Origin of the sequence: Streptomyces sp. NPDC051940, assembly GCF_040680895.1 — a bacterium.
Lineage (GTDB): Bacteria > Actinomycetota > Actinomycetes > Streptomycetales > Streptomycetaceae > Streptomyces.
Window position 1 is genome coordinate 4,382 of the sequence record NZ_JBFAXR010000015.1, and the last position, 56,672, is coordinate 61,053.

Here is a 56,672-nt window from a genome sequence, read left to right on the forward strand (position 1 = left end):
CGCCTGCCAGGGCGACGGCGCGGTGCGCTGCATCTCGCCCGTCCGCCGCAGGCCGATAGCGCGATGCGCCGCGTCGTGTCCGTCCGGCGCGGGCCGACCGGGCAGGGCGCGCTATCCCGCCTGCCAGGGCGACGGCGCGGTGCGCTGCATCTCGCCCGTCCGCCGCAGGCCGATAGCGCGATGCGCCGCGTCGTGTCCGTCCGGCGCGGGCCAACCGGGCAAGGCGCGCTATTCCGCCCGCCAGGGCGACGGCGCGGTGCGCTGCATCTCGCCGTCCGCGGCAGGCCGATAGTGCGATGCGCCGCGTCCGCCTGTCCGGCGCGGGCCGACAGGGCAAGGCGCGCTATCCCGCCCGCCTGCCAGGGCGACACCGCGATGCGCCGCGTCCCGCCCGTCTGGCGCGGGCCGACAGGGCAAGGCGCGCTGTCCCGTCCGCCCGCCAGGGCGGCACCGCGATGCACCGCGTCCCGCCCGTCCGCCGCAGGCCGACACCGCGAAGCGCTGCGTCCCGCCCGTCCGCCGCAGGCCGACACCGCGAAGCGCTGCATTCCGCCCGTGCGCCGCAAGGCGGCACCGCGAAGCGCTGCATCCCGCCCGTCCCCGGCGGAGAGCGGGGTGGCTGCGTGGATCTGGTGCAGCGGGGTCGGCGGGCGCTACGTTCCGCGGCATGGGGAACTCCGGTGCGGTGGTCGTGCGGTACGGGCGGCGTAGGGTGCTTGTCGCGCTTCCCGGGGTGGTGGTCCTGGTGGGCGTGGGGGTGCTCGGGGTGTGGGCCGTGTTCGCTCGGCAGTGGCATGCCGGATCCGTCGGTGCTTGGGTCGCCACCGGTGTCCTGGTGCTCCTCGGGGGCGTCGGCGTGCTGGTCTTCTGGCTGACCTGGCGTGAGCGCGGTTTCCACGCCGTCGTCGACGGCACCGGAATCACCTGGCGCAACGGCGCCCTCGCCGCCGTTACCTCCTGGGACTCGCTCGCCGGGGCGGGGATCCACTGGGCCCGGCGCGACTTCACCAACGCCGTCTCGAAGAAGTACACGCTCGAGCTCTGCCCGGCCGGCGACATCGACCGCGACGACGCGCTGCTCTGGCAGTTCGTCCGCGACGAGGAGCCCCTGCGGCCGGGCCTGCCCCGGCTGCGCTACCGCGTCCCGCTGCTGGGCGGCCCCCGCGGCGGCCTGGCCACCGCGGTCCAGCGGTTCGCCCCGCATCTGTGGTTCGGCCAGGTGGAGCGGGAGTGGGGCTACGGCGGCGTCCCGGACGCAAAGGGCCATCGGGAGCGCGCGCGGGAGGCCTGAGCACGCCCGGCGGGGGCGTCAGCCCTCCGCGCCGCCCGTGACGAAGTCGATCAGCTCCTCCACCCGGCCCAGGAGCGCCGGCTCCAGGTCCTTGTAGCTGTGCACGGAGCCCAGGATCCGCTGCCAGGCGGCCCCGGTGTTCTCCGGCCACCCCAGGGCGCGGCAGACGCCCGTCTTCCAGTCCTGGCCGCGCGGGACGGCGGGCCACGCCCGGATGCCGAGGGCGGAGGGCTTCACCGCCTCCCAGACGTCGATGTACGGGTGGCCCGCCACCAGGGCGTGCTCGCTGGTCACCGCCGCCGCGATGCGGGACTCCTTGGAGCCGGGGACCAGGTGGTCGACCAGGACGCCGAGGCGGGCGTCGGGGCCGGGGGCGAAGTCCGCGACGATCGCCGGGAGGTCGTCGACGCCCGAGAGGTACTCCACGACCACGCCCTCGACGCGCAGGTCGTCGCCCCAGACCTTCTCGACCAGCTCCGCGTCGTGCCGCCCCTCGACGTAGATGCGGCCGGCCCGCGCCACGCGCGCCCGCGCGCCGGGGACGGCCACCGAGCCGGAGGCGGTACGGGTGGGGCGTACGGGGGCGGAGCCCGTGGGGCGGACCAGGGTGACGGCCTTCCCGTCGATCAGGAAGCCGCGGGGTGTGAGCGGGAACACCCGGTGCTTGCCGAAGCGGTCCTCCAGGGTGACCGTCGGCCCCTCGGCGGTCTTCTCCGTGCGGATCACCGCGCCGCAGAACCCGGTCGTCACCTCCTCGGCCACGAGGCCCGCCTCCGCGGGGACCTCGGGCACCGGCTTGGACTTCTGCCACGGGGGAGTCAGGTCGGGGTCGTACGGTCTGCTGCGCATGGGTCATCGTGCCTTGCCGGGCGAGCTGTCGCGGCCGGGGGTCCGGGGGTTGTCCCCCGGAGAATACAGCCCGAACGAGGCGGTCAGCTCCGCCCGTTGGCGCCGGACGAACGCCGCGTCGACCGCGGCCCCGTGCCCGGGGACGTACACCGCGTCGTCGCCCGCCAGCTCCAGCAGCTTGTCCAGCGCCGAGGGCCACCGCGCGGGATGGGCGTCGGGACCGGCCTGCGGTACGCCGGACTCCTCGACGAGGTCACCGCAGAAGACGATGTCGGGCGTCCCCCGCACGAGCACCACCAGATCGTGCGCCGAATGCGCCGGCCCCATGTTCGCCAGGATCACCTCCCGGCCGCCGCCCAGGTCCAGCGTCCACTCGCCCGTCACCAGGTGCCGCGGCGCCACCAGCACGTCCGCCGCCTGCGCCGCCGCCTCGCGCGGCAGGCCGTGGCGGACCGCGTCGTCGCGGAGCTCGTCGCGGTCGCGGGTGAGGACCACCTCCATGCCGTGCGGGCCGTACACCTCCGCCCCGGCGAACGCCGCGGTGCCGAAGACATGGTCGAAATGGGAGTGCGTGAGTGCGATATGCGTCACGGGGAGGCCGAGGACCCGGCGTACCTGGGAGCGCAGCTCCGCGCCCTCCCGCAGGTTCGAACCGGTGTCGACGAGCAGAACGCCCGTCGTACCGGCCACCGCTCCCACCGTGGCGTCCCAGCCCGGCAGCCTGCGCCGGATCACCCCTGGTGCGAGCTCCTCCCAGGAGGCGTTACCGGCTTCCTCTTCCGCAATCGCGCTCATAGCAGGACGCTAAGGCATGGAGGCCGAGCGGGCTCGGGCTTGCTCCGCCCACGGGACCCCGCCGTACACTGGCCAGGGAAAAGGCTGGCACTCGGGGACGCCGAGTGCCAGGGGGAAGATCTTCGATCCGCGGCTGGAGGTGGGCGGCATGCTCAGCGAACGCAGACTCGAGGTGCTGCGCGCCATCGTCCAGGACTACGTCGGCACCGAGGAGCCCGTGGGCTCCAAGGCGCTCACCGAGCGCCACAGCCTCGGCGTGTCGCCCGCCACCGTCCGTAACGACATGGCGGTGCTGGAGGACGAGGGCTACATCGCCCAGCCGCACACCAGCGCCGGCCGGATCCCCACGGACAAGGGCTATCGCCTGTTCGTGGACAAGCTGGCCGACGTCAAACCGCTGTCCACCGCGGAGCGGCGGGCCATCCACCACTTCCTGGACGGCGCCGTCGACCTGGACGACGTGGTCGCCCGCACGGTCCGGCTGCTGGCGCAGCTGACCCGGCAGGTCGCCGTCGTCCAGTACCCCTCGCTGACCCGCTCCACCGTCCGCCATGTCGAGCTGCTGTCGCTGGCACCCGCCCGGCTGATGCTCGTCCTGATCACGGACACCGGCCGGGTCGAGCAGCGCCTGGTCGACTGCCCGGCGCCCTTCACGGAAGGCTCGCTGGCCGATCTGCGCGCCCGGCTCAACAGCCGGGTCGTCGGCCGCCGCTTCGCGGACGTGCCGAAGCTGGTGCAGGACCTGCCGGACTCCTTCGAGGCCGAGGACCGCGGCACCGTCTCCACCGTGCTGGCCACGCTGATGGAGACGCTGGTCGAGGAGACCGAGGAGCGGCTGATGATCGGCGGCACCGCCAATCTGACGCGCTTCGACCATGACTTTCCGCTGAGTATCCGCCCGGTGCTGGAGGCACTGGAGGAGCAGGTCGTCCTGCTGCGGCTGCTCGGCGAGGCCAAGGACGCCGCCATGATGGTGCGAATCGGGCATGAGAACGCCCATGAGGGACTCTCGTCGGCGTCCGTCGTCTCCGTCGGCTACGGTGCCGGGAGCGAAGCACTGGCCAAACTCGGCGTGGTCGGACCGACCCGCATGGATTACCCGGGAACGATGGGAGCAGTACGCGCTGTGGCACGTTACGTCGGACAGATCCTGGCGGAGTCGTAAGTGGCGACGGACTACTACGCGATCCTCGGGGTGCGGCGCGATGCCTCCGCCGACGAGATCAAGAAGGCATTCCGCCGGCTCGCCCGCGAGCTGCACCCGGATGTGAACCCGGACCCGAAGACCCAGGAGCGGTTCAAGGAGATCAACGCCGCCTACGAGGTCCTCTCCGATCCGGAGAAGAAGCAGATCTACGATCTGGGCGGCGACCCGCTGTCGATGAACGGCGGCGCCGGCGGCTTCGGAGGCGGCGGCTTCGGCAACTTCTCCGACATCATGGACGCCTTCTTCGGCACGGCGTCCCAGCGCGGTCCGCGCTCGCGCACCCGCCGCGGCCAGGACGCCATGATCCGGCTCGACATCGAGCTGGACGAGGCGGCCTTCGGCACGACCAAGGACATCCAGGTCGACACGGCCGTCGTCTGCAACACCTGCAACGGCGAGGGCGCCGCCCCCGGCACCTCCGCGCAGACCTGCGACATGTGCCGCGGCCGCGGTGAGGTCTCCCAGGTCACCCGGTCCTTCCTGGGCCAGGTCATGACCTCCCGCCCGTGCCCGCAGTGCCAGGGCTTCGGCACGGTCGTGCCGACCCCCTGCCCGGAGTGCGCCGGCGACGGCCGGGTCCGCTCCCGCCGCAACCTCACGGTGAAGATCCCCGCCGGTGTCGACAACGGCACCCGCATCCAGCTCGCCGGCGAGGGCGAGGTCGGCCCCGGCGGCGGTCCCGCGGGCGATCTGTACGTCGAGATCCACGAGCTGCCGCACCCCACGTTCCAGCGGCGCGGCGACGATCTGCACTGCACGGTCACCATCCCGATGACGGCTGCGGCGCTCGGCACCAAGGTCAATCTGGAGACCCTCGACGGGCTGGAGGAGGTCGACATCCGGCCCGGCACCCAGTCCGGCCAGTCGATCCCGCTGCACCAGCGCGGTGTGACGCATCTGCGCGGCGGCGGGCGCGGCGATCTGATCGTGCACGTCGAGGTGCTGACCCCGTCGAAGCTCGACCCGGAGCAGGAGCGGCTGCTGCGCCAGCTGGCGAAGCTGCGGGACGAGGAGCGGCCGACGGGGCAGTTCCAGCCAGGGCAGCAGGGGCTGTTCTCGCGGCTGAAGGACGCGTTCAACGGACGCTAGCGACGTGTCCGGCGGGCGGTAGTGACGCGTCCGGCCCGGCGTAGAACCCATGCAGGCCCGTCCCCGTCGGGGGCGGGCCTGCGGCGTGCCCCCGGCTTTACATCCGGTCCGGACCGCTGGATTCCGGCCAGCGTGGCAGAGTATGCGCCATGGCGCACGTCCCCACCCTTCTGAGCGATCTGGCGCCCGCCCCCATCTGGCAGGCGCCGATGGCCGGCGGGGGGAGCCGGCCGCAGCTCGCCGCTGCCGTCTGCGAGGCCGGCGGCCTGGGCTTCCTCGCTGCGGGCTACAAGACCCCGGAGGCGATGTACGAGGAGGTGCGCCAGCTCCGCGCCGCCACCGACCGGCCCTTCGGCGTCAACCTGTTCATGCCCCAGCCGCCGGCCGTGACGGACGGCGCGCTCGCCGGTTACGCCGAGCAGCTCGCCGGTGAGACCACCTGGTACCGCACCCAGCTGGGCGAGGCGGAGCCCGAGGACGCCGACTACAGCGACGCCTTCGAGGCGAAGGTCGCCCTGCTGAAGGAGAACCCGGTCGCCGCGGTGTCCTTCACCTTCGGCTGCCCCGACCGCTCCGTGCTGGACGCCCTCGCCGCCCTCGGCACACTCACCGTGGTCACCGTCACCAGCGCCGAGGAGGCCGCCCGCGCCGCGCACGCCGGGGCGGGCGCCCTGTGCGTACAGGGCGCGGAGGCCGGCGGGCACCAGGGGTCGTTCCGCGACGAGCCGCGCGCCGACGGCACCGAGCGCGGGCTGCTCACCCTGCTCGCCGAGGTACGGGAGGCGGTCCGGCTGCCCCTGATCGCCACCGGCGGGCTGATGCGCGGCGCGCAGATCGCCGCCGTGCTCGCGGCGGGCGCGGAGGCGGCGCAGCTCGGCACGGCGTTCCTGGTCTGCCCCGAGTCGGGGGCCAACGTGATACACAAACGGGCCATCCTGGAGGGCGTGTTCACCCGCACCGAGCTGTCGCGGGCCTTCACCGGCCGCCGCGCCCGCGGCCTCGTCAACCGCTTCGTCCGCGAGCACGGCCCGTACGCCCCCGCCGCGTACCCCCAGGTGCACTGGATGACCGGCCCGCTGCGCACCGCCGCAGCGGCTGCCGGCGACCCCCACGGGATGGCGCTGTGGGCCGGCCAGGGGCACCGGCTGGCGCGCGATCTGCCGGCCGGCGAACTGGTCGGCGTACTGACCGAGGAACTGCGGATCGCCCTGGGCGACAGCCCGTCCGCGCAGGAGGTGACGCCGTGACGGCGCCGGTGTTCGTATGCGAGGACCTCGCCGGGGCCGCCCCCGGGACGAGTGTCGTCCTGGACGGTGCCGAGGGCCGGCACGCGGTCTCCGTCAAACGGCTGCGCGCCGGCGAGGAGGTCGTCCTCACCGACGGCCTCGGCACCGGGGTGTACGGCACGGTGGCCGCCGCGGAGGGCAAGGACCGGCTCGTGGTGGCGGTCGAGGGCGTACGGGCCGAGCCCGCGCCGCGGCCGCGGATCACCGTCGTACAGGCGCTGCCCAAGGGCGACCGGGGCGAGGTGGCCGTGGAGACGATGACGGAGACGGGCGTGGACGCCGTCGTACCGTGGTCGGCCGCGCGCTGCATCACGCAGTGGAAGGGCGAGCGGGCCGCGAAGGCGCTCGGGAAGTGGCGGGCCACGGCCCGCGAGGCGGGCAAGCAGTCGCGCCGGCTGCGCTTCCCCGAGGTCGCTGAGCTCCACTCGACCAGGCAGGTGGCGGAGCTGCTGGCGGGCGCCGCCTTCGCCGCGGTGCTGCACGAGGAGGGCGCCCTGCCGCTGGCCACGGCGCCGCTGCCGGCGGAGGGCGACGTGGTGCTGGTCGTCGGCCCGGAGGGCGGTGTCTCCCCGGAGGAACTGACGGCGTTCGAGGCAGCGGGTGCGGGCCCGTACCGCCTCGGCCCGACGGTCCTGCGCACGTCCACGGCAGGCACGGCCGCGGCGGCCCTGCTGCTGGGGCGGTCGGGGCGGTGGGGTTGAGGGCGGGGGCGTTGCCCGGGGGCGCTGTCAGTGGTGGGCGGTAGCCTGGACGGGGCCCGGCCCCCGGGAGGGCGGGGACCGTCGCACGATGCGCTGACCGGCTGTTCCAAACCCGTCGCCGCTTGTCACGCCCTCGTGGTGTGATGATCCGGTGACCACAGCGCATCAGGCATATCTCCGATTCCCCCATCTGCGGGGGGACTTGCTGGCCTTCACCGCCGAGGACGACGTGTGGGCCGCCCCGTTGGACGGTGGGCGGGCCTGGCGGGTGAGTGCGGACAACATGCCCGTGAGTCACCCCCGGATCTCGCCCGACGGCGCGCACATCGCCTGGACGTCCACCCGCGACGGCTCGCCCGAGGTGCACCTCGCGCCCGTGGACGGCGGTACCACGACGCGGCTGACGCACTGGGGCAACATCCGTACCGCCGTGCGCGGATGGACGCCCGGCGGGCGGGTGCTGGCCGTCAGCGCCCGCGGTGAGGCGTCCTTCCGGCGCAGCTGGGCGTGGGCGGTGCCGCTGGACGGCGGACCCGCCGAGCGGCTGCCGTTCGGGCCGGTGGGGGACGTGGCGTACGAGCCGGACGGGCCGGGGGTGCTGCTGCTGTCCGTGCCGATGGGCCGCGAGGCGGCGTACTGGAAGCGCTACCGCGGGGGTACCGCGGGCAAGCTGTGGCTCCGGACCGCGGACGGCGACGCGGACTTCGAGCGTGTCCACGCCCCGGTCGACGGCAACATCGAGCACCCGCTCTGGGTGGGCGACCGGATCGCGTTCCTCTCCGACCACGAGGGCACCGGCGCGCTGTACTCCTCCCTCCCCGACGGCACGGACCTGCGCCGCCACACCCCCGTCGACGGGTTCTACGCCCGGCACGCCGCCACCGACGGCCGGCGGGTCGTGTACGCCTCCGCGGGCGAACTGTGGCTCCTGGACGGCCTGGAGGAGGGCGCCGAGCCGCGGCGCCTGGACATCAGGCTCGGCGGCCAGCGCACGGACCTCACGCCGTACCCGATCCGCGCCTCCGCCCACCTCGGCTCCTTCAGCCCCGACCACACGGGCCGCGGCAGCGCCGTCGGCGTGCGCGGCACCGTGCACTGGGTGACGCACCGCGAGGGGCCCGCGCGGGCGCTCGCCGCCCGGCCGGGGATACGGGGGCGGTCGCCGAACGTGTTCGAGGCGGACGGCGCGCAGCACGTCGTATGGGTGACGGACGCCGAGGGGGAGGACGCGCTGGAGTTCGCGCCGGCGACCGGGCTCACCCCCGGGGCGACGCCGCGAAGGCTGGCCGCCGGGCAGCTGGGACGGGTGCTGTGGCTCGCCGTCGCGCCGGACGGCTCGAAGGTCGCCGTCGCCTCGCACGACGGGCGGATCCTGCTCGTGGAGCGCGAGTCGGGCTCCGTACGCGAGGTCGACCGGAGCGAGGACGGGTCCGCCACGGGGCTGGTGTTCTCCCCGGACGGCGGCTGGCTGGCCTGGTCCCACCCGGGCCCGGAGTCGCTGCGCCAGCTGAAGATCGCCTCGACCGCCGATCCGCACGTCGCGGAGGTCACACCGCTGCGGTTCGCGGACTACTCGCCGGCGTTCACGTCCGACGGCAAGCACCTCGCCTTCCTCTCCAAGCGGGCCTTCGACCCGGTGTACGACAGCCACGTCTTCGACCTGTCGTTCCCGTACGCCACCCGCCCGTACCTGATCACCCTGGCCGCCGAGACGCCCTCGCCGTTCGGCCCGCAGCGCCACGGCCGCCCGCCCGAGCCGGAGAAGGACCACCACGACGGCGACGACGACGCGGCCCGGCCGACGACCCGCATCGACTTCCAGGGGCTCGCCGACCGGATCGTGCCGTTCCCCGTCGAGGCCGCCCGCTACTCGACGCTGCGCGCCGCGGAGAACGGCGTGCTGTGGCTGCGCCACCCACTGCGCGGCGTCCTCGGCTCCGACACCGCCGGTCCCGACGACGACGGCCCCAGCACCGAACTCGAGCGCTACGACCTGGCCCAGCTGCGCCTGGAGCACCTCGCCGACGACGTCGACTCGTACGCCGTCAGCGGCGACGGCAAACGGGCGGTGATCCGTACCAGCGGCAAGCTGAAGGCCGTACCCGCCGACCGCCGCTCGGGCAAGGACGAGGACGACGACAAGCACGTCACCGTCGACCTCGGCCGCGTCCGCGTCACCGTCGACCCGGCCGCCGAATGGCGGCAGATGTACGACGAGACGGGCCGGCTGATGCGCGACAACTTCTGGCGCCCCGACATGGGCGGCGTCGACTGGGACGGCGTGCTGGAGCGCTACCGGCCGGTGCTGGAGCGCGTCGCCACCCACGACGACCTCGTCGACCTGCTCTGGGAGGTGCAGGGCGAGCTGGGGACCTCGCACGCCTACGTCGTACCCCCGGGCGGCCGGGGCCGGTCCGACCGGCGGCTCGGTCTGCTCGGCGCGGACCTGGCGCGCGGCGACGACGGGCGGTGGCGCGTCGAGCGGATCCTGCCGTCGGAGTCCTCCGACCCGGAGGCCCGTTCGCCGCTGGCCGCGCCCGGCGTGGCGATCCGCACCGGCGACGCGGTCCTCGCCGTGGACGGGCACCCCGTCGACCCGGTGACCGGTCCGGCGCCGCTGCTGGTCGGCGCCGCGGGCAAGCCCGTCGAGCTGACCATCGCCCCCGCCGGCGGCGGCGAGGTGCGGCACGCGGTCGTGGTGCCGCTGGCCGACGAGGAGGCGCTGCGGTACCACGACTGGGTCGCGGACCGCCGCGCCTACGTCCACGACCGCTCCCAGGGCCGCCTCGGCTATCTCCACGTACCCGACATGCAGGCGCCCGGCTGGGCGCAGATCCACCGCGACCTGCGGGTCGAACTCGCCCGCGAGGGCCTGGTGGTGGACGTCCGCGAGAACCGCGGCGGGCACACCTCGCAGCTCGTCGTGGAGAAGCTGGCGCGGCGCATCGTCGGCTGGGACATGCCGCGCGGGATGCGGCCGTTCAGCTATCCGTCGGACGCGCCGCGCGGGCCGGTGGTGGCCGTCGCCAACGAGTTCTCCGGCTCGGACGGCGACATCGTCAACGCCGCCATCAAGGCCCTCGGCATCGGACCGGTCGTCGGCGTGCGCACCTGGGGCGGCGTCGTCGGCATCGACAGCCGCTACCGGCTGGTGGACGGCACGCTCGTCACGCAGCCCAAGTACGCCTTCTGGGCCGAGGGTCTGGGCTGGGACGTGGAGAACCACGGCGTGGACCCGGACGTCGAGGTCGTCCACACGCCGCAGGACTCGGCCGCCGGCCGGGATCCGCAGCTGGACGAGGCGATCCGGATCGCGCTCGAGGCCCTGGAGCAGAGCCCGGCGCTGAGCGCGCCGCCGCTGCCGGAGTTGTAGCCCGCACCGATACGATCGACGCGACCGACCCCTCGACGCGAAGGAGAGGCCCAGGGCCATGGCCGGGGAGCCGCAGGCGGACTGCCTGTTCTGCAAGATCATCGCCAAGGAGATCCCGGCGACCGTGGTCCGGGAGACCGAGACCACGCTGGCGTTCCGCGACATAAACCCGCAGGCGCCCACGCACGTCCTGGTGATCCCGAAGGTCCACTACGCCGACGCCGCCACGCTCGCCGCCGCCGATCCGCAGATCACGGCCGACCTGCTGCGGGAGGCCGGGGAGGTCGCCGCCGGGGACGAGGTGGACGGCACGGGCTACCGGATCGTGTTCAACACCGGCTCCGGCGCGGGCCAGACGGTCTTCCACGCCCACGCGCACGTGCTCGGCGGGCGCGGCCTCAACTGGCCCCCCGGCTGATCCGTTGTCCGTACGGGAACTCGTGGTGCTGGGCACCGCCAGCCAGGTGCCCACCCGCGTCCGCAACCACAACGGCTACGTCCTGCGCTGGGACGGCGAGGGCATCCTCTTCGACCCCGGTGAGGGCACCCAGCGCCAGATGCTGCACGCGGGCGTCGCGGCGCACGACCTGACGCGCATCTGCGTCACGCACTTCCACGGCGACCACTCGCTGGGCCTGGCGGGCGTCATCCAGCGCATCAACCTGGACGCCGTCCCGCACCCCGTCACCGCGCACTACCCGGCGTCGGGCCAGGCGTACTTCGACCGGCTGCGGCACGCCACGGCGTACCGGGAGACGGTGCGGCTGCGGGAGTCCCCGGTGGCCGGCGACGGCGTGGTGGCGACGACGCCCGCGTTCACCCTCACGGCCCGCCGGCTCGCCCACCCCGTCGACACCTTCGGCTACCGGCTGGCCGAACCGCCCGGCCGCCGGATGCTCCCCGCCCGGCTCGCGGCGGCGGGCGTCACCGGCCCGGACATCGCCCGGCTGCAGCGCGAGGGCGAACTGGACGGCGTACACCTGGACGAGGTCAGCGAGCCGCGCCCGGGCCAGGTGTTCGCGTTCATCATGGACACGGGTGTCTGCGACGCCGTGTACGACCTCGCCTCCGGCGCGGACCTCCTGGTCCTGGAATCGACGTTCCTGGCGCAGGACGCGGCCCTGGCGGCGGAGGTCGGCCATCTCACGGCGGGGCAGGCGGCGCGGATCGCGGAGAAGGCGGGCGCCCGCCATCTCGTGCTCACGCACTTCTCGCAGCGCTATCCCGATCCGTCGCTGTTCGAGGCGGAGGCCCGCGAGGCGGGCTTCACGGGGGAGCTGACGGTGGCGGAGGACCTGATGCGGGTGCGGGTGCCGAAGCGCTGAGGGGCTGAGGTGCTGAGGCGCTGAGGCGCTGAGGCGCGCTCCCGAGGCGGGGTGCGGTGCCCGGGGTTCGCGGCGCCGGGTGGCAAAGCGTCGCTTTGTCATACCCATCGGGCACTATTGACCGCATCCCGCGTGAACCACCGGAGGTGAGCGGCGTTGGCCCGTATCCACATCGACCCCCTCGCCGCCGCCCGCCGCCCCGACGACCCGGACGTCGACGTCTACCTCACGGGCATGGTCTTCCTGGACATCATCTTCACCGGCCTCGACAGCGCGCCGGTGCGGGGCACGGAGTCCTGGGCGCGGGGCATGGGCATGAGCCCCGGCGGCGTGGCGAACATGGCCACCGCCCTGGCCCGGCTCGGGCTGCGGACGAACCTGGCGGCGGCCTTCGGCGACGACATGTACGGGGACTACTGCCGCGAGGCCCTGGAGCTGGGCGAGGGCATCGACCTCACCCTCTCCCGCACGATCCCCGGCTGGCACTCGCCGGTCACGGTCTCCATGGCGTACGAGGGCGAGCGCACGATGGTGTCGCACGGCCACGAGGCGCCCGCGCCCGACGACCCGCCGCCCTGCCCGCCGCGTTCGCGCGCCGCGATCGCCTCCCTCGCCCGTGGGCGCAGCGAGCCGTGGGTGGCGCAGGCCGCCGCCCACGGCAGCCTGATCTTCGCCGACACGGGGTGGGACGAGACCGGCCGCTGGGACCTCGCGGGCCTTCCCGACCTGGCGCACTGCCACGCCTTCCTGCCCAACGCGGAGGAGGCCATGCGCTATACGCGCACCGACTCGCCGCGCGCCGCGGCGCACGCCCTCGCCGAGCGGGTGCGGCTCGCGGTGGTGACGATGGGCTCCGACGGTGCGTACGCCGTGGACGCGGGCACGGGCGAGACGGCGGAGGTGCCGGCGATCTCCGTCGAGGCGCTGGACCCCACGGGGGCCGGGGACGTGTTCGTGGCCGGGTTCGTCACGGGCACGCTCGCCGAGTGGCCGCTGGCGGACCGGCTGGCCTTCGCGGGCCTGACGGCGGCGCTGTCGGTGCAGGAGTTCGGCGGTTCGCAGTCGGCGCCGGGGCTGGCGGAGGTGGCCGCGTGGTGGGACCGCGTCAGCATGCTGCCGCCCGCGGACCAGGACCCCGGCGCGCTCTCGCGCTACTCGTTCCTGGGCCACCTGCTGCCGTGCGCGCCGCGCCCGTGGCCGCTGCGTCGCGCGGTGCCCACGATCGGCTTCCGCCCGGCCCGCAGCGCGTAGCGGCCGCGGGGTTACGACGAGGGGGTGCGGGCCGCCGCGAGCAGCCGTGCGGTGTTGTCCGCGTCGATCAGCAGCGCCCGGCCGACGGTCGTGAGGACCTCGCGCTCCTCGGTGCTGTACGGGCCGTCGGCGAGGGCGATCGCCGCGCCCTGCAGCAGGATGCGCTCGCGCCCGGGGGCCTCCAGATGCGGGGCGAGCGGCTCCAGCGCCTCGTGCAGCTCTATCTCCAGCGAGGGGCCGTGCTGCGGGGCGTGGCCGGCGCACATGTCGGGCAGCCGCCCGGTGTCCGCCTCCAACGCGGCCAGCAGGGCGAGCAGTTGCTCCTCCGTGCAGCTCTCGTATCCGGCGGCGCGTACGGCGCCGAGGGCGCACTCCCGTACGGTCTGCGCCTGGGTGCCGCCGGCGGACAGCACGGCGAGGGCCACGGTGTGGACGGCGTCGCGCAGCAGCACGGAGAAGCGGGCGCTGGTGGGGTGGTCGAGGGTCTCGGTGGGGAAGTGCCCGGCGCACTCGGCGCACTCGATGACGGGCCCGGCGCTGCCGCGCGCGAGCAGCGGAACGCCCAGCACGGTCAGCCGGCGCTGCCCGGTCCGGCGCCGGTAGTTGCGGTCGCCGCCGCAGCCGGGGCAGAAGAACTCCCCGTCGGACTCGGTGTGCCAGGCGGTGCGTACCCCCACGGCAGACGTGAGCCGGCGAAGCACCCGGCCGCCCCCGCGTCCCCAGGACTGCATCACGTCGCCACCTCCGTAACGATGCCGCAACACTGCCGCATTGAGACGTGATGTTAGCCACACGAACGCGATACGTCAGCCCTCAATCCACCAGCACCCGCCCACCTCGACGAACACTCCCGGCCCACACCGCACCACCGCCACCGAAGCCCCCGCCGGCGCGCCCCTGTGCGCGGGGATGGGCACGTGGTTCACGGGCTGTTTGAATGCCGCCGTGATTGAACTGATAACGGCCTTCGCCGCGGCAAGCCTCGGCGCGTGGCTCTTCCGGCGGAAGGCCGAGCAGCGGGCCGAGAGCGCTGCCCGGGGCGACTCGATCAGGGTTCCCTGCCTCGTCAGGCGGCCGGACCGTGGGGGCGGATGGACCCGCGGGCGCATGGTGATCGGCCCTGCCACGATGAGGTGGGAGCCTCGGGGGTGGGGCTCGGTGTCCGAGCTGCCGGACGGATTGCGCCGGGTGGCGGTGCGCTCGCCCTCGTTGCGCGAGGCGTCCTTCAGGATCAACCCTCGCGTGACGATCATCGAGTGCGCATCCGAGGACGGCGAGGTGTGGCTCGCGGTGATGCCCAACGAGCTGGAGCACCTCACAGCGGCCCTGAACCGGGCGGCGTAACCGCGCCGGCGGCTCACGCCCGGGCGGGATCGATGCCGAGAAGGCTGCCACTCCCCAGGGGGCGGCGCCTCCGGGGCGGCGGGCCGCCCGCCCGGGCGGCCCCACCCCGGGAGGACCCGTGGCGGGGGAAGCCCAAGTCGGCGCCCCCGCCCGGGGGTCTGGGGGCGGAGCCCCCAGGAGGTTTGCCGGGTGCTCAGCGGAGCGTCAGCGCATGGCGCGGTTCACCGCCGACACGACCGCCTTCAGCGACGCCCGCGTCGTGTTCGCGTCGATGCCGATGCCCCACAGCACCTTGCCCTCCACCGCGACCTCGATGTACGACGCCGCCTGGGCGCGCGCGCCCTCGCTCAGGGTGTGCTCCTGGTAGTCCAGGAGCCGCGCGTCGACGCCCACCGACGCCAGCGCGTCGAAGAACGCCGAGATCGGGCCGTTGCCCGAGCCCTTCAGCACCGTGTCGACGCCGCCCACGACCGCCTCGACGGTCAGCGCGTCGCCGCCGTCGCGCGTGGTCTCGGACTGGGCGGAGCGCAGCGTGATGTGGCCCCACGGGTTGTCCGGGTTCGGCAGGTACTCGTCCTGGAAGACCGACCAGATCGCGGCCGGCGTGACCTCGCCGCCCTCGGAGTCCGTCTTGGCCTGGATGATCTTCGAGAACTCGATCTGCATCCGGCGCGGCAGGTCCAGGCTGTGCTCGTTCTGCAGCACGTACGCGATGCCGCCCTTGCCGGACTGCGAGTTGACCCGGATGACCGCCTCGTACGAACGGCCCACGTCCTTCGGGTCGATGGGCAGATAGGGCACCGCCCACTCCAGGTCGTCGACCGTGACGCCCCGCTCCTCGGCCCGGACGGCCATCGCCTCGAAGCCCTTCTTGATGGCGTCCTGGTGGGAGCCGGAGAAGGCCGTGTAGACCAGGTCGCCCGCGTACGGGTGGCGCGGGTGGACCTCCATCTGGTTGCAGTACTCGGCCGTACGGCGGATCTCGTCGATGTCCGAGAAGTCGATCTCCGGGTCCACGCCCTGGGAGAAGAGGTTCATGCCCAGCGTGACCAGGTCCACGTTGCCCGTGCGCTCGCCCTGCCCGAACAGGCAGCCCTCGATCCGGTCCGCACCCGCCATGATCGCCAGCTCGGCGGCGGCGACGGCGGTGCCGCGGTCGTTGTGCGGGTGGACGGACAGGCAGACGTACTCGCGGCGCGACAGGTTGCGGGACATCCACTCGAAGCGGTCCGCGTGCGTGGACGGGGTGGAGCGCTCGACGGTCGCGGGCAGGTTCAGGATGATCTCGCGCCCGGCCTCCGGCTGCCAGACGTCCATGACGCCCTCGCAGACCTCCAGGGCGAAGTCCAGCTCGGTGTCCGTGAAGATCTCCGGACTGTACTGGTAGCCGAACACCGTGCGGTCGTCCAGCAGCTTCTCGGCGTACTCCACGACCATCCGCGTGCCGTCCACCGCGATCTGCCGCACCGCGTCGCGCGAGCCGCGGAAGACCACCTCGCGCCAGACCGGCGCGGTCGCGTTGTACAGGTGCACGGTCGCGTGGTGCGCGCCCTTGACGGACTCCACGGTCCGCTCGATGAGCTCCTCGCGGGCCTGCGTCAGTACGGAGATCGTCACGTCCTCGGGGATCGCGTCGTCCTCGATGATCGAGCGTACGAAGTCGAAGTCCGTCTGCCCGGACGACGGGAAGCCGACCTCGATCTCCTTGTAGCCCATGCGTACCAGCAGGTCGAACATCTCGCGCTTGCGCGTCGGCGACATGGGGTCGATCAGGGCCTGGTTGCCGTCACGCAGATCGGTGGACAGCCAGCGGGGGGCCTTGGTGATCCGGTTGTCCGGCCAGGTCCGGTCCGGGATCTCGACGGCGTCGTAGCCCCGGTACTTGTGGATCGGCATGCCGCTCGGCTTCTGGCGCACGGACGCGGCGGTGATGGGCGTGGGGTTGCTCATGATGCGGGTTTCCTTCGCGGGTACGAACGGGCTCATGAGACCGACGTGAATGCAGCACCGAACTCCGCGGGGAGGGGGTCGGTCTTTACGACAGCGGACCCTCGCCGCGGCAGCTAAGAAGGAGCAGCCCATAACGCATTACGGAGCAGCCTAGCCGACACGTCTGCGGATGCGGGGGTCCGTATCAGTATGCGGGACGTGAGTGAACGCGGGCGGACGCCGGCGAACGCGCCGGACGGCCGCGGCGCGCGCCGCGCCCCTTGCCACATCCGTGCCGCTCCGTGCAACTCCGGCCACCCATACTCGGGAAATTCAGGCCGAAGCGGTGACACCCGGTGTGAGGAGTGCCACATTGCGCCCATGAAGACTACGCCGACGTACCCCGTGTTCTGCGGCATCGTGCCGCCGCACGTGCTCGACAAGCTCGCGCGCAACGACGATCCGGCCCTCTCGGGCCCGGCCATCCGGACTCTGGAGCGGGACGCGCTGCAGCGCACCCGCCGCCGTATCACCACGGTCCGCACCCTCACCGCGCCCGAGCCCTCCACGGAGGCCGAGGCGAAGCCCAGGCGGACGATCTTCGACGTGAAGCACAGGACGGAGCTGCCCGGCCGGAAGGTGCGCGCCGAGGGCGGCAAGGACGTGCGGGACACCACCGTCAACCGGGCCTACGCGGGGCTCGGCGCCACGTTCGAGCTCTTCCTCAGCGCCTTCTCCCGCGACTCCATCGACGGCGCGGGCCTCGCCCTCAACGCCACCGTCCACTACTCGAAGGACTACAACAACGCCTTCTGGGACGGCGAGCAGATGGTCTTCGGCGACGGCGACGGCGAGATCTTCCTCGACTTCACGATCGCCGTCGACGTCATCGGCCACGAACTCACCCACGGCGTCACGCAGTACGCCGCGAACCTCGAGTACTTCGGCCAGTCCGGCGCCCTCAACGAGTCCCTGTCGGACGTCTTCGGCTCACTGATCAAGCAGTACACCCTGGGCCAGACCGCCGACGCCGCCGACTGGCTGATCGGCGCGGGCCTGCTCGCCCCCCGGGTCAGCGGCACGGCGCTGCGCTCCATGAAGGAGCCCGGCACGGCGTACGACGACGACGTCCTCGGCAGGGACCCGCAGCCGGCGACGATGGACGGCTACGTCCGCACCTCGACGGACAACGGCGGCGTCCACATCAACTCCGGCATCCCCAACCACGCCTTCTACCTCCTCGCGGACGAGCTCGGCGGACATGCGTGGGAGCGGGCCGGGCAGATCTGGTACGACGTGCTGACCGGCGGCGAGCTGCGGCCGTCCGCGGACTTCGCGGAGTTCGCCCGGCTGACCGTCGCGGCGGCGCAGGCGCGCTACGGGGAGGGCGCGGAGCACGCCGCGGTGCAGAAGGCGTGGTCGCAGGTCGGCGTGCCCGTGCCGGAGCTGGGCGAGGTCCCTGCCGCCGCCTCGGTGCCGCAGCAGGCGGCGCCCGCGGCGGAGGAGGTGCGGGCGGCGGCTGTGGCGGAGTCCGCCGAGGGCTCCGGGTCCGGCTCGGGGTCCGGGTCCGGGCCCGGCTCCGGCTCCGGCTCCGGCTCCGCGGAAGGTGAGCAGCGGCAGCCGGAGGGGTAGCCGAACACCATGCGTATATCCGTCACCCGTACCGGGGGCTTCGGCGGCATCCGCCGCCACGCCACGCTGGACACGGCCGGCCGCGCGGACGCGGTCGGCCTCCAGGCCCTGGCCCGCCAGGCGCTGGCCGCGGGGCGCGACCGGCCACCGATCGGTGTCCCCGACGGGTTCAGTTACGAGCTGACCGTCGACGGCACCACCGTCTACTGCGCGGACCCGCGGCTCTCGGACGCGCAGCGGGCGCTGATCACCGCGGTCCTGAAGGAGGGGGCGTAGGAGAGGGGCGTGCGGAAGCGGCACCGGGAGGTGCCGCACCGCCTGTGCGCTCCCTCGCCGGGGTGACCCGGCCGCCGGGTCAGAAGCCGAGCCGGCGGAGCTGCTTCGGGTCGCGCTGCCAGTCCTTCGCCACCTTGACGTGGATGTCCAGATAGACCGGCGTACCCAGCAGCGCCTCGATCTGCTTGCGGGACTTCGTGCCGATCTCGCGCAGCCGGGCGCCCTTCGGGCCGATGATGATGCCCTTCTGGCTGGGCCGCTCGATGAACAGGTTGGCGTGGATGTCCACCAGCGGCTTGTCCGCCGGGCGGCCCTCGCGCTGCTCCATCTCCTCCACCACGACCGCGATGGAGTGCGGCAGCTCGTCCCGTACGCCCTCCAGCGCCGCCTCGCGGATCAGCTCCGCGACCATCACCTGCTCCGGCTCGTCGGTCAGATCGCCGCCCGGGTAGAGCTCCGGGCCCTCCGGGAGCATCGGGATGAGCAGGTCGGCGATCAGCTCCACCTGGCTGTTCTTCACCGCGGAGACCGGGATGATCTCGGCCCACTCGAAGCCCAGGTCCTTGGCGAGCTTGTCCACGGCCAGCAGCTGGGCGGAGATCGTCTCCGGGTCCGCGAGGTCGGTCTTGGTGACGATGGCGACCTTCGGGGTGCGCTTCAGCGAGGCGAGTTCGGCCGCGATGAACCGGTCGCCCGGGCCCAGCTTCTCGTTCGCGGGCAGACAGAAGCCGATCACGTCGACCTCCGCCCAGGTGGAGCGGACGACGTCGTTCAGCCGCTCGCCGAGCAGCGTGCGGGGCTTGTGGTAGCCGGGTGTGTCGACCAGGATCAGCTGCGCGTCCGGGCGGTGGACGATGCCGCGGACCGTGTGGCGGGTGGTCTGCGGGCGGTTTGAGGTGATCGCGACCTTCTGGCCGACCAGAGCGTTCGTCAGGGTGGACTTGCCCGCGTTCGGGCGGCCGACGAAGCAGGCGAAGCCTGCGCGGTGGAGGGTCTCGGGCTCTTCGTTGCGAACGCTCATGCGCTCATTCTCCCTGATCCCCAAGGCGCCTCGGTGCCACGTGGGGGTACGTGGCGCCGCGCGTTCAGTCCTGGGTGAGCGTGGACCGCAGTGTGCCGTCCGGTGCGGCGAGGTGGATCGGGGCGCCGCCGAGGTCGGCGACCACGGCGCGGTCCTCGTCCGCGGGGGCGGTGGCCTCCGTGACGATCGCCGCCGCCTCGAGGGACTTCGCGCCCGACGCCACGGCCATGGCCACGGCCGTCTGCAGGGCGGTCAGCGTGAGCGACGGCAGGGCCACCGGTCCCGCGACGTACGTGCGGCCCGTCTCGTCGCGGACCGCCGCGCCCTCCGCGGCGCCGCCGCGGGCGCGGGCGCTGCGCGCCAGCGTGATGATCTTCTTGTCCTCGGGGTCCAGCGGGGCGCTCTCGCTCATACGGCGAGCATAAGGCGCGCCCCGCCGGTCCCCGGTGCGGGGTCAGCCCTTCGGGGTGACCGACTCGGCCTTGGCGACGGCCGCCGTGAACGCCTTCTCCAGCGCGCTGGTCTCGGGCTTCTCGATGCTCAGCTGGGTCAGGGCGACGACGTTGGCGCCGACGCGGGCGTACGTGTAGTCGTACTGCACGTAGTAGCCGCCCTCGGAGCCCTCGACGTCGACGCGGATCCGGAAGCCGCGCGACTCGTCGCCGGCCTTCGGGGCGGTCGTCTCCTTGTACGTGAAGGTCGCCGGGTCGCCCTCGAAGTCGCCGTGCACCTTGTTGCAGTCGGCGGAGACCGGGGCGGTGCCCATGACGGCCTTGGCGTCCTTCTCCGAGTACGTGAGGACACCGGTCATCAGCCAGGGGCCGGTGTCGCCCTTGGAGAAGCCGAGGACCTTCTCGGTCTTCGGGGACGGGGCCTTCTCGCCGCCGACGAGGGCGTCGAGCATCGACTGGCAGGACTTGGCGTCGTCGTCGGCGGTGCCGACCTGGAACTCGTCACGGCCGGCGTTGGCGGTGCTGAGGTCCTTGTCCTCCTTCCAGCCCGGTATCTCCTTGGCGGTCAGCAGGGCGGCCTTGACCTGAGCCTCGGTCAGCGGCTTCGCCTCGACGGGCTTGGGGCTGGCGGAGCCCCCGGACGCCTTGGCGCCCTCGCCCTTCGAGCTGTCGGCGTCGTCACCGCCGCAGGCGGCGGTGAGCGCGAGGGTGGAGACGGCGAGCGCGGCGACGACGGCGCGGCGCAGGGCGGCGTGCTTCAAGGGTGCTCCCGGGTGGGGTGGTACGAGGGTTGGTGCCGGGAGCAGGGCCGGGGACGGCCAGGTCTCTCTACCCGGAACGTTCGTCAGACTTTACATCCTCTTTAGGCGTCGCCTTTCCGTGCCATTCCCTGCCCGGGCGGGGCACGCGACGCGGCGGGTCGGGCGGCGCAGGGCGCCCCCCGCAGGGCCGGACGGGCGGGTCAGGCAGGCCCCGCAGGGCTGTGCCGCGTGGGCCTTGAGGGCTGCGGCCCGGGCTGCCGGAGCGCTTGAGGTGGTGCACGTGCCTGATGGGTTCGGCGCGACACGGCAACGGCCGCCCGGCGCCCGAGGAGTCCGGCCGGAGGCCGGCTGCGCGTCTGCCGAGGCAAGGCGACCGGAAGCCCGGCCGGCGCCTGAGGCCGAGCTGCCGCAGGCGCGAACAGCGGGCGCAGCCCGCGGATGGGGGCCCGGGGGCGAGGCCCCCGCAGTGCAAACCGGAGGCGTCAGCCGACCCCGCGCATCGCCTTCCGAGCCCGCGACTCGATCCCACGGAAGTGCGTGCTCATGGCCGCCCGCACCCGCTCCCGGTCCCGAGCCCGAAGGGCCCGGACGATCTCGCGATGCCGCCGGGCCGTCCCCATCGGCGACGGATCATCGGCCCACCCCCGCGCCCCGGCCACCCGGTGGAAGACGTTCCAGAACGCCCCGAGCAGCTGCGGCACCAGCGTGTTGCCCAGCGACCGGTACAGCACCTCGTGGAAGTCCCGGTCCTCCTCCGGAAAGACCTCACCCTGCTTGGCGCGCGCCTCCATCCGCCCCACGATGGAGTCGAGTTCGTCGAGGTCCGAGTCCGGCACGGAGTCGACGATCCGCAGCACCAGCCCCTCCTCCAGCACCTCCCGCACCTGGAGGATCTCGCCCAGCGCCTGCGCCGCGTCGATGGGGTCCCCGCCGAGCTGGACGAGCGTACGGAAGGTCAGCCCGTCGGCCAGCGGAGTCAGCGACGCCTGGCCGACGTACGTGCCGTAACCGTGCCGGATCTCGACGATGTCCAGCGCCTGCAGGGCCTTCAGCGCCTCACGGACGGAGTTGCGGCTGACGCCGAGGTCGTCCATCAGCTCGGTCTCGGTGGGCAGCACCTGCCCCGGCCGCAGTCCGCGGTCGAGGATCAGCTGCATGATCTCGCTCTGGATCTGGCCGCCCATCCGCCGCTGGCGGTCCGAGCGCGTGTGACGTCGGGAGAGCTCCTGGGGCATGGCGCTTATCGTACGCACAAGGATGGGACATCCTACGTACGTTTCGTCACGCTCCTCCGGACGATCCCGGAATGATCAGCCCGGATTCGTAGGCGAGGACGACGAGTTGAGCCCGGTCTCGGACGTTCATCTTGCCCATGATGCGGCTTACGTGCGTCTTCGCGGTCAGCGGCGACAGGCTGAGGGCCTCGGCGATCTCCGTGTTGTTCAGGCCGCGGGCGACGAGCGAGAGCACCTCGCGCTCACGCGGGGAGAGGTCGCGCAGCGCCTCGGGCTGCGCGTCGACGGGCGCCGCGGCGCCGGGGAAGCGCACGACGCGTTCGATGAGCCGGGCGGTGGGCCCCGGGGAGAGCAGGGCCTCGCCGGCGGCGACGGTCCGGATCGCCTCCAGCAGGTCGGCCGGCCTGGTGTCCTTCACCAGGAAGCCGGAGGCGCCGGCCCGCAGCGCCTCGATGATGTGCTCGTCGGTGTCGTACGTCGTGAGCACCAGCACCTTCACCCCGGCCAGGTCCTCGTCGGCGGCGATGAGCCGGGTGGCCTCGATGCCGTCGAGCACCGGCATCCGGATGTCCATGACCACCAGGTCGGCCCGGCGTTCGCGCGCCAGCTCCACGGCCTCGCGGCCGTTGGCGGCCTCGGCGACGACGTCCATGCCCGGGGTCGCGGCGATCAGCATGGCGAAGGCGGAACGGACGAGGGTCTGGTCGTCGGCGAGGACCACCCGGATCGGCTGGGCGTCGGTCGTCATGAAAGCGGACTCCAGTGGACGTCGGAAGGGAAGAAGGGAAGGGAAGGAGGGAAGGGAAAGAGGAGACACGGAACAGCGCGCCGAACGGGAGATCACCCCCCGCCGGACCTCACCCTCCGCCCTCCGCGCCGCACGGCAGCAGCGCCCGTACCGCGAACCCCGCCGTATCCGCCCGCGGCCCCGCGTCGAGCGTGCCGCCGACGCTGCGCGCCCGCTCGCGCATCCCGACCAGGCCGAACCCCGGCGTGCCCGAGGCGGCGGCCGGATCGGGCCTGCCGTCGTCGACGACCTCCACGCGCAGCGCCCGCGCGGCCCGGTCCAGGGCGACGGTCACGGCGACGCCCACCGACGAGCCGCCGTGCTGGACGGCGTTGGTGAGCGCCTGCTGCACGATCCGGTACGCCGCGGCGCCCACGGCGGGCGGCACGCCGTCCGGTGTGTCGACGGACAGCGACACCGACGCCCCGGCCAGCTCGGCCGCCTTGCCCAGGTCCGTCAGGCCCGTCAGCCCCGGCGGCGGGCTGCTGTCGTCGTCGGCCCGCAGCACCTGCAGGGTGCGCTTGAGTTCGCCCCGCGCCTCGCGGCAGGTGTCGGCGATGCCGTCGAGGGCGTCCACCAGCACCGTCCGGTCGAGCCGGGAGGGGTCGGCGTTCAGCACATGGGCGGCGGCGGCCGTCTGCACGCCGATCACGGTGATGCTGTGGGCCAGCAGGTCGTGCAGATCGCGGGCGATGCGCAGCCGCTCCTCCGCGACCCGGCGGGCGGCGGTCTCCTCACGGGTGCGTTCGGCGCGTTCGGCCCGTTCGACGATGGCACCGATGTAGTTGCGGTGCACCCGTACCGCCTCGCCGGTCAGCGCGGTGGCCAGGATCCAGCCGGAGATCCGGGCCAGCTCCAGGCCGCGGTGCGGGTTGATGATGCTCATCATGATCACGGCCGTGGCGAGCAGCGTCGGAACCACGATGAGGGTCCGCCGCCGCGGCCCGGCCACCGCGAGCGAGTAGATGACCACGATGGTCACCGGGATCAGCGCCGAGTGGGCGTTGTTCAGGCTGTGGTACGCGCCCTCGGTGACGAGCAGCGCCATCAGCACGCCCATCGGGTACAGCCGCCGCCAGGCGAGCGTCAGCGCCGACAGCGCGAACAGCGTCCAGCCGAGCATGTCGGGCGTGTGCGCGTTGTCGCCCTGGGCGACGAAGGCCAGCGGCACGGACCCCGCGCCGAGCAGCGCCGCGAACAGCCAGTCCCGGCGGGTGGGCTGCCTGGCGCGGTGCGCCGGATGCACTCTGACGGTCAACACGTCCTCCATAGTCCCCGATCCGTACGTACGACCGGGACCCCCGGGGAGTAATCCCGGGGGTCCCGGTCCGGCGCGGTGCCGTCGGACCACGCCCGACAGCTCGCCGGAGCGCTGCCGTCGGACCGCACCCGACGGCCCGCCGCCGCGCTGCTGTCAGGCGACGCCCGCCGGCTCGCGCTCGCGCGGCGCCTCGACCGGGGCCGGGGCCTTCGACAGCGGCCCGGGCCACCACACCTTCCGCTTCAGCGCCACGCTGGCCGAGGTGACCAGATAGGTGCGGACGAGGAAGGTGTCCAGCAGCACACCGACCGCGATGACGAAGCCCATCTCGACCAGCGACACCAGCGGCATGTTGATCAGTACGGAGAAGGTCGCCGCCAGCACCAGCCCGGCCGAGGCGATCACCCCGCCCGTGGTGCGCAGCGCCTTCAGCGCCGCCGGTGCCGGCTCCAGGCCCGACAGCGACTCCTCCCGCATGCGGTGCATCAGGAAGATGCCGTAGTCGACGCCCAGCGCCACCAGGAAGACGAAGGACAGCAGCGGCAGCGCCGGATCGTTCCCGGCGAATCCGAAGACCGGCTCGAAGACCAGCCCGCCGATGCCCAGCGCCGCACCCCACACCGCGACGACCGCGGCCACCAGGATCAGCGGCGCGACCAGGCTGCGCAGCAGCACGACCAGGATCAGCAGCACCGCGCCCAGCACCAGCGGGATGACGATCATGCGGTCGCTGGCGTTGGTGTCCTTCAGGTCGATCAGCTGGGCGCTGGGCCCGCCGACGTAACCCTCGTCCACCGTCGTGCGCAGCGCCTCGATGGTCGCCGTCTCCGCCGCGGACTCCGGCGGCGCGTCGGCGATCACCGCGATCTCCGTCCAGCCCTCGCCGCTGCGCCCGCGCTCGGCCTGGGCCACGCCCTCGGTGCCGCGCACCGCCCGCAGCGCGGAGTCCGCCTTCGCCGTCGGTACGACCAGCTCGATCGGCTGGCTGCCGCGCTCGGGGAACGCGGTGGCGAGCGTCTCGGTGGCGCTGATCGACTCCGGGGTCTCGGTGAAGGAGTCCTCGTTCTTCAGGCTGCCCGACAGGTTCAGCGTGCCCAGCGCCAGCGCGCCCAGCAGCAGCGCGCCCACACCCAGCACGGTCAGCGGGCGGCGGCCCGCCGAACCGCCCATCGCGGCGAAGATCGAGCGCCGCTCCTTCGGCTGCGAGCCGAACGCCGGCACCAGCGGCCAGAACACCCGCCGCCCCAGCAGCACCAGCAGCGCCGGCAGCAGGGTCATCATCGCCGCCAGGGCGCTCAGCACGCCCACCGTGCCCGACGGGCCCATGCCGCGGCTGCTGTTCAGATCGGCGGCCAGCAGGCACAGCAGGCCGACGGCCACCGTGCCCGACGACGCCAGCACCGCCGGACCGCAGCCGCGGATCGCGGCGCGCATCGCGTCGTACGGACGCTCGATACGGCGCAGCTCCTCGCGGTAGCGGGAGACCAGCAGCAGCGCGTAGTCGGTGCCCGCGCCGAAGACCAGGATGTTCGTCACGCCCGTGCTCTGACCGGTGACCTGGGTGCCGAACCACTCGTGCAGTCCGTACGTCACGGCCATCGCCAGCGCGTTCGCCACGCCCGCGGTGACCAGCGGCACCAGCCACAGCACCGGGCTGCGGTAGATCACGATCAGCAGCACCGCGACCACGGCCACCGTGGTGTACAGCAGCGGGCCGTCCAGCGAGCCGAACACCTCGCGCATGTCGGCCTGCAGCCCGCCGGGCCCGCCGACCTCCGCGCTCAGCCCGTCCGAGCCGCGCACGGTCTCCCGCACGTCCTCGACCAGCGCGCTCTGCTTCTCCTCGTCCTGTCCGGGCTCCGTCGTCGACACTGGGTACATCAGCGTCGCGCCGTCCTTCGACGGGACCGCCTCGGGCCGGGCGGACAGCTCGTGCGCGGCCGCGACCTCGTCGACCTGCCGCTGGGCGGTGGCCTTGTCGGCGCCGGTCAGCCCGCCGTCACGGTGGTAGACCAGCACCAGGTCGGTGGACTCGCCGCCCGGGAGTCGGTCCTGGATCTTCGCCACCTGCGTGGAGTCGGCGCTGTTCGGCAGATAGTCAACCGGCCGGTTCTGCTCGGCGTCGCCGAGCTTCCCGGCGAACGGCCCGGCAAGGGCGATCACCGCCACCCACATCGCCAGCAGCGTCCAGGGGACGAACCTCCCCTTGCGGCGCTGCTTGTCCTGCACGGCCCCCATGGGGCACCCCTCTCCCTCGGATGTCCGGTTCGCATCCCAGACTCCCGGCGGAAGGGAGCGTGTTCGTCGCCCGCCCGACCGAAGTCGCGGCTACTCCCTCGGGGGGTGCGAGGGGCGCGCTACTCCCCCGGGAGTAGCGGCACGGGAGGTACCGGCGGGGAAATCCGCTCGCCGCCGCCCCCGCCTTCCCGACTACCATGGCCGGGAACCAGTCGTCGTCGAGGAAAAGGGACCCGCAGGCCATAGAGCCGGCCCATGACACAGACACCCTCCAGCCGCCGCAGCGACGAGAGTGCGGCGCGCGCTCAGATCACCATTCCGGCGAAGCACCCCATGGTCACCGTGCTGGGCTCCGGCGACTCGCTGCTCCGCACCATCGAGAAGGCCTTCCCCGCGGCCGACATCCACGTCCGGGGCAACGAGGTCACCGCCACCGGCGACGCGTCCGACGTCGCCCTCATCCAGCGCCTGTTCGACGAGATGCTGCTGGTGCTGCGCACCGGACAGCCCATGACCGAGGACGCCGTGGAGCGCACCATCGCCATGCTGCAGAAGAGCGAAGAGGGGGAGGCCGGCGGCCACGACTCGCCGTCCGAGGTCCTCACCCAGAACATCCTGTCCAACCGGGGCCGCACCATCCGCCCCAAGACGCTGAACCAGAAGAAGTACGTCGACGCCATCGACCGGCACACGATCGTCTTCGGCATCGGCCCCGCCGGCACCGGCAAGACGTACCTCGCGATGGCCAAGGCCGTACAGGCGCTGCAGTCCAAGAGCGTCAACCGGATCATCCTCACCCGCCCCGCGGTCGAGGCCGGCGAGCGCCTGGGCTTCCTGCCCGGCACGCTCTACGAGAAGATCGACCCGTATCTGCGCCCGCTGTACGACGCGCTGCACGACATGCTCGACCCGGACTCGATCCCGCGCCTGATGGCCGCGGGAACGATCGAGGTCGCACCGCTGGCGTACATGCGCGGCCGGACGCTGAACGACGCGTTCATCATCCTCGACGAGGCGCAGAACACGAACCCCGAGCAGATGAAGATGTTCCTCACCCGGCTCGGCTTCAACTCCAAGATCGTGGTCACGGGCGACGTCACGCAGGTCGACCTGCCGGGCGGCACCAAGTCCGGGCTGCGTCAGGTGCAGGGCATCCTCGAGGGCGTCGACGACGTCCACTTCTCCCTGCTCACCAGCAAGGACGTCGTACGCCACAAGCTCGTCAGCCGTATCGTCGAGGCGTACGACAAGTTCGACCACAAGCACGGCAAGAAGTAGCCCACGCCCCTCGGCGCCCGCCGGCGCCACCTCGAAAGAACGGCAAGAGCAGCCCATGTCCATCGACGTCAACAACGAGTCCGGCACCGAGATCGACGAGACGGCGGTGCTGGACGTCGCGCGCTACGCGCTGGCCCGGATGCGGATCCACCCGCTCTCCGAGCTGAGCGTCATCGTCGTCGACGCCCCGGCCATGGAGCAGCTGCACATCCAGTGGATGGACGAGCCGGGGCCGACGGACGTGATGTCCTTCCCGATGGACGAGCTGCGCCCGCCGGCCAAGGACGACGAGGAGCCGCCGCAGGGGCTGCTCGGCGACATCGTGCTGTGCCCGGAGGTCGCGAAGAAGCAGGGCGAGGACGCGCCGACGAAGCACTCCATGGACGAGGAGCTGCAGCTGCTCACCGTCCACGGGGTGCTGCACCTGCTGGGTTACGACCACGAGGACCCGGACGAGAAGGCGGAGATGTTCGGCCTGCAGAAGGCCATCGTCGACGGCTGGCGCGCCGAGCGCGGTATCGAGGGGCCGTCCCCCGCGCCCACCACCCGATGACCGGTCAGCTGATCGCGCTGGCGGTCCTGCTGGTCGTCGTCGCCTGGCTGGCCGCCTGCGCGGAGACCGGTCTGTCGCGCACCACGCGGGTCTCCGCCCAGGAGGCGGTACGGGCCGGACGGCGCGGCTCCGCGAAGCTGGTGCAGGTCGCCGACGACCCGGTGCGCTATCTGAACGTGGCGCTGCTGGTGCGTATCGCGTGCGAGATGGGCGCGGCGGCGATCGTGACCTACGTCAGTCTGGAGGAGGTCGACGGCACCTGGCAGGCGCTGACGGTGGCGATCGGCGTCATGGTGCTCGTCTCGTACGTCGCGGTCGGCGTCTCGCCGCGCACGATCGGCCGCCAGCACCCGGTCGGTACGACCACGGCCGCCGCGTACGTCCTCCTCCCGCTGGCCCGGATCATGGGCCCGATCCCCCGGCTGCTGATCCTCCTCGGCAACGCGCTCACCCCCGGCAAGGGCTTCCGGATGGGTCCCTTCGCCTCGGAGCAGGAGCTGCGGGCGATGGTGGACTTCGCGGAGCGGGAGTCCCTCATCGAGGACGAGGAGGCCCGGATGGTGCACTCCGTCTTCGAGCTGGGCGACACGCTCGTACGCGAGGTGATGGTGCCGCGTACGGACGTGGTGACGATCGAGCGCTACAAGACGATCCGCCAGGCGCTCACCCTCGCGCTGCGCTCGGGCTTCTCGCGCATCCCGGTCACCGGGGAGAACGAGGACGACGTCGTCGGCATCGTGTACGTCAAGGACCTCGCCCGCAAGACGCACATCAACCGCGACTCGGAGTCCGAGCCGGTCTCGACCGCCATGCGGCCGGCGTACTTCGTGCCGGACACCAAGAACGCCGACGCGATGCTGCGGGACATGCAGCGGCAGCGTAACCACGTCGCGGTGGTGATCGACGAGTACGGCTCGACGGCCGGGATCGTCACGATCGAGGACATCCTGGAGGAGATCGTCGGCGAGATCACCGACGAGTACGACCGGGAGCTGCCGCCTGTCGAGCCCCTGGGCTCGGAGCGCTACCGGGTCACGGCCCGTCTCGACATCGGCGATCTCGGGGAGCTGTACGACCTGCAGCTGGACGACGAGGACGTGGAGACGGTCGGTGGTCTCCTCGCCAAGTCCCTCGGCCGGGTCCCGATCGCGGGCGCGACGACGGAGGTCGACGTCTCCCATGACGGATCGGATCCGAGCCTGACGGCGCTGCGGCTGACGGCGGAGTCCGCGGCGGGGCGGCGGAACAAGATCGTCACGGTGCTGGTGGAGCCTGTCCGCGCGACTCCTTCGGAGGAGGAGGGGCGCTGACCGGTGCGGCGGTGTCCCTGACCGTACTGTCGGCGCTGCGCGCCTCGGCCTCAGACGCCGGCCGGGCTTCGAGTTGCGTTTGCGTCGGCTGACGCGCAGCCGGCCTTCGGCCGGAGTCCTCAGGCGCCAGACGGGCTTCATGTCGCCTTGCGTCGGCTGACGCGGGTCGGCGCTGCGCGCCTCGGCCTCAAACGCCGGCCGGGCTGGGATGCGGCCTTCCCCCATACCCCTGACCGCACAATCGGCGCTGCGCGCCTCGGCCTCAGACGCCGGCCGGGCTGGGATGCGGCCTTCCCCCCCATACCCCTGACCGCAGTGTCGGCCCCGGCCGGAGTGCCTGAGTGTCGGGACGACTTGAAGTCGTGTGTGCGGGGCCTTGCCTGGGGGGCGTTAGGAAACTTTACTAACTGTTGCGCATTAGGCTCCATGCCGCTCCTCGTCAGGAGGTCGTGATGTACGTGCCCAGACGCACCGCCTCAGCGCGCCGCCCGATCGGGCTGATCCTGCTCAGTCTGCTGCTCGCCCTTCTCGGGTTCCCCCCGGCCGGCTCCGCCACCGCGGCCGGTGCCGCCGCCGTCTCGTCCGCCGAGCTCAACGGGGGCTGGGCGCTGCGGTCCGCCGACGAGGTCGGGGACACCGGTCCCGTCATCTCCCAGCCGGGGTACGGCACCGCCGGCTGGCATCCCGTCACCCTGCCCTCGACCGTGATGGCGGCCCTGACCGCCGACGGCACGTACAAGGACGTCTTCTTCGGGCAGAACCTCAAGAACGTCCCCGATCTGACCACCCGCGACTGGTGGTACCGCGGCGAGTTCACCGCCCCGGCCGCCGCCGCCGGGCAGGCGTACTGGCTGCGCTTCAAGGGCGTCAGCTACCGCGCCCAGATCTGGCTCAACGGCACGCAGCTCGACGCGAACGCCGTCGGCACGATGACCGAGCACGCCTACAACGCCGGCGCGCTGATCCGGCCCGGCCAGACCAACGCCCTGGCGATCCGGGTCACCCCGCCCGCCCACGCCTGCAAGGACCTCTCCTTCTGCACGGTCGACTGGTCGCCCGAGGCCCCCGACATGGGCGCCGGGCTGTGGGGGAAGACGCTGCTGGAGACCACCGGGCCGGTCGCCCTGCGCGACCCGTACGTGAAGACCGATCTGCCGCTGCCGGACACCTCCACCGCCGACCTCACCGTCTACGTCGACGCCCTCAACGCCACCGCCGCGCCCGTCACCACGACCGTCGCCGCGACGATCAGCAAGCCCGGACAGACCACGGTCACGGTCAGCCAGAACGTGACCCTGGCGGCGGGGGAGCGGCGCGAGGTGGCGTTCACCCCCGCGTCGTACCCGCAACTGCGGCTGAGCAGCCCCGTGCTGTGGTGGCCGCACGAGTTCGGCAGCCCCGAGCTGTACGGGCTGACCGCCACCGCCTCCGTCGCCGGCGCGGTCTCCGACACCCGGGGCATCGACTTCGGCGTCCGGGAGATCACCGACTCCCGCACCACCGTGCAGGGCACGTCCTTCTCCCGCTACCAGGTCAACGGCAAGGACTTCTTCTTCCGCGGCGGCGGCTACGCCTGGGACATGTTCCAGCGCTGGGACACGAAGACCAACACCGCCCACGTCCGCTACGCAAAGGACATGGGCCTGAACGTCATCCGGCTGGAGGGCAACGTCGGCAACGAGGAGCTGTACGACATCGCCGACCGCGAGGGCATGCTGCTCTGGCCCGGCCTGGTGTGCTGCAGCGCCTGGGAGGACGACCAGGGCTGGTCCGCCGAGCAGGAGCAGGTGGCCAGGGCGTCGGTGGAGACGCAGATGCGCGCCTCGCGCCACCACGCCAGCAGCATGATGTGGGCCCACGGCAGCGACCAGCCGCCGACCGCCGCGCACCTGGCGGCGTACCAGGCGATCGCCGACCGGCTGCACTGGCAGAACCCGGTGAACAACAACGTCGCCACCTGGGCCGACCCCAACGCCGGCATGAAGATGGACGGCCCGTACAAGTGGGAGCCGCCCGTGCTGTGGTGGGACACCACCAAGGCCGGCAGCGCCTTCGGTACGACGGGGGAGGAGGGCACGGAGGGCCCGCCGCCGGCGGAGAGCCTCGCCAAGTTCCTCGCCCCCGCCGACCAGTGGCCGCTGGGCACCGCCTTCGACTACCACGCGGGCAAGTCCGGCAGCGTCTTCGACAACATCGACGTGTACGACGCGGGACTGAACGGCCGCCATGGCACGGCGGGTTCGCTGGCGGACTACTCGAAGAAGTCCGAGCTGATGAACTACGAGACCACCCGGTCCTTCTTCGAGGCGTGGAGCTCGCACCGGTTCAGCCAGGCGTTCGGCACGATCTTCTGGATGCAGAGCACCGCCTGGCCCTCCACGCACTGGAGCCTGTACGACTACTACCTCAAGCCGGGCGGCAGCTACTTCGGCGCCAAGAAGGCCAACCGGCCCGTCCATCTGACGTACGACTACGCGACCCGCGCAGTCACCGCCGTGAACTCCACGCTCGCCGCGCGGAGCGGGCTCACGGCCACCACGACCGTGTACAACATCCCCGACCTGTCACAGAAGTTCACCCGGACCGTCCCGGTCGGCGGCGCCGCCAACGCCGCGGCGGTCGTCGACACGCTGCCCGCGCTCACCGGGCTGTCGGCGACGTACTTCATCCGGCTGCAGCTGAAGGACGCGTCGGGCGCGGTCGTCGACGACAACCTCTACTGGTACTCCACCCGGCCGGACGTCCTCGGCAAGCGCAGCACCTGGTACATGACGGCGGTCAAGACGTACGCCGACCTGACCGGGCTCAACTCGCTGCCCGCGAACAGCCAGGTGGCGACCAGCGTCAGCCGTACGGCCGGCGGCGGCACCGAGACCGCCACGATCCGGCTGACCAACAACAGCACGACGGCCATCGGCTTCTTCCTCCGGCCCGAGATCACCGCGGGCGACGGCGGGAGCGAGGTCCTGCCGGTGAACTACAGCGACAACTACGTCTCCCTCTTCCCGGGGGAGTCGACCACCGTCACCGCCCGGTACGACACGGCGGACCTGGGCGGGAAGGCCCCGTATCTGCGGCTGCGCGGCTACAACATCCCGACCAGCAGCGTTCCGGTGCCGTGACGCCGGGGCGCTCGCCCGCCCCGTGAAAGCCACCGGCCCCGCCCGTACCCCCGGGCGGGGCCGGTGCCCGCTCCGGGTGTTCCCGGTCGCGTGAACGGGCTCTTGACCCCTGCGCCGTCGCCCCCTAAGTTGCGCATGACATCCCACGTCCCATATCCCACGACCGGACGGTCCGTGACTCCTGCCGCAACAGGAAGGCGAGCCGCACCATGCCCCCACACCGCGCCCGTACCCGGACGGCCCTGGCCGTCGCCGGCGTCCTCGGCCTCCTCCCGCTCGGCGGCGGGCAGGCCGCCGCCGCGACCCCCGAGTTCAGCGAGACCGCGCTCTTCACCGCCGGCACCGGCGGCTACGCCTGCTACCGCATACCCGTGGTGGTCAGGGCGAGGAACGGCGATCTGCTCGCCTTCGCCGAAGGACGGGTGGCCGGCTGCGGTGACAAGGGCGACATCGACATCGTGCTGCGCCGCTCCCTCGACGGCGGCGTCACCTGGCAGCCCCAGCAGGTCGTCCTCGCCGGCAACGGCGACACCCGCGGCAACCCGGCGCCCGTCGTGGACCGGGACAGCGGCCGCATCTCCCTGCTCAGCACCTGGAATCCGGGCACGGACGACACCGACCGGGTGCCGTATCTGCAGTACTCCACCGACGACGGCGCCTCCTGGGGCGCCGCGACGAACATGCGGACGGTGCTCTCCAGGCCGGAGTGGGACCGCTGGTACGCCACCGGGCCCAACGCCGGCATCCAGCTGGCGAACGGCCCGCACGCCGGCCGGCTGGTCGTCGGCGGCAACCACGAGGGCACCGACGGCCGGGTCGGCGCCCACCTCATGTACAGCGACGACGGCGGGCTGAACTGGCGTATCGGCGCCGACGACACGCGCACCGGGACGAGCCTGAAGCCCCAGGAGCTGAGCCTCTTCGAGAAGGCGGACGGCGCCGTCGTCGCCCAGGCCCGCGACGAGAACGGCACGGACGCCGGCAACCGCGCCTTCGCCACCTCCACCGACCAGGGCGCGAGCTTCGACGCCCCGTTCCGTACCGACCCCGCGCTGCAGAGCCCCGTCGTGCAGGGCTCCACGGTCAACCACGGCGGCAGGGTGCTCCTCTCCGCCCCCGCCCATCCGTACAGCCGCGAGGTCATGACGGTCCGCGCCTCGTCCGACGAGGGCGCCACCTGGGAGACCTGGGACCAGGGGCGCGTGGTCAACTGGGGCTGGAGCGCGTACTCCTCGCTGGTCGAGCTCGCCGCCGACCGGGTGGGCCTGCTGTACGAGACCGGGTCCGCCAACCCGTACGGCGGGATCCGCTGGGCCCGATTCAACGACGCCTACCTCGACCAGCCCAACGGCACCCCGCCCGGCTTCCCGCCCCCGCCGGCCCCCGGTCCGACCACGCCGGACTCCTCGACGTACGGGAACAAGGGCTATGTGCGGGGTACCTCCTCGCTCAAGCCGGGCAGGTTCGGCAACTCCGTCTACCTCAACAACGCCGACGACCACATCGACGCGCGGATCGAGGTCCCGTACGCCGGCTCCCTCGACCTCGGCGCCGGCGACTTCACCTGGACGGGGTGGTTCAAGTACGGCCGCACCGACGCCCGGCACACGATCGCCTGGGCGTACCGCTACGGCAGCGGCACCGCGAAACCGCAGATCTGGCTGCGCGCCGAGCCCGCCGACCACCGGATCCGGGCCTATCTGCAGACCGACCAGGGCGGCGTGGAGGTCAAGACCGCCCAGGCGTACAACGACAACACCTTCCACTTCGTGAGCCTGCAGCGCACCGGCGGCCGGCTGACGCTCGCCGTGGACGGCACGGCGGTGTCGGCCACGGCGCCGGCCGGATCGGTGACGATCGGCAAGGAGTTCGGCATCGACGGCTACCACTTCGGCGAGTCGCTCGCCGGCACGGACCGCTTCCACGGGTACCTCGACGACATGCGGGTGTACAACCGGGCGCTGACCGCCGCGGAGCTGAGCTCGATCCGCACGTCGAACGCGGGCGTGACATCGGGGCTCAGGCTGCGCCTGCCGCTGGACGTGATCGGCTGATGCCGGACCGCCCGACACCTGACAGGGAGCGCCCGATGCCCGGCACCGACCGACCGATTCCCGGCACCGACCGTATGGAGCGCTTCTACGCCAGGCTCTCCTCGATCGCCTACGGCGGGGACTACAACCCCGAGCAGTGGCCGAAGGAGGTCTGGGCCGAGGACGCCGAGCTGATGGCCGAGGCGTCGGTCAGCCTCGCCACGGTCGGCATCTTCTCCTGGGCGAAGTCCGAACCCCGCCCGGGCGAGTACGACTTCGGCTGGCTGGACGAGCACCTGGACCGCCTCGCCGCGGGCGGCCAGGCGGTGTGCCTCGCCACGATGACGGCCTCCCCGCCGGCCTGGCTGTCGCGCCTGCACCCGGAGGTCCTGCCGGTGACGGAGGACGGGGTGCGCCTCTCGCCGGGCGCGCGCCAGCACTACTGCCCGTCCTCGCCGGTCTACCGCGAGCACGCCGTGCGCCTCGTCGAGCAGGTCGCCGGGCGCTACGGCGGCCATCCGGCGCTCGCCCTGTGGCACATCGGCAACGAGTACGGCTGCCACATCTCCCGGCACTGCTACTGCGACGTCTCGGCCGAGGCGTTCCGCCGCTGGCTGCGGGCGCGCCACGGCACGGTCGACGCGCTCAACGACGCCTGGTCGACGGCCTTCTGGTCGCAGCGCTACGACTCCTTCGAGGAGGTCCTCCCGCCCCGCACGGCCCCGACCTTCCGCAACCCCGCCCAGCTGATCGACTTCCAGCGCTTCTCCTCGGACGAGCTGCTGTCGCTGTACCTGGCGGAGAAGGAGGTCCTGGACCGGATCACCCCGTCGGTGCCCGTGACGACGAACTTCGTCCCGGTGGCCAGGACCCTCGACCTCTTCGCCTGGGCCCGCCACATGGACGTCGTCTCGTACGACTCCTACCCGGATCCGCACGACGCCGGTGCCGCGCACCTGACGGCCTTCTCGTACGACGTGATGCGCGGGCTGCGCGGCGGGCAGCCGTGGCTGCTGATGGAGCAGTCCCCCTCGGCCGTCAACTGGCGTGAGCGCAACGGCGCCAAGCCGCGCGGCCGGATGGAGCTGGACAGCTGGCAGGCGGTGGCGCACGGCGCGGACTCCGTCCTGTTCTTCCAGTGGCGCCAGTCGCGCGGCGGCGCGGAGAAGTGGCACGCGGCGATGGTGCCGCACGGCGGCCGGTCCTCGCGCGTGTTCCGGGACGTGACGGCGCTGGGCGCCTCCCTCGCCTCGCATCCGGAGCTGCTGGGCGCGCGGCCGCGGCGGGCGGATGCGGCGCTGGTCCTCGACTGGCCCAACTGGTGGGCCCTCGAACTGGACGCCCGCCCCTCGTCCGGCGTCCGCGTCCTGGACGCGGCCCTCGCCCACCACAAGCCGCTGTACGACGCGTCGGTTGCGTGTGACGTGGTCCCGCTGGACGCGGACCTCTCCCCGTACCGGCTGCTCCTGGTCCCGAACCTGTACATGGTCTCGGAGGCGCAGGCCAGCGCCCTCTGCTCGTACGTCGCGAACGGCGGCACGCTGCTCATGTCCTTCTTCTCGGGCCTGGTCGACGAGCACGACCGCGTCCATCTCGGGGGCTACCCGGCGGTGTTCCGTGAGCTCCTGGGCCTGCGGATCGACGAGTTCGACCCCTTGCCGGAGGGGGAGACGCTGTCCCTGTCGTACGCCCCGGACGCGACGGCGTCCCTCTGGTCGGAGTACGTCGAGCTGGAGGGCGCCGAGCCCCTGGCGACCTTCACCTCGGGCCCGGCCACCGGCTCCCCGGCGCTGACGTCCCACCGCCACGGCGCCGGCACGGCGTACTACCTCGCCACCCGCCCGGACCCCTCGACGATGCGCACGCTGCTGGACACGATCCGCTCGGCGGCCGGCGTCCCCCCGGCCCTCCCCGACCTCCCGCAGGGGGTACAGGCCCGCACCCGGATCACGGCGGACGGAACGCCGCGACACGTGGTGCTGAACTGGACACCGGCTCCCGTGATGGTGCAGGGCCGCGAACTGGAGCCGTACGGGGTGGCGGTGTTGTAGCGCTCTACCGCCCGGAAGGGCCCGCCCCCAGCGCCGCCGCGGCGCTGCGCCTGACGCGCGGCGAGGAGTCGTCGAGCATCCGCCGCACCCGCGGGTCCGCGGCCGCACCGAGCACCGCCAGCGCGGTCACGGCCTCGGCCCGTACCGCCGGTCGCGGATGGTCCAGCAGGGGCCACAGCAGCGTGTGGTCCCGCGCCGTACCGCACTCGCCCAGGCCCGCGACGACCCCGGGAGCAGGCGCCGCGGCCCGGTAGTGCGCGGCGGGGTCGCCGCCGCTCTGCCGGACCGCCCACTGCGCGCAGGCCCGCACGATCCGGGCGCGGTCAGCGAGCCAGGACGCGGCCTCGGCGCCGCGGCCGGCCCGGACCAGCGCGGTCACCGCGTCGGCCCGTACCGCCGTGGCGCGGGCGGTCAGCAGGGTGTCCAGCACGCCGGGGCGGGGGTCGCGCAGGGCCGGCGCCGCGCAGACGCGCTGGACGATCACGTCGCCGTCGGTGGCCGCCACCCGCGCCAGGCGCTCGAGAGGGAGCCGGCCGTCGGCGGCGGCCGTCTCGAAGGCGAAACGGCGGAGCACCCGGTCCGGTGAGGTGTACGCCGGCTCCCACGCGTCCGCCTCGGTGACGGCGCGGGTCACCTCCTGCAGCGCCCAGCCGCCGTGGCGGCGGCCGCGCAGATGGAGGGCGTGGCGCAGGAGCCGGTCGAGGCGGTCGGGGTCGGGGGAGGCGCTGCCCAGCGCCGCCGTCAGCTTGCGCCGGGCGGACTCCCGTACCGGCGCCGCGCTGTCGACGCAGCGCAGCAGGACGAGCGGGTCCAGCGACGGCGGCAGGTCGCGGTCCAGGGCGGCCTCGCGGATGCGGCCGTTCGCGTGGCTCAGGGCCGCGGCGGCTTCCTCGGGGGTGGGGGGCGAGGCGGGCTCCGGCAAGGGCCACGACCAGTGGTGGCGGATGTCCCGGTCGTAGTCCGCCCATTCGCGGGGCTCGGCGTGCTCCGCCGGGACGGGCGGCCAGTGGAGGTCAGTCACCGAGGAGCCCGTTCAGGCCGCTCAGCTTGTCGGGGTTCACCTGCATGCGCAGGTTGTGGATCAGGCCGTCCGTGAGGTCGTACGTCAGGGTGGCGACCGTGATGTCGCCCAGCTTGGCCAGGAGGCCCAGCTCGCCGTTGATGGCGGCCGGGTGGAAGGTGAGGGACTCGAAGCCCGGTTTGGCGAGGACGCCGAGCAGCCAGCGGGCGACGTGGTCCGTGCCGTGCAGCGGGCGGCGGGCCGCGGTGATCTTCCCGCCGCCGTCCGACCAGGCGGTGACGTCCGGGGCCAGCAGGGAGAGGACGGCGGTGAGGTCGCCGCCCGCGCAGGCGTTCCTGAACTTCGCGGTGACCTCGCGGCGTTCCGCCGGGTCCGCGTCGAAGCGCGGGCGGCGGGCCTGCACGTGGGAGCGGGCGCGGCGGGCGATCTGGCGGACGGTGGCCTCGGGGCGGTCGACCGTCTCGGCGATCTCCGCGTGCGAGTAGCCGAAGACCTCGCGGAGCAGGAACACCGCGCGTTCGACGGGGCTGAGGGTCTCCAGGACCACCAGCATCGCGGTGGAGACGGTGTCGGCCATTTCGGCGTCCTCGGCGATGTCGGGCGAGGTCAGCACGGGCTCGGGGAGCCACGGGCCGACATACGTCTCGCGGGTGGCGCGGGCGGAGGTGAGCCGGTTGAGGGACAGGTTCGTGACCGTGCGGACCAGATAGGCGCGGGGGTTGCGGACCGCGGCGCGGTCCGTGCCCGCCCAGGCCAGCCAGGTGTCCTGCAGCACGTCCTCGGTGTCGGTGACGGTGCCGAGCATCCGGTAGGCGGTGGCGAACAGCAGCCGCCGGTGCTCGAGGTACGGGTCCGTGGCGGCCGGTTCCGGCGTTCCTTCGGTCACCGGCCGATGATCCCATGCGGCGGCCGGTGACCGAAGGGGGTGGGCGGTGAGCATCAACGGGTCGCCCTCCCGCCCTTGGAGAGCTGCGCGGTGACGACGAACCGCTTGCTCAGCCGGTACGTGGTGAGCGGGCTGGCGCTGACCATCTCCTTGTACATGACGGCCGCCCGCCCGGTGAGCCGCGTCCGCCGCGGGGTGTCGTCGGCGTGGGTGAACTGGATGACCGCGTCGCGCCGGCCGAGGCTCACCGGCTGGTGGAAGTAGCCGTACCGGAACGGCTTGGCCCGCCTGCCGCGCAGCACACGGGCGATGGTGTCGGCGGTGTACGCGCCGGTGGGGATCCCGCTCTGGCAGGTGCCGTGCACGGTGCCCCACTTCTGCCGTACGGCGGCCGCGTCGCCGATCGCGTGGATCTCGGGGTGCGAGACCGAGGTGAGGGTCTCGTCCACCAGGATCAGCCCGCGGTCGTCCACGGCGACACCCGAGTCGGCCGCCAGCGGCGGGACGACGACGCCGGTGGTCCACAGGCAGACGTCCGACGGGACGAGCTCGCCGTGCGACAGCTCGACGGAGTCGGGCATCACCTTCGCGACCTTCACCCCGGCCCGGACGGTCACGCCCAGCCGGTCGAACGCCTTGTACAGGTGGGCGCGGGCCTTGTCGCCCATCATCGCGCCGGGCTCGCCGTGGCTGAGCAGCGTCACGCGCAGCCCCGGGTGGCTCTCGGCGATCTCGGTCGCGGCCTCGATGCCGGTCAGCCCGCCGCCGCAGACGGTGACGGTGCCGCCGGCGGCGGCCACCTCGGCCAGCCGGTCGGCGAACAGGCCGGCGATCTGCGGGGAGTTGAGGGTGAAGGCGTGCTCGGCGGCGCCGGGGACCTTCGACGCGTCGGTCGTGCTGCCCAGCGCGTACACGAGGGTGTCGTAGCCGAGCTCGGTACGCCCGTCGACCTCGACGGCGCGCCGCTCCGGGTCGATCGCGGTCGCCCAGCCCTGTACGAACTCGATCCCGGTGCCGTCGAGCACGTCGGGGATACGGAACTCACCCAGCTGCTGCCCGGCGGCCACCTGGTGCATCCGCAGCCGCTCGGTGAAGCGCTCCGACGGGTTCACGACGGTGATCCGCACCCCGAGCCGCCGGGTCCGGTACGCCAGCCGCGCCGCGCACATCATGCCCGAGTAGCCGGCACCGAGAACGACGATGCGGTGGACGCTGGTGCTCATGAGGGCCTCCCTGGTTCGCCGCCACCGGGCGCTTCCCGGTGACGCCGATGGGACAAGCCGACGTGGCGTGGCGTGACAGTTCGCCAATGTGACCTGCGTCACAGAGTGCGCGGTGGCCGGTCCCGGCCGTGGCGGCCGCCCGGTCCGCTCACCGCCACAGCTCGGGCAGATGCGCCGCGAGCAGCTCCCGCACGTGTTCCGGGCCGGTCCCGGAATCCGCGAGGCCGCGCTTGGGCAGGATGAGGAGCAGGTACCTCGCGGGCTCCGGGGTGAACAGCACGAAGGCGCGTGCGGTCTCCGCGTAGCCGCCCATACCGGGCCACGCCCGGCGCACCTCGAGATGGTCCCCGCGCCAGTCGATCCCGTCCTCCGTGACGGTCACCGTCAGCTCGCCGGCGTGGGCGGAGACGCGGTGCCACTCCTCGGCCGCACGGCCCGCGGCGACGAACCAGCCGGCGAAGATCGCGATCGCCGCCGCGGCGCCGAGCAGCAGCTCTCCCGGGGTGAAGCCGTCCCAGGCGGTGACGAGAACCCAGCAGACCGCCACCACACCTGTCAGGTACGCGTACCGCAGCAGGAAGCGGCTCGCGTTGACCCTGCGCCAGACGACGAACCCCTCCGCCCAGTCGGCCTGCCCCAACGTGTACCTGAACGCGACCCTGTCCATACCGCCCCCTCCGCTCGCGTGGCTCGGGAGTGTAGCGAAGGGGTGGGACAACTCCCCGGTCACGCCCTGGCGGTCGGTTCCTCGACCTCGTTCGGGATCGCGCCGCCGAAGCGGCGGTCGCGGGAGGCGTACTCGAGGCAGGCGCGCCACAGGTCGCGGCGGTCGAAGTCCGGCCAGAGGATGTCCTGGAAGACCATCTCGGCGTACGCCGACTGCCAGATCAGGAAGTTCGACGTGCGCTGCTCGCCCGAGGGGCGGATGAAGAGGTCCACGTCCGGCATGTCCGGGTGGTACAGATAGCGGGCGAGGGTCTTCTCGTTGACCTTGGAGGGGTCGAGGCGGCCCGCCGCCACGTCAGCCGCCAGCGCCGCCGCCGCGTCGGCGATCTCCGCGCGGCCGCCGTAGTTGACGCACATGTAGAGCGTCATCGCGTCGTTCTTCCTCGTCTGCTCCTCCGCGACCTGGAGCTCCTTGACGACGCTCTTCCACAGCTTGGGCATCCGGCCCGTCCACCGGATGCGTACGCCCAGCGCGTCCAGTTCGTCGCGGCGGCGGTGGATGACGTCGCGGTTGAAGTTCATCAGGAAGCGGACCTCGTCCGGGGAGCGCTTCCAGTTCTCGGTGGAGAAGGCGTACAGGGAGAGGTTCTTGACGCCCAGCTCCAGACAGCCCTTGACCACGTCCAGCACGACGGCCTCGCCGATCTTGTGGCCCTCGGTGCGGGGCAGGCCCCGCTCCTTGGCCCAGCGGCCGTTGCCGTCCATGACGATCGCCACATGGCCGGGGACCAGTTCGCCGGGCAGCTTCGGCGGCCGCGCGCCGGACGGGTGCGCGTCGGGCACCCGGTACTCGCGGCGGGGGCGTCCCAGGATCCCTCGTCGTGCCATGTGCGTAACTCTCCGATCCCTTGCTTCTCCCCCGCGGCCGCTACTTCTCCACGTACCGCAGCGAGCGCAGCCCGCGCTCCAGGTGCCAGTGCAGATACGCCGCCACCAGTCCGCTGCCCTCCCGGACATGCCGCGGCTCTGCGGCGTCCGCCCGCTGCCAGTCGCCGGTGAGCAGCGCGCCCAGCAGCGCGACGGCCTCCGGCGAGGGTACGACGCTACCCGGTACGCGGCAGTCGCCGCACACCACGCCTCCGGCGGCGACGGAGAAGAAGCGGTTCGGTCCGGTTATGCCGCACTTTGCGCAGTCCGCGAACGAGGCGGCGTAGCCGTTGACGGCGAGCGACCGCAGCAGGAAGGCGTCCAGGACCAGGTTCGGCGCGTGCTCGCCGGCGGCGAGGGTGCGCAGGGCGCCCACAACCAGCAGATACTGCTGGACGGCCGGCTCCCCCTCGTGGTCCGTGAACCGCTCGGCGGTCTCCAGGATCGCGGTCCCCGCGGTGTACCGCGCGTAGTCCGTGACGATCGCGCTCCCGTACGGGGCGATGATCTCCGTCTGCGTGCACATGGGCAGGCCCCGGCCGACGAGCTCGCCGCCGCGGGCGAAGAACTGCACGTCCACGTGGGAGAAGGGCTCCAGCCGCGCCCCGAACTTCGACTTCGTACGGCGAACGCCCCGCGCCACGGCGCGGACCCGGCCGTGGTTGCGGGTGAGCAGGGTGATGATCCGGTCCGCCTCGCCCAGCTTCTGGGTGCGCAGGACGATGCCGTCGTCGCGGAACAGGGTCATGGGAGTCATTCTCTCCCATGACGTGAAGGGGGTGGGTGGGTTGGTCGGGGTGGGGTTCGCGTCGGCGCCTGCGGCGCGGTTCGGCGCTGCGCGCCTCAGTCCTCAAACGCCGGACGGGCTGGATGGGTGCCGGTCGTCGACGGGGGCGGGTGGCTGACAAGGTTTGGATGACAGATATTGAAATCTGTCAGTCGATATGCGATCGTGGACGCATGACGAACCTTCCGGTCCACTCCCTCGGGGTCACCGGCCCCGCCGTTTCCGTGCTCGGGCTTGGTTGTATGGGGATGTCCGCCCTCTACGGTCCCGCCGACCGCGACGAGTCCATCGCCACCATCCACGCCGCCCTCGACGCGGGCGTCACGCTCCTCGACACCGGTGACTTCTACGGGATGGGGCACAACGAGCTGCTCATCCGTGACGCCCTCGCGCAGCGGGAGGGCAGCCGTGAGCAGGCGGTCATCAGCGTGAAGTTCGGCGCGCTGCGGTCCCCGGACGGGCCCTTCCTCGGGTACGACGGCCGGCCCGCGGCAGTGAAGAACTTCGCCGCCTACTCCCTGCAGCGGCTGGGCACCGACCACATCGACGTCTACCGCATCGCCCGGCTCGACCCGGACGTCCCCATCGAGGAGACCGTCGGCGCGATCCAGGAGCTGGTGGACGCCGGCTGGGTGCGGCACATCGGGCTGTCCGAGGTCGGCGCCGACACCGTCCGGCGCGCCGCCGCGACCGCCCCCATCGCCGATCTGCAGATCGAGTACTCGCTGATCTCCCGCGGCATCGAGGACGAGATCCTCCCCGCCTGCCGCGAGCTGGGCATCGGCATCACCGCGTACGGCGTCCTCTCCCGCGGTCTGATCAGCGGGCACATGACCCGCGAGTCCGTCCGCGGCCTCGCCCCCGGCGACTTCCGCGGGATGAGCCCCCGCTTCGCCGACGGGAACATCGACACCAACCTCGCCCTCGTCGACGCCCTGCGCAAGATCGCGGAGGCGAAGGGCGCGACGGTCGCCCAGATCGCGATCGCCTGGGTGCTCAGCCGTGGCGCGGACATCGTCCCGCTCATCGGCGCCCGCCGCCGCGACCGGCTCACGGAGTCCCTGGGCGCTCTCGACGTACAGCTGGACGCCGCCGACCTGGCGGCGATCGAGGCGGCCGTCCCGGCGGGCGCCGCCGCGGGGGAGAGGTACGCTCCGGAGCAGATGGCGATGCTCGACAGCGAGAAGCGCGCCGCCGGCGAGTGAGGGGATCCGATCCATGACACCGGCCACGGAGCCGCTGACCCGCGAGCGCGTCCTCGAGGCGACGGAGGAGGCGCTGCGCCGGTACGGGCCCGCCAAGGCCACCGTCGTCGACGTGGCCCGGCTGCTCGGCGTCTCCCACGGCAGCGTGTACCGGCACTTCCCCAGCAAGGCGGCGCTGCGCGAGGCCGTCACCAAGCGCTGGCTGGACGTGACGGCCCTCGAGCTGGCCGACCTCACCGCCGGCCAGGGGTCCGCGCCCGAGCGGGCCCGGGTCTGGCTGCGCGGTCTGTTCGACGCCAAGCGGCGCAAGGCGGGGGCCGATCCCGAGCTCTTCCGTACGTACATGGTGCTGGTGGAGGAGAACAGCGCGGTCGTCCACGAGCACCTGGCGGAGCTGGTGGCCCAGCTCACCCGGATCCTCGCGGCCGGGGTGGACGAGGGCTCGGTCAAGGCCGCGGACCCGGGGGCGGCCGCGTGGGCCGTCTTCCACGCCACGGGGCGCTTCCATGATCCGGCGTACGCGCGCGAGTGGGACAACCCGCGGATCGAGGCGGAGTTCGACGCGGTGGCGGACCTGCTCCTGCGCGGACTCCGCCCGTAACCCCCAGGGGCCCTACGCCCCCGACCCCTCCACCGGTACCACCGCCCCGTGCGCCTCGGCAAGATGCTCCTGCGCCTTCAGCCAGGCCAGGAACTGCGCGGGCCGCCGCCAGTCGCAGCTGCCGCACTCCAGCCGCCGCCGGTTCCCCGCACCGGCGACCCGCACGGTGTGTTCGCGGCCTTCCCCGTCCGTGCCGGTCACCCGGCTCGTGGCCATCGCGTGCATGTGCACCTCCTGGGATGCAAGTCGGCCCCAGTGTGCAGCAGATGACCCGGGAGATGTAGCCCGCATCGGGTGATTCGACACGCAACGGCGCCCCCGTCAGGGGCGCCGTTGACGTGCGGGAGGGGTGCTCTCTCAGCCCTGGCCGATGGGCAGTGCCAGGTCGACGACCTGGCGGCCGCCTCCGACGGTGCCGGACGAAGTGGCCTTGCCGGTCAGCAGGTTCACCGTGTACAGCTTCGAGTTGATCACGGCGTACGCGGTGTTGACGCCGCTACGGGGTGCGTAGTGGATGTCGAACCCCGTCGCCGCGCCCGCGTCCACGCCGAGCTTGCCGGTGGGCGCGAGGTTGCCGGCGTTGGCCGGCGACTGCACGGACACCTGGTCGTTCGTGGTGTCGATGTCGAAGAGCGTCGTCGCGGTCGTCGCGTCCAGGTCGTTGTTGGTGTACGCGGCGGCCGTGACGCCGAGCGCCGGGCCGGTGGCCGGGGCCGGGTTGGTCAGCGTGCCGTCGACGGCCGTCGTACCGGCCGCCGGGGCCCCGTTCGGGTCGTCGATGTTGTGCCGGAGGTTCTGCCCGGTGTCGGAGATGACCCGCAGCCGGTTGGCGGCGGGGTTGAAGTCGACGCCGAAGGACTGCCCCTGCAGGGCCGCGGTCAGCTGCCCGACCTTGGTGGCCTTGGCGCCCACCGTCCGCACGGTGTAGATGCCGCCCTGGTCCCCGACGCCGTACAGCTTGCCGTCCTGGACCCGGAAGTCGATGGCGACGAGCCTGGTGTCCCCGGTGAGCCCCTTGACCGTGCCGAGCGGCACGGCGGCCCCCGGCTTGTTCACGAGGAAGCCGACGAGCCTGCCGTCGGCCGTCAGCCCCACCGCGGACCGTCCGGCGCCGGTGAGCTGGTCGAGCGAGCTGCCGGTGCCGGCCTTGACGGAGACCGACCCCCGGCTGCGCTCCTCGCCGCCGCTCGCGGCGGCGCCCCCGTCGGCCGAGCAGCCCACAACGCCGAAAGCCGCCGCGGAGATCGCTGCGATCCCGACGACGGCCTTGCTACCTACCTTGCGCATAACGCCCCCAGAGAAGGTGCCGCGACCCGCCCCCTGCGGGCCGCTGTCACCTCATTCGGAGCGTGGCGTACGGCGGCTTGGCGCTGTTACGAACCCCGGACAATCCGCTCCCGGGGCCCCTCGGCGCGTACGACTGGGTCAGCAGCCGATGAGCCGGCCCGCCAGGTACGACTCCACCTGGTCCAGCGAGACCCGCTCCTGCTTCATCGTGTCGCGCTCGCGCACCGTCACCGCGTTGTCCTCGAGGGTGTCGAAGTCGACCGTGACGCAGAACGGCGTGCCGATCTCGTCCTGGCGGCGGTAGCGGCGGCCGATGGCGCCGGCGTCGTCGAACTCGATGTTCCAGTGCCGGCGCAGGTCCGAGGCCAGGCCCTTCGCCTTCGGCGACAGCTCGGGGTTGCGGGACAGCGGCAGCACGGCGACCTTCACCGGGGCCAGCCGCGGGTCGAAGCGCATCACGGTGCGCTTCTCCATCTTGCCCTTGGCGTTGGGCGCCTCGTCCTCGACGAACGCGTCGAGGAGGAAGGCCAGCATGGCGCGGTTGAGACCGGCCGCGGGCTCGATGACGTACGGGGTCCAGCGCTCACCGGCCTCCTGGTCGAAGTACGACAGGTCCTGGCCGGAGGCGGCGGAGTGCGCCTTGAGGTCGAAGTCGGTGCGGTTGGCGATGCCCTCCAGCTCCGAGAACTCGGTGCCGCCGAAGTTGAAGCGGTACTCGATGTCCACGGTGCGCTTGGCGTAGTGGGAGAGCTTCTCCTTCGGGTGCTCGAACCACCGCATGTTCTCGTCGCGCATGCCGAGGCCGCGGTACCAGTCCCAGCGCTGCTGCATCCAGTACTCGTGCCACTGCTCGTCCTCGCCCGGCTTGACGAAGAACTCCATCTCCATCTGCTCGAACTCGCGCGTGCGGAAGATGAAGTTGCCGGGTGTGATCTCGTTGCGGAAGGACTTGCCGGTCTGCGCGATGCCGAACGGCGGCTTCTTCCGGGAGGAGGTCTGCACCTGGGCGAAGTTGGTGAAGATGCCCTGCGCCGTCTCGGGCCGCAGGTACGCCACCGAGCCGGTGTCCTGCGTCGGGCCGAGGTGCGTGGAGAGCAGGCCGGAGAACTGCTTGGGCTCGGTGAACCCGCCCTTGTTGCCGCAGTGCGGGCAGTTGATGTCGGCGAGGCCGTTCGCCGGCAGCCTGCCGTGCTTCGCCTCGTACTCCTCCTCCAGGTGGTCCGCGCGGTAGCGCTTGTGGCAGGAGGTGCACTCGGTGAGCGGGTCGGTGAAGGTGGCGACGTGGCCGGAGGCCGTCCAGACCTCGGACGCGAGGATCACCGAGGAGTCGAGGCCCACCACGTCGTCGCGCGAGGTGACCATGGAGCGCCACCACTGACGCCTGATGTTCTCCTTGAGCTCCACACCCAGCGGACCGTAGTCCCAGGCGGCGCGCTGGCCGCCGTAGATCTCGCTGCACGGGTAGACGAAGCCACGGCGCTTGCTCAGGTTGACGATGGTGTCGATCTTGTCGGCGGCCACGGTGCTCTCTTCATTTACGACGGGTACGGAGCGGCCCCTCAGCCTACCGGCGGACGGGGGGCGGGCTACAAATCGAGTGGTCGGGGTCCGGTCGCCCCGCTCCGGCCTCCGACGGGGGGAGAACAGGGGCCTGCGGGCGGCAGGCCCTAGGGTGACCGCCATGGCTGCGGAGGCGGAGGACACGGGCGGCGGGGCTCCGGTGGGCGCGGTGTCCGGGGGCGCGCACCCGGCGCGGATGCCCGCGCGCGCCGTCACCGCCGGCTGCGGGGCCGCGCTGCTGGTCGCCGCCGCCCTGGTCGTCGCCGTCTTCAGCGCCCTGGGCACGATCGAGCTCCAGGACCGCGAGGCGTTCCCCGGTATCCACGACAACGTCGCACCGGTGGTGGTGATCATGCTGGGCGTGGCGGCGCTGCTGCTCGGCGCCGCCGCCGTCGTCGCCTGGCGGGGGCTGCGCACCGGCGGACGGGTCGCGGTGGCGCTGTTCGTCCTGCCCGTGCTGCTGCTCATCGGCTGGCGGGTGTACGCCGTGGCGCCGATGCTCCACTGCTGGGACCACCCGCGTATGGCGCAGCAGGACGACGGTTCGTACCGCTGCTACGACGGCTGAGGCGGGCCCGCCTGCCGAACCGTTACTCCGCCGTGGCGCAGTCCGCGCAGGTGCCGAAGATCTCCACCGTGTGGGCGACGTCCACGAAACCGTGCTGGGACGCGATCGACTCCGCCCAAGTCTCCACCGCCGGGCCGTCCACCTCGACCGCCTTGCCGCAGACGCGGCAGACCAGGTGGTGGTGGTGCTCGCCCGTGGAGCAGCGGCGGTACACCGACTCGCCCTCGGTCGTCCGCAGGACGTCGACGTCGCCGGACTCCGCCAGGGACTGCAGCGTGCGGTAGACCGTGGTCAGGCCGACGGACTCGCCCCGGTGCCTGAGCATGTCGTGGAGCTCCTGCGCGCTGCGGAACTCGTCCACCTCGTCCAGCGCCGCCGCCACCGCGGCCCGCTGCCGGGTGGAGCGCCCGCGTACGGGGGGACCTGCGGTCGTCACGCTTGCCTCCTGCTGGTCGCAGCCGTCGCCTCCGAGCGGCCATTGTGCCAGGCCCCCGGGTCCTCGGCGGAGGCCCGCGCCCGCTCGGCCCGTACGGCTCTGCGGGCCAGTGGCAGCGCGGCGACGGTCGCCACGGCGAACAGCGCGATCGCGATCAGCACGATGCTCGCGCCCGGCGGGACGTCCACGTAGAACGAGAAGACCGTCCCGGACAGCGTGGAGAGCACCGCGAACGCCATCGCCAGCGCCAGCGTCATCGCGAAGCCCCGGGTGGCCTGCTGGGCCGCCGCCACCGGGACCACCATCAGCGCGGACACCATGAGCAGGCCGACCACCCGCATCGCGACCGTGACGGTCACCGCGGCCGTGACGGCGAGCAGCAGGTTCAGCACCCGCACGGGGATGCCGGTGACCTTGGCGAACTCCTCGTCCTGGCTGATCGCGAAGAACTGCCGGCGCAGCCCCAGCATGGCCAGCAGGACGAAGGCGGAGAGGATCCCGATGGACAGCACGTCCGAGTCGCTGACCAGGGTGATCGCGCCGAAGAGATACGAGTTGAGGTTGGCGGTCGAGCCGCCCGGCGCCAGGTTGATGATCATGACACCGCCGGCCATGCCGCCGTAGAACAGCATCGCCAGCGCGATGTCCCCGCGCGTCTTGCCGTACGAGCGGATGAGCTCCATCACGATCGCGCCGGCGACGGCGACCAGCACGGCCATCCACACCGGCGAGGTGTTGAGGAGGAAGCCGAGCGCCACACCCGTGAGCGCGACGTGGCCGATGCCGTCGCCCATGATCGCCTGGCGGCGCTGGACGAGGTAGATGCCGACGGCCGGGGCCATGATGCCGACGAGCAGCGCGGCCAGCAGGGCACGCTGCATGAATTCGGGCTGCAGGAAGCTCATGTCAGTAGTCCGGTGGTCCAGTCGGCGTCGACGGCGACGGGCGCGGCGCCGTCGGGGTGCGGGTGGCAGGCGGGGTCGTGCAGGACGGCGGCCGACTCGGACCGCTCGTAGACGTGCTCGACGAGGCCGTCGCGCAGCAGCACCGAGCGGTCGATGAGGGACTGCAGCGGGCCCAGCTCGTGCAGTACGACCAGGACGGACACGCCCGTCGCGACCTGCTCGCGCAGCACGTCGGCGAGGACGCGCTGGCTGGCCAGGTCGACGCCGGCCAGCGGCTCGTCCATGATCAGGATCTCCGGTTCGGCCGCGAGGGCGCGGGCTATGAGGACCCGCTGGTGCTGGCCGCCGGAGAGGCGGTGCACGGAGTCCTTGGCCCGGTCCGCCAGGCCCACCTGCTCGATGGCCCGGTCGACCGCCGCCCGGTCGGCGCGCGCCAGCGGGCGCAGCCGGGAGCGGGAGAGCCGCCCGGAGGACACGACCTCGCGGACGGACGCCGGTACGCCGCCGGTGGCCGTGGAGCGCTGCGGGACGTAGCCGATCCGGCCCCAGTCGCGGAAGCGGTGCAGCGGCGTACCGAACAGCTCCACGCCGCCGCTGCTCAGCGGCACCTGGCCGACGATGGAGCGGACGGCGGTGGACTTGCCGGAGCCGTTCGCGCCGAGGAGCGCGACGACCTCGCCGCGCCCGACGGTGAGGTCGATCCCGCGCAGCACCGGCCGCGCGCCCAGCGCGGCGTGCGCGTTGCACAGGCATACGACCGGCGGCGGGCTGCCGGCGGCTTTCCCGGGCTGCGACATGGGGTGCGGCCTCTCTGTCGTTCTCTGACGTTCTGTGTCGTTCTCTGTCGTCGGTTACGCGGTGGCGCCGAGGGCCTTCTGCAGGGCCTGCAGGTTGGCCTCCTGGACGGCGAAGTAGTCGTCGCCCTTCGACTGGTCGGTGATGCCCTCGAGCGGGTCGAGGACGTCCGTCTTCAGGCCCAGGTCTCCGGCCAGGGTCTTGGCGGTCTTGTCGCTGACCAGGGTCTCGAAGAAGACGGTCCGCACGCCGTCGTGCTCGGCGACCTCGTGCAGCTGCTGGACGCGCTTGGCGCTGGGCTCGGACTCCGGGTCGAGGCCCTTGATGGCCTCCTGGACCAGTCCGTAGCGGTCGGCGAGGTAGCCGAAGGCGGCGTGGGTGGTGATGAAGGTGTCGGTCTTCTTGTTCGCCAGGCCGTCCTTGAACTTCTGGTCCAGGTCCCCGAGCCGGGCGGTGAGCTTGGCGGCGTTGGCCTTGTAGTCCGCGGCGTTCGCCGGGTCGGCCTTGGCGAGGGCGGCGCCGACGCCCTCGGCGACCTCGGCGTAGCGGACGGGGTCGATCCAGATGTGCGGGTCGAGGCCGTTCTCGTCGTCGTGGCCGTGGCCGTCGTCCGCGGCGTCCTCGGTGTGGTCGTGGCCGTCCTCGGTGGTGCCGGTCTTCTCGAGGGTGGTGAGGGTGCTCGCCTCGAGGACGTTCTCGACGCCGGACTGCTTGATCGCCTCGTCGACGGCGGGCTGGACGTTCTTGAGGTAGAGGATGAAGCCGCTCCCGGCCAGCTCCGCGGTCTGGCGCGGGGTGAGCTCGAGGTCGTGCGGCTCGGTGCCGGGCTTGGTGAGGGTGGTGACGTCGACGTGGTCGCCGCCGATCTGCTCGGCGAGGAACTCCATCGGGTAGAAGGACGCGGTCACCTTGAGCTTGCCGTCGCTGGTCGTCCCGGCGGCGTCGTTGCCGCAGGCGGTGAGCGTGAGGGCGGCGGCACCGGCGAGGGCGGTCAGGGGTATCAGACGGCGGAGCTTGTTCATGACACTCATTTTCATCATTAATGGAAACGGTTGTCAACTTCGCGCGGCAAACCTGTGGCCCCACGGGCCAGTATCGGCCGATATGCGCTGTTCGGCCCGCGGTATTCGCGTAGGCGCAGGTGCGGGCCTTCGTGTCCGCCCGCGGCCCGGGGTGGCGCCCACCGGCCGGAGGCGGGGCGTATCCGGGTGCGCAGGAACATCAGCCGCCCCTTTCGGCGTTCTCCTGGCACCGGACGCGCATCCCATCCGATAGGAGTGCCCATGAGCCCGCTGCGCCCTGCGGCCTTTGGTGCTGAACCGAGCGGCGAGCGACTCGAGCGCATCCGCCGGTCGCCGAACTACGACGAGCGGGCGGGTGCCTTCCGCAACCCCGTGCCCGCGAGCATCACCCCCACCGCGGGGGACGCCTCCCGATGGGACATGATCCGCAGGATGCTCGCCCGCGAGGGGCGCAAGCCGGCCGGCGAGATCCCCCTGCGCACGCCCGCGCTGCACGACCCCCCAGCCTCGGGGCTGCGCGTCACCTGGCTCGGCCACGCCACCGCCCTGGCGGAGATCGACGGCCGCCGGGTGCTCTTCGACCCGGTGTGGGGGCAGCGCTGCTCGCCGTTCGCCTTCGCGGGGCCGAAGCGCTTCCATCCGGTGCCGGTGCGGCTCGCCGACCTTGGTCCGCTGGACGCGGTGGTCATCTCGCACGACCACTACGACCACCTCGACATGCCCACGATCTGCGAACTCGCGTCCCTGGACGTCCACTTCGCCGTCCCCCTCGGCGTAGGGGCGCATCTGGAGCACTGGGGCGTCCCGGCCGGGCGGATCACGGAGCTCGACTGGCACGAGTCGGTCACCGTCGCGGACCTGACCCTGACGGCCACCCCCGCCCGCCACTTCTGCGGCCGGGGCATCCGCAACAAGCAGCAGACCCTCTGGGCGTCCTGGGTCGTCGCGGGCCCCCGGCACACGGTGTTCCACAGCGGGGACACCGGCTACTTCCCGGGTTTCGCGGAGATCGGCGCGCAGTACGGCCCGTTCGACACGGCGATGGTCCAGATCGGCGCGTACTCGGAGTTCTGGCCGGACATCCACATGACCCCGGAGGAGGGGGTACGGGCCCACCTCGACCTGCGCGGCGGCGTCCTGCTCCCCATCCACTGGGGCACGTTCAACCTCGCCCCGCACCGCTGGGAGGAGCCGGCGGAGCGCACCCTGGCGGCGGCGGTGGCGCACGACGTCCGCGTGGCCGTCCCGCGCCCGGGGGAGTCCTACGAGCCGGAGGCCGCCGCACTGCCCGCCGCACCCTGGTGGCGCGAGGTGGCCGCGGTGCCGAAGACCCCGGTGTCCGCCGTACGCCCCCAGCCGTCGGTGAAGACGGAACGGGCGTAGCAGCAGAAGGCGGAACGGGCGCGGCGAAGAGAGTCGAAGGAAAGAAGACTGCCGGAAGAAAGGAGCGGGCCCGGGATCCCCGGGCCCGCCTCCGTCACATCGGCTTGTCGTCGACCTTGATGTCGATGGGTACGTCGTCGCCGTCCGGCTTGCCCGCCGTGACCGTGAGCCCGATCTTCGAGCCGTCCTCGGCGGTGAGCGTGCAGCGGGTGGTCGCGCCCTCCTCCGCCTTCAGCTTGTCGGGGCAGTCGACGGACTTCGGCGCCTGGCCGACCTTCTCGGTCAGCGTGGTGGTCACCTTCTTCTCCAGGTCCTCGGTCCCCACCGACGAGGTGGTGCCCGCCTCGGCGCTGCAGGCCGCGAGGGCGCCGATGGCCACGGCGACGACGACGCCCGCCACGGTGTTCCGCATATAGCCGCCCATGAGTCCTCTCCCACGAAATGGACGCGTCACGCTATCAGACACCGGTTCCCCGCCCCGGGGGCCGGACGCGGCGCGGAGCAGGGCCGGGAGGGGTCATCCCAACTGCAGGGAACCGGCGGCCCGGTGTGACGCGTGTCCACTGTCGGGGCGCACGCATGTGCCCGTAACCGCGAAGTTGTAAAGTTCATGCCCGGCACCTGCCCGCTCGGGGGCAGGCCGCAGCGCGAGGGAGATTTGCCGTGGGCGCGGGGGACATTCCGGCACAGCAGATGCAGCTCAACCAGGCGGACGCCGGGGGCGGCGGCGGAGGCTCGGGCACCCTGGCCAGCTCCGCGGCCGACAAGAAGCGCGCCGCCGGCTACCTGGAGGGCACCCTGGTGCCCCAGACCCAGTCCGCCGGCCGGATGGCCGAGGGCGGCGGCCAGGTGCACCCGCCGATGATCGCGCCGGGCGCGAGCGGCCCGCCGTCGATCCTCGCCAAGCCGGACACGGGCCTGAAGGGGCTGTCCGCCTGGGGGACCGAGAAGGGCCTGTCGCAGGCGATGAGCGTCTGGCAGGGACAGGTGAACCGGCTGCTGACCCGGCTGGGCGGCGAGCACAACGCGCTGAGCGGCGCGAGCAACCTCTTCCAGGGCCAGGACGGCACCACCGGCGGCCAGCTCTACGGCGTGAACTCCGGCCAGCCGTTCAACAGCGGCCTCAACCAGCTCTGACCACGGGGGACGATCATGCCGCTGACGTACCAGGACGTCATGACCGCCGATCTGTCGCCGCTGGGCGACAGCGCCTCGGCGTGGCAGAAGATGGGCGAGCGCTTCGGTGAGCTGAAGGGCGATTACGAGCAGAACGTCGCGCGCTTCCTCTCCAACGGCAACTGGCGGGGCGAGGCGTTCAACGCGCACCAGACCAACACCCGTGCCACGGCCTTCGAGTACAGCGCCGCCCAGAGCGAGGCGCAGGCCGTCGCCGGGGTGCTGCGGCAGGCGCACACCGAACTGACCCGGCTGCAGAAGGCCGTGAAGGACACGGTCGCCGACGCCGAGTCGAACGACTTCAAGGTCGACGCGGCCGGCAAGGCCACGTACGTCGGCTTCGACAAGCTCTCCCCGCAGGAGCGCAGCGACGCCCAGCACGATCCGGACTACCCGCAGGTGCTGGCGCTGGCCCGGCAGCGGGAGCGGGAGTGGACCGAGGCGATCGCCAAGGGCGTGCAGCACGTCGACGAGTACGACCAGAGCGTGCAGCGGGCGCTGTCCGCCGCGACGACCGACTCCTCGATGGACGGCGGCGGCGTCGGCGGCTTCAACGCGGACGCCTCCGCCGACGTGGCGAAGGCCCAGGCACCGGTCACCAAGACCGACGCCGCGGACGACGGCGGCTGGCAGGCCGAGGGCAAGTCCGAGGCGAACGGACCCAACGCCGGCGCCGAGGCCAAGGGCCCCGACTGGGGCGCGGGCGACTTCGGCAGCGCCGAGGCGCACGCCAACCTCGGCGACGCGAGCGCGGAGGGCAAGCTCACCAACGGCCCGCTGGAGCTGGACGGCAAGGCCGAGGCGTACGCCGGTGCCAAGGCCGAGGCGGCGGCCAAGCTCAACCTCGACGGCCTGAACGCCGAGGCGAGCGCCTCCGTCGGCGCCGGCGCGTCCGCCGAGGGCAACGCCCGCGCCTACCACGTGGGCGTCACCGGCGGTGCGGAGGCGTTCGTCGGCGCCGAGGCCGGCGCCAGCGTCACGGCCGGCCAGGACGGCGTCGGCGTCAGCGCCGAGGCGTTCGCCGGCGCCAAGGGCAGCGTCTCGGGCGGCGGCGACATCGGCGGCATCGGCATCGGTGCGACCGCCGAGGGCTGGGCCGGACCGGGCGCCGAGGCCAACTTCGGCGTCACCCAGGACCCGCAGGGCAAGTGGCACATCGGCGGCAAGATGGGCGTCTCCCCGATCCTCGGCGGCGCGGTCGGCGTGGAGGTGACCTTCGACCCGAAGGAGTTCACCGATACGGTGAGCGATGTGGCTGGTGGGGTGAAGGATTTCGCCGGTGGCGTGAAGGACACCTTCACCAGCATTTTCTGACCCGACCGCGATACCCGGGGCGCGCGAGTCCCCCGGGGAAGGAGAGTTCCGGATGGCAGCAACCCTGCCGGTGCCCATCGAGTTCCGGCTGCCGGAGGGCTGGCGTACGGCGGATCCTGACGACATCGGTGCCCCCGGTGTCGCGTTCGTCGCGCTGCATCCCCAGCCGGACGCGGGATTCACCGCGAACATCACCATCGACGGCGAGTTCCGCCCCGACGGCGCCTCGCTGACCGACATCGCCGAGGAGTCCGTGCAGCGGATGCGCGGCGCCGCCGAGACGCTGACGGTGGCGGGGCGCCGGGAGGCGGGCTCCGCGAAGTCGCCCGGCCTGATCCAGCGGCTCGACTTCTCCGCCGTCGCCGGCGGGGTGCCCCGCGACCTCTCCCAGACCCAGGTCTATCTGACGGTCCAGGACGTGGTGGACCCGGCGAAGGCGGCGGTGATCCGGCTCACGCTGACCTCGACGGCGGCGCAGCACGAGACCGCGCTCAACGACTTCCAGGAGTTCGTGGCCACGGTCCGGCCGGACGCCGGGGCGGGCGCCTGACCCGTCGTACGGCCGCCGAGGGCTCCCGCCGGGCGTTGTCCCGGCCGCCGGTGACCGCATAGGTTGGGGCGATGGGAATCTTCGACAGACTGACCGGAACGAAGCGACCCGACAGCGATGTCGAACCGCGTCCCGCCGCCGACCTCCGCGCCGCGCTGCTGGCCCTCGACTCGCCGGACCTGCCCTGGCTGGTCCGGGACGGCGCCCCCGAGGACGCCGACCTGGTCGCCGAGTGGCGGATGGCGGAGCCGCGCTGGCAGGGCGTCTTCTACGACTCCCAGCTCACCCGCTCCTTCCGGATCCGGATGCGGCTGGTCCCGGAGGACAACGTGGTGCGCGCCCTGGACGAGCACTGGGAGGTCACGTGGGTCGAGGGCGTCCCCGTGCTCGGTGAGTACGGGCGCGGCCCCGCGCCCACCACGTCCGTGCACTGGACGGTGGGCGAGGGCGGGGCGACGGAGACCTTCCGCTTCGACAGCGGGGCGATGAAGGACCCGCTGCGCGACACGGTGCTGAAGTCGGGCTGGGCGTGGAAGGGCGTGCTCGGCAAGCTCTGAGCGGCCGGTGGAAGGGCGTGCTCGGCAAGCTCTGAGCGGCCGGTGGAAGGGCGTGCTCGGCAAGTTCTGAGCGGCCGGTGGAAGGCAGGCTCTGAGCCCGTCGGTCACCCTCCCGACGTGTCGGCCTCCGCGTCCGCCTCCAGGCGGGCGCACTCCCACGGGTCGTCCAGCCAGCCCTCCGGCAGCACCACCTTGTCCCGGCCCGCGGTCCGCCCCCGCGGGCCGTCGGCGCCGTGCTCCGGCCAGGGCTGGTCGAGGTCCATGCGGTCGAACAGGTCGTCCATCTCCGCCAGCGACGACGACACCGCGAGGCCCCGGCGCACCTCCGAGCCGACCGAGAAGCCCTTCAGATACCAGGCGACGTGCTTGCGGAAGTCGGTCACGCCGCGCGCCTCGTCGCCCATCCACTCGCCGAGCAGCTCGGCGTGGCGGCGCATGACGAGGGCGACCTCCTTCATCGAGGGCTTCGCGTACTCCGCGCGCCCCTCGAAGGCCGCCACCAGATCGCCGAACAGCCACGGCCGCCCGAGGCACCCGCGCCCCACGACGATCCCGTCGCAGCCGGTCTCCCGCACCATCCGCAGCGCGTCGTCCGCGCTCCAGATGTCGCCGTTGCCCAGCACCGGGATCTCCGGGACGTGCTCCTTCAGCCGCGCGATCGCCGACCAGTCCGCCGTACCGCCGTAGTGCTGGGCGGCCGTCCTGCCGTGCAGGGCGATCGCGGTGATGCCCTCCTCGACGGCGATCCGGCCCGCGTCGAGGTAGGTGAGGTGGTCGTCGTTGATGCCCTTGCGCATCTTCATCGTCACCGGGAGGCCGCCGGCGTTCGCGACGGCCTCGCGGAGGATGGAGCGCAGCAGGTTGCGCTTGTAGGGGAGGGCGGAGCCGCCGCCCTTGCGGGTGACCTTGGGTACGGGGCAGCCGAAGTTCAGGTCGATGTGGTCGGCCAGGCCCTCCTCGGCGATCATCCGCGCCGCCTTGCCCGTGTAGACCGGGTCCACGCCGTACAGCTGGATCGAGCGGGGCTTCTCGCTCGCGTCGAAGTGGACGAGCTGCATGGTCTTCTCGTTGCGCTCGACCAGCGCCCGGGTCGTGATCATCTCGCTGACGAAGAGGCCCTTGCCGCCGGAGAACTCCCGGCACAGCGTCCGGAACGGCGCGTTCGTGATCCCCGCCATGGGCGCGAGCACCACGGGCGGCCGCACGGTGTGCGGGCCGATCTGCAGCTGGGTCATCGGGGCGGTCCTCGGGGGTACGGGGGCGGGACGACCTCCCATTGTCACACGGCGGCCAGCGCCGGTGCCCGGACGATGTCGTACAGCCGCTCCAGCCGCACCCCGGTCTCCGCGTCCG

General features: G+C 72.6%; 51 protein-coding genes and 1 pseudogene (1 of these 52 cut by a window edge). 25 read left to right on the top strand and 27 right to left on the bottom strand.

Annotation, left to right across the window (positions count from 1 at the left end):
* The first annotated feature begins 667 nt into the window (after positions 1-667).
* Positions 668-1,291: a hypothetical protein gene (locus tag AB0M28_RS09125; RefSeq protein WP_365400175.1), complete on the top strand. Its 624-nt coding sequence runs from the start codon at positions 668-670 to the stop codon at positions 1,289-1,291.
* A gap of 18 nt (positions 1,292-1,309) precedes the next feature.
* On the opposite strand, the gene AB0M28_RS09130 is transcribed toward AB0M28_RS09125, so the two are convergent.
* A complete protein-coding gene (locus AB0M28_RS09130) occupies positions 1,310-2,140 on the bottom strand; it encodes a DUF3097 domain-containing protein (protein WP_365400178.1) in 831 nt (276 codons plus the stop codon).
* Positions 2,141-2,143: 3 nt separating this feature from the next.
* Positions 2,144-2,935, bottom strand: a complete 792-nt coding sequence (locus AB0M28_RS09135) for an MBL fold metallo-hydrolase (protein ID WP_365400181.1) — start codon at positions 2,933-2,935, stop codon at positions 2,144-2,146.
* 148 nt (positions 2,936-3,083) lie between these two features.
* Here AB0M28_RS09135 and hrcA point away from each other — a divergent pair, with 148 nt between their 5' ends.
* The 8 genes from hrcA to AB0M28_RS09175 all read left to right on the top strand — a co-directional run bounded on the left by hrcA (position 3,084) and on the right by AB0M28_RS09175 (position 13,167).
* Entirely contained in the window at positions 3,084-4,100 is a 1,017-nt protein-coding gene (gene hrcA / locus AB0M28_RS09140; protein ID WP_365400184.1) for a heat-inducible transcriptional repressor HrcA, read from the top strand.
* The gene (gene dnaJ, locus AB0M28_RS09145) at positions 4,101-5,231 is read left to right on the top strand and encodes a molecular chaperone DnaJ (RefSeq protein ID WP_365400186.1); all 1,131 of its coding nucleotides are present in this window, start codon (positions 4,101-4,103) and stop codon (positions 5,229-5,231) included.
* A gap of 149 nt (positions 5,232-5,380) precedes the next feature.
* Positions 5,381-6,478, top strand: coding sequence for a nitronate monooxygenase (locus AB0M28_RS09150; protein WP_365400189.1), 1,098 nt, complete (start codon positions 5,381-5,383; stop codon positions 6,476-6,478).
* Positions 6,475-7,218 (top strand): 16S rRNA (uracil(1498)-N(3))-methyltransferase, encoded by a 744-nt coding sequence (locus AB0M28_RS09155; protein ID WP_365400192.1) that lies wholly within the window; start codon positions 6,475-6,477, stop codon positions 7,216-7,218. The genes AB0M28_RS09150 and AB0M28_RS09155 overlap by 4 nt, the downstream gene beginning before the upstream one ends.
* A gap of 151 nt (positions 7,219-7,369) precedes the next feature.
* Positions 7,370-10,591 (top strand): PDZ domain-containing protein, encoded by a 3,222-nt coding sequence (locus tag AB0M28_RS09160; RefSeq protein ID WP_365400195.1) that lies wholly within the window; start codon positions 7,370-7,372, stop codon positions 10,589-10,591.
* 58 nt (positions 10,592-10,649) lie between these two features.
* Positions 10,650-11,009 (top strand): histidine triad nucleotide-binding protein, encoded by a 360-nt coding sequence (locus AB0M28_RS09165; protein WP_365400198.1) that lies wholly within the window; start codon positions 10,650-10,652, stop codon positions 11,007-11,009.
* 4 nt (positions 11,010-11,013) lie between these two features.
* The gene (locus tag AB0M28_RS09170) at positions 11,014-11,916 is read left to right on the top strand and encodes a ribonuclease Z (RefSeq protein WP_365400201.1); all 903 of its coding nucleotides are present in this window, start codon (positions 11,014-11,016) and stop codon (positions 11,914-11,916) included.
* A 156-nt stretch (positions 11,917-12,072) separates the two neighbouring features.
* The gene (locus AB0M28_RS09175; protein ID WP_365400203.1) at positions 12,073-13,167 is read left to right on the top strand and encodes a PfkB family carbohydrate kinase; all 1,095 of its coding nucleotides are present in this window, start codon (positions 12,073-12,075) and stop codon (positions 13,165-13,167) included.
* An 11-nt stretch (positions 13,168-13,178) separates the two neighbouring features.
* Here the strand turns inward: AB0M28_RS09175 and AB0M28_RS09180 are convergent, their stop codons facing one another.
* Both AB0M28_RS09180 and leuA read right to left on the bottom strand, forming a co-directional pair.
* Positions 13,179-13,898: a TerB family tellurite resistance protein gene (locus AB0M28_RS09180; protein WP_365400206.1), complete on the bottom strand. Its 720-nt coding sequence runs from the start codon at positions 13,896-13,898 to the stop codon at positions 13,179-13,181.
* A gap of 817 nt (positions 13,899-14,715) precedes the next feature.
* The gene (leuA, locus tag AB0M28_RS09185) at positions 14,716-16,461 is read right to left on the bottom strand and encodes a 2-isopropylmalate synthase (RefSeq protein WP_365400209.1); all 1,746 of its coding nucleotides are present in this window, start codon (positions 16,459-16,461) and stop codon (positions 14,716-14,718) included.
* 360 nt (positions 16,462-16,821) lie between these two features.
* Between leuA and AB0M28_RS09190 the strand changes: the two are divergent.
* Positions 16,822-17,877, top strand: a pseudogene (locus tag AB0M28_RS09190) (M4 family metallopeptidase); the annotation flags it as partial.
* 204 nt (positions 17,878-18,081) lie between these two features.
* A complete protein-coding gene (locus tag AB0M28_RS09195; protein WP_365400212.1) occupies positions 18,082-18,348 on the top strand; it encodes a protealysin inhibitor emfourin in 267 nt (88 codons plus the stop codon).
* Between the two features lie 79 nt (positions 18,349-18,427).
* Here AB0M28_RS09195 and era read toward each other — a convergent pair whose 3' ends face one another.
* From era to AB0M28_RS09230, 7 genes are all read right to left on the bottom strand, one after another.
* On the bottom strand, positions 18,428-19,369 hold the full coding sequence (era, locus tag AB0M28_RS09200) for a GTPase Era (RefSeq protein WP_365400215.1): 942 nt from the start codon (positions 19,367-19,369) through the stop codon (positions 18,428-18,430).
* Positions 19,370-19,433: 64 nt separating this feature from the next.
* Entirely contained in the window at positions 19,434-19,781 is a 348-nt protein-coding gene (locus AB0M28_RS09205; protein ID WP_365400218.1) for a cytidine deaminase, read from the bottom strand.
* A gap of 42 nt (positions 19,782-19,823) precedes the next feature.
* Positions 19,824-20,582: a hypothetical protein gene (locus AB0M28_RS09210; RefSeq protein ID WP_365400221.1), complete on the bottom strand. Its 759-nt coding sequence runs from the start codon at positions 20,580-20,582 to the stop codon at positions 19,824-19,826.
* A gap of 482 nt (positions 20,583-21,064) precedes the next feature.
* Positions 21,065-21,766 carry a FadR/GntR family transcriptional regulator gene (locus tag AB0M28_RS09215; RefSeq protein WP_365400399.1) on the bottom strand — a complete coding sequence of 234 codons (702 nt, stop codon included), beginning with the start codon at positions 21,764-21,766 and terminating at the stop codon, positions 21,065-21,067.
* A gap of 97 nt (positions 21,767-21,863) precedes the next feature.
* Positions 21,864-22,565, bottom strand: a complete 702-nt coding sequence (locus tag AB0M28_RS09220) for a response regulator transcription factor (RefSeq protein WP_365400224.1) — start codon at positions 22,563-22,565, stop codon at positions 21,864-21,866.
* Positions 22,566-22,674: 109 nt separating this feature from the next.
* Positions 22,675-23,862 (bottom strand): histidine kinase, encoded by a 1,188-nt coding sequence (locus AB0M28_RS09225; RefSeq protein ID WP_365400226.1) that lies wholly within the window; start codon positions 23,860-23,862, stop codon positions 22,675-22,677.
* Positions 23,863-24,018: 156 nt separating this feature from the next.
* Positions 24,019-26,103: an MMPL family transporter gene (locus tag AB0M28_RS09230; RefSeq protein ID WP_365400229.1), complete on the bottom strand. Its 2,085-nt coding sequence runs from the start codon at positions 26,101-26,103 to the stop codon at positions 24,019-24,021.
* Between the two features lie 255 nt (positions 26,104-26,358).
* Between AB0M28_RS09230 and AB0M28_RS09235 the strand changes: the two genes are divergently transcribed.
* The 6 genes from AB0M28_RS09235 (at position 26,359) to AB0M28_RS09260 (ending at position 36,450) form a co-directional block, all read left to right on the top strand.
* Entirely contained in the window at positions 26,359-27,381 is a 1,023-nt protein-coding gene (locus AB0M28_RS09235) for a PhoH family protein (RefSeq protein WP_365400232.1), read from the top strand.
* Between the two features lie 55 nt (positions 27,382-27,436).
* On the top strand, positions 27,437-27,934 hold the full coding sequence (ybeY, locus tag AB0M28_RS09240; RefSeq protein ID WP_365400235.1) for an rRNA maturation RNase YbeY: 498 nt from the start codon (positions 27,437-27,439) through the stop codon (positions 27,932-27,934).
* Positions 27,931-29,244 (top strand): hemolysin family protein, encoded by a 1,314-nt coding sequence (locus AB0M28_RS09245; RefSeq protein WP_365400238.1) that lies wholly within the window; start codon positions 27,931-27,933, stop codon positions 29,242-29,244. Before ybeY ends, AB0M28_RS09245 begins: the two co-directional genes overlap by 4 nt.
* A gap of 452 nt (positions 29,245-29,696) precedes the next feature.
* A complete protein-coding gene (locus AB0M28_RS09250) occupies positions 29,697-32,366 on the top strand; it encodes a hypothetical protein (RefSeq protein WP_365400241.1) in 2,670 nt (889 codons plus the stop codon).
* Between the two features lie 209 nt (positions 32,367-32,575).
* A complete protein-coding gene (locus tag AB0M28_RS09255) occupies positions 32,576-34,420 on the top strand; it encodes a sialidase family protein (RefSeq protein WP_365400243.1) in 1,845 nt (614 codons plus the stop codon).
* 74 nt (positions 34,421-34,494) lie between these two features.
* Positions 34,495-36,450, top strand: a complete 1,956-nt coding sequence (locus AB0M28_RS09260) for a beta-galactosidase (protein ID WP_365400402.1) — start codon at positions 34,495-34,497, stop codon at positions 36,448-36,450.
* A 4-nt stretch (positions 36,451-36,454) separates the two neighbouring features.
* Here the strand turns inward: AB0M28_RS09260 and AB0M28_RS09265 are convergent, their stop codons facing one another.
* From AB0M28_RS09265 to recO, 6 genes are all read right to left on the bottom strand, one after another.
* On the bottom strand, positions 36,455-37,471 hold the full coding sequence (locus tag AB0M28_RS09265; protein ID WP_365400246.1) for a HEAT repeat domain-containing protein: 1,017 nt from the start codon (positions 37,469-37,471) through the stop codon (positions 36,455-36,457).
* A complete protein-coding gene (locus tag AB0M28_RS09270) occupies positions 37,464-38,357 on the bottom strand; it encodes an RNA polymerase sigma-70 factor (protein WP_365400249.1) in 894 nt (297 codons plus the stop codon). Before AB0M28_RS09270 ends, AB0M28_RS09265 begins: the two co-directional genes overlap by 8 nt.
* A gap of 53 nt (positions 38,358-38,410) precedes the next feature.
* Positions 38,411-39,580: an FAD-dependent oxidoreductase gene (locus AB0M28_RS09275; RefSeq protein WP_365400252.1), complete on the bottom strand. Its 1,170-nt coding sequence runs from the start codon at positions 39,578-39,580 to the stop codon at positions 38,411-38,413.
* Between the two features lie 148 nt (positions 39,581-39,728).
* Complete coding sequence (locus tag AB0M28_RS09280) at positions 39,729-40,247, bottom strand: YcxB family protein (protein ID WP_365400258.1); 519 nt, start codon at positions 40,245-40,247, stop codon at positions 39,729-39,731.
* Between the two features lie 59 nt (positions 40,248-40,306).
* A complete protein-coding gene (locus AB0M28_RS09285; RefSeq protein WP_365400261.1) occupies positions 40,307-41,134 on the bottom strand; it encodes an isoprenyl transferase in 828 nt (275 codons plus the stop codon).
* Positions 41,135-41,174: 40 nt separating this feature from the next.
* Complete coding sequence (recO, locus tag AB0M28_RS09290) at positions 41,175-41,921, bottom strand: DNA repair protein RecO (protein ID WP_365400264.1); 747 nt, start codon at positions 41,919-41,921, stop codon at positions 41,175-41,177.
* Positions 41,922-42,133: 212 nt separating this feature from the next.
* Between recO and AB0M28_RS09295 the strand changes: the two genes are divergently transcribed.
* Together AB0M28_RS09295 and AB0M28_RS09300 are read left to right on the top strand one after the other, a co-directional pair.
* Positions 42,134-43,165: an aldo/keto reductase gene (locus AB0M28_RS09295; RefSeq protein WP_365400267.1), complete on the top strand. Its 1,032-nt coding sequence runs from the start codon at positions 42,134-42,136 to the stop codon at positions 43,163-43,165.
* A 13-nt stretch (positions 43,166-43,178) separates the two neighbouring features.
* Entirely contained in the window at positions 43,179-43,766 is a 588-nt protein-coding gene (locus AB0M28_RS09300) for a TetR family transcriptional regulator (RefSeq protein WP_365400270.1), read from the top strand.
* 12 nt (positions 43,767-43,778) lie between these two features.
* Here the strand turns inward: AB0M28_RS09300 and AB0M28_RS09305 are convergent, their stop codons facing one another.
* The 3 genes from AB0M28_RS09305 to AB0M28_RS09315 form a co-directional block, all read right to left on the bottom strand.
* Positions 43,779-43,991 (bottom strand): hypothetical protein, encoded by a 213-nt coding sequence (locus tag AB0M28_RS09305; protein WP_365400273.1) that lies wholly within the window; start codon positions 43,989-43,991, stop codon positions 43,779-43,781.
* Positions 43,992-44,123: 132 nt separating this feature from the next.
* Positions 44,124-45,053 carry a DUF4394 domain-containing protein gene (locus AB0M28_RS09310; protein ID WP_365400276.1) on the bottom strand — a complete coding sequence of 310 codons (930 nt, stop codon included), beginning with the start codon at positions 45,051-45,053 and terminating at the stop codon, positions 44,124-44,126.
* 138 nt (positions 45,054-45,191) lie between these two features.
* Positions 45,192-46,574: a glycine--tRNA ligase gene (locus AB0M28_RS09315; RefSeq protein ID WP_365400279.1), complete on the bottom strand. Its 1,383-nt coding sequence runs from the start codon at positions 46,572-46,574 to the stop codon at positions 45,192-45,194.
* 160 nt (positions 46,575-46,734) lie between these two features.
* Here AB0M28_RS09315 and AB0M28_RS09320 point away from each other — a divergent pair, with 160 nt between their 5' ends.
* Positions 46,735-47,181: a hypothetical protein gene (locus tag AB0M28_RS09320; RefSeq protein ID WP_365400282.1), complete on the top strand. Its 447-nt coding sequence runs from the start codon at positions 46,735-46,737 to the stop codon at positions 47,179-47,181.
* A 22-nt stretch (positions 47,182-47,203) separates the two neighbouring features.
* On the opposite strand, the gene AB0M28_RS09325 is transcribed toward AB0M28_RS09320, so the two are convergent.
* The 4 genes from AB0M28_RS09325 to AB0M28_RS09340 are packed head-to-tail and all read right to left on the bottom strand — an operon-like array spanning position 47,204 to position 50,339.
* Complete coding sequence (locus AB0M28_RS09325) at positions 47,204-47,617, bottom strand: Fur family transcriptional regulator (protein ID WP_365400285.1); 414 nt, start codon at positions 47,615-47,617, stop codon at positions 47,204-47,206.
* The gene (locus tag AB0M28_RS09330; protein WP_365400289.1) at positions 47,614-48,522 is read right to left on the bottom strand and encodes a metal ABC transporter permease; all 909 of its coding nucleotides are present in this window, start codon (positions 48,520-48,522) and stop codon (positions 47,614-47,616) included. The genes AB0M28_RS09325 and AB0M28_RS09330 overlap by 4 nt, the downstream gene beginning before the upstream one ends.
* On the bottom strand, positions 48,519-49,319 hold the full coding sequence (locus AB0M28_RS09335) for a metal ABC transporter ATP-binding protein (RefSeq protein WP_365400292.1): 801 nt from the start codon (positions 49,317-49,319) through the stop codon (positions 48,519-48,521). Before AB0M28_RS09335 ends, AB0M28_RS09330 begins: the two co-directional genes overlap by 4 nt.
* Before the next feature lie 54 nt (positions 49,320-49,373).
* On the bottom strand, positions 49,374-50,339 hold the full coding sequence (locus tag AB0M28_RS09340; RefSeq protein WP_365400295.1) for a metal ABC transporter substrate-binding protein: 966 nt from the start codon (positions 50,337-50,339) through the stop codon (positions 49,374-49,376).
* A 261-nt stretch (positions 50,340-50,600) separates the two neighbouring features.
* Here AB0M28_RS09340 and AB0M28_RS09345 point away from each other — a divergent pair, with 261 nt between their 5' ends.
* On the top strand, positions 50,601-51,722 hold the full coding sequence (locus tag AB0M28_RS09345) for an MBL fold metallo-hydrolase (protein WP_365400298.1): 1,122 nt from the start codon (positions 50,601-50,603) through the stop codon (positions 51,720-51,722).
* Positions 51,723-51,816: 94 nt separating this feature from the next.
* On the opposite strand, the gene AB0M28_RS09350 is transcribed toward AB0M28_RS09345, so the two are convergent.
* Complete coding sequence (locus tag AB0M28_RS09350; protein ID WP_365400301.1) at positions 51,817-52,146, bottom strand: DUF4333 domain-containing protein; 330 nt, start codon at positions 52,144-52,146, stop codon at positions 51,817-51,819.
* Between the two features lie 239 nt (positions 52,147-52,385).
* Between AB0M28_RS09350 and AB0M28_RS09355 the strand changes: the two genes are divergently transcribed.
* The 4 genes from AB0M28_RS09355 to AB0M28_RS09370 all read left to right on the top strand — a co-directional run bounded on the left by AB0M28_RS09355 (position 52,386) and on the right by AB0M28_RS09370 (position 55,319).
* The gene (locus tag AB0M28_RS09355) at positions 52,386-52,859 is read left to right on the top strand and encodes a hypothetical protein (protein ID WP_365400304.1); all 474 of its coding nucleotides are present in this window, start codon (positions 52,386-52,388) and stop codon (positions 52,857-52,859) included.
* A 15-nt stretch (positions 52,860-52,874) separates the two neighbouring features.
* Positions 52,875-54,212, top strand: coding sequence for a hypothetical protein (locus tag AB0M28_RS09360; protein WP_365400307.1), 1,338 nt, complete (start codon positions 52,875-52,877; stop codon positions 54,210-54,212).
* 52 nt (positions 54,213-54,264) lie between these two features.
* Positions 54,265-54,762: a hypothetical protein gene (locus AB0M28_RS09365; RefSeq protein ID WP_365400309.1), complete on the top strand. Its 498-nt coding sequence runs from the start codon at positions 54,265-54,267 to the stop codon at positions 54,760-54,762.
* A 71-nt stretch (positions 54,763-54,833) separates the two neighbouring features.
* Complete coding sequence (locus AB0M28_RS09370) at positions 54,834-55,319, top strand: hypothetical protein (RefSeq protein ID WP_365400312.1); 486 nt, start codon at positions 54,834-54,836, stop codon at positions 55,317-55,319.
* A gap of 104 nt (positions 55,320-55,423) precedes the next feature.
* Here the strand turns inward: AB0M28_RS09370 and dusB are convergent, their stop codons facing one another.
* Positions 55,424-56,554, bottom strand: a complete 1,131-nt coding sequence (gene dusB / locus AB0M28_RS09375; RefSeq protein ID WP_365400315.1) for a tRNA dihydrouridine synthase DusB — start codon at positions 56,552-56,554, stop codon at positions 55,424-55,426.
* 44 nt (positions 56,555-56,598) lie between these two features.
* On the bottom strand, positions 56,599-56,672 hold the end of the coding sequence (locus AB0M28_RS09380; RefSeq protein ID WP_365400317.1) for a helix-turn-helix transcriptional regulator. It continues 781 nt past the right edge of the window; only the last 74 of its 855 coding nucleotides appear in the window; its start codon lies off the right edge, out of view; its stop codon occupies positions 56,599-56,601.

Bases quoted from the DNA above. Each gene is read 5' to 3' on its own strand.
- AB0M28_RS09250 (WP_365400241.1), top strand. From the start codon at position 29,697: ATGTACGTGCCCAGACGCACCGCCTCAGCGCGCCGCCCGATCGGGCTG.
- AB0M28_RS09180 (WP_365400206.1), bottom strand. From the start codon at position 13,898: ATGCAGTCCTGGGGACGCGGGGGCGGCCGGGTGCTTCGCCGGCTCACG.
- dusB (WP_365400315.1), bottom strand. From the start codon at position 56,554: ATGACCCAGCTGCAGATCGGCCCGCACACCGTGCGGCCGCCCGTGGTG.
- AB0M28_RS09295 (WP_365400267.1), top strand. From the start codon at position 42,134: ATGACGAACCTTCCGGTCCACTCCCTCGGGGTCACCGGCCCCGCCGTT.
- AB0M28_RS09220 (WP_365400224.1), bottom strand. From the start codon at position 22,565: ATGACGACCGACGCCCAGCCGATCCGGGTGGTCCTCGCCGACGACCAG.
- AB0M28_RS09205 (WP_365400218.1), bottom strand. From the start codon at position 19,781: ATGAGCGAGAGCGCCCCGCTGGACCCCGAGGACAAGAAGATCATCACG.
- AB0M28_RS09280 (WP_365400258.1), bottom strand. From the start codon at position 40,247: ATGGACAGGGTCGCGTTCAGGTACACGTTGGGGCAGGCCGACTGGGCG.
- hrcA (WP_365400184.1), top strand. From the start codon at position 3,084: ATGCTCAGCGAACGCAGACTCGAGGTGCTGCGCGCCATCGTCCAGGAC.
- recO (WP_365400264.1), bottom strand. From the start codon at position 41,921: ATGACCCTGTTCCGCGACGACGGCATCGTCCTGCGCACCCAGAAGCTG.
- AB0M28_RS09230 (WP_365400229.1), bottom strand. From the start codon at position 26,103: ATGGGGGCCGTGCAGGACAAGCAGCGCCGCAAGGGGAGGTTCGTCCCC.
- AB0M28_RS09135 (WP_365400181.1), bottom strand. From the start codon at position 2,935: ATGAGCGCGATTGCGGAAGAGGAAGCCGGTAACGCCTCCTGGGAGGAG.
- AB0M28_RS09255 (WP_365400243.1), top strand. From the start codon at position 32,576: ATGCCCCCACACCGCGCCCGTACCCGGACGGCCCTGGCCGTCGCCGGC.
- AB0M28_RS09300 (WP_365400270.1), top strand. From the start codon at position 43,179: ATGACACCGGCCACGGAGCCGCTGACCCGCGAGCGCGTCCTCGAGGCG.
- AB0M28_RS09365 (WP_365400309.1), top strand. From the start codon at position 54,265: ATGGCAGCAACCCTGCCGGTGCCCATCGAGTTCCGGCTGCCGGAGGGC.
- AB0M28_RS09330 (WP_365400289.1), bottom strand. From the start codon at position 48,522: ATGAGCTTCCTGCAGCCCGAATTCATGCAGCGTGCCCTGCTGGCCGCG.
- AB0M28_RS09360 (WP_365400307.1), top strand. From the start codon at position 52,875: ATGCCGCTGACGTACCAGGACGTCATGACCGCCGATCTGTCGCCGCTG.
- AB0M28_RS09285 (WP_365400261.1), bottom strand. From the start codon at position 41,134: ATGGCACGACGAGGGATCCTGGGACGCCCCCGCCGCGAGTACCGGGTG.
- AB0M28_RS09345 (WP_365400298.1), top strand. From the start codon at position 50,601: ATGAGCCCGCTGCGCCCTGCGGCCTTTGGTGCTGAACCGAGCGGCGAG.
- AB0M28_RS09235 (WP_365400232.1), top strand. From the start codon at position 26,359: ATGACACAGACACCCTCCAGCCGCCGCAGCGACGAGAGTGCGGCGCGC.
- AB0M28_RS09340 (WP_365400295.1), bottom strand. From the start codon at position 50,339: ATGAACAAGCTCCGCCGTCTGATACCCCTGACCGCCCTCGCCGGTGCC.
- AB0M28_RS09260 (WP_365400402.1), top strand. From the start codon at position 34,495: ATGGAGCGCTTCTACGCCAGGCTCTCCTCGATCGCCTACGGCGGGGAC.
- AB0M28_RS09195 (WP_365400212.1), top strand. From the start codon at position 18,082: ATGCGTATATCCGTCACCCGTACCGGGGGCTTCGGCGGCATCCGCCGC.
- AB0M28_RS09245 (WP_365400238.1), top strand. From the start codon at position 27,931: ATGACCGGTCAGCTGATCGCGCTGGCGGTCCTGCTGGTCGTCGTCGCC.
- AB0M28_RS09165 (WP_365400198.1), top strand. From the start codon at position 10,650: ATGGCCGGGGAGCCGCAGGCGGACTGCCTGTTCTGCAAGATCATCGCC.
- AB0M28_RS09320 (WP_365400282.1), top strand. From the start codon at position 46,735: ATGGCTGCGGAGGCGGAGGACACGGGCGGCGGGGCTCCGGTGGGCGCG.
- AB0M28_RS09305 (WP_365400273.1), bottom strand. From the start codon at position 43,991: ATGCACGCGATGGCCACGAGCCGGGTGACCGGCACGGACGGGGAAGGC.
- AB0M28_RS09370 (WP_365400312.1), top strand. From the start codon at position 54,834: ATGGGAATCTTCGACAGACTGACCGGAACGAAGCGACCCGACAGCGAT.
- AB0M28_RS09125 (WP_365400175.1), top strand. From the start codon at position 668: ATGGGGAACTCCGGTGCGGTGGTCGTGCGGTACGGGCGGCGTAGGGTG.
- AB0M28_RS09215 (WP_365400399.1), bottom strand. From the start codon at position 21,766: ATGGGCGGCCAGATCCAGAGCGAGATCATGCAGCTGATCCTCGACCGC.
- AB0M28_RS09335 (WP_365400292.1), bottom strand. From the start codon at position 49,319: ATGTCGCAGCCCGGGAAAGCCGCCGGCAGCCCGCCGCCGGTCGTATGC.
- AB0M28_RS09150 (WP_365400189.1), top strand. From the start codon at position 5,381: ATGGCGCACGTCCCCACCCTTCTGAGCGATCTGGCGCCCGCCCCCATC.
- AB0M28_RS09350 (WP_365400301.1), bottom strand. From the start codon at position 52,146: ATGGGCGGCTATATGCGGAACACCGTGGCGGGCGTCGTCGTCGCCGTG.
- AB0M28_RS09310 (WP_365400276.1), bottom strand. From the start codon at position 45,053: ATGCGCAAGGTAGGTAGCAAGGCCGTCGTCGGGATCGCAGCGATCTCC.
- leuA (WP_365400209.1), bottom strand. From the start codon at position 16,461: ATGAGCAACCCCACGCCCATCACCGCCGCGTCCGTGCGCCAGAAGCCG.
- ybeY (WP_365400235.1), top strand. From the start codon at position 27,437: ATGTCCATCGACGTCAACAACGAGTCCGGCACCGAGATCGACGAGACG.
- AB0M28_RS09130 (WP_365400178.1), bottom strand. From the start codon at position 2,140: ATGCGCAGCAGACCGTACGACCCCGACCTGACTCCCCCGTGGCAGAAG.
- era (WP_365400215.1), bottom strand. From the start codon at position 19,369: ATGAGCGTTCGCAACGAAGAGCCCGAGACCCTCCACCGCGCAGGCTTC.
- AB0M28_RS09275 (WP_365400252.1), bottom strand. From the start codon at position 39,580: ATGAGCACCAGCGTCCACCGCATCGTCGTTCTCGGTGCCGGCTACTCG.